This is a genomic window from Dehalococcoidia bacterium (assembly GCA_021295915.1).
Classification (GTDB): Bacteria; Chloroflexota; Dehalococcoidia; order Lucifugimonadales; family UBA1123; genus VXRN01.
The window spans coordinates 1-57,671 of record JAGWBK010000017.1 but is presented as its reverse complement, the minus strand read 5'-3'; the positions used below and the strand labels follow the sequence as shown (position 1 = coordinate 57,671).

The window sequence follows — 57,671 nt, the reverse complement described above, 5'->3', positions numbered from 1 at the left end:
CCGGCCCTCCCAATTCGCTAACGTCGATGGTGCCGATCATCATCATCGGACTCACGGTTGACTACGCGATCCAGGCCGTGTCCCACTACCGCGAGCAGCGAGTTGCCGGCCTCCCTGTCGTCGCAGCAGTTCGGGTTGGACTGCAAAACGTCACAATACCGCTCGTCCTGGCCGCAATGACGACGATCGCGAGCCTGCTTGCAAGCCTCTTCTCACCGATTGGGATGGTGGGCGACTTCGGCATCATCTCCGGACTTGGCATAGGACTGAGCCTCATCGTGATGCTGACGCTGCTCCCAGCCGCCCGGACGATCATCGACCGGCGTCGGGAGTCTCGCGGCACTCTGCCGCCGGCACGCCCAATTTCGACCGCACTGCCCGGTATCGAGAAGACGGCGGAGTTTCTGGGGAGGGCCGTCACGCGAAGGCCCGCTCCCTACATAATCGTCGTGACCGCCGTGACGGTCGCGCTAGGTTTCGCGGCAACCGGCCTCAAGTCCGAGTACAGCATCCGCGACCTCCTGCCCCGGGGGTGGGAGTGTGCTGGAGGACCTGAACACGCTCGATACAGCCGTCGGCGGGTCTACGGAAATGACCAGTGTCCTCGTCACGGGTGAGGCCACTGAGACTCGTACCCTTCTGAATGTCCAGGATCTCGAGTCCGCCTTCGAGAGCGACGCAACGCGTCCGGGCGCTGCGGCGGGTCCGATTCTTGCTTCCTACGAGCTGCTCATACGCGACTGGACCCACGACAGCGGTCAACCAGGTGACAAGTACGACGCCGAGATGGCGTCACTCTTCAAACAGGCATCTGCAGACGTGCATCTCAATCGGGAGTTGATGCAGCAGATCCTGGACAGGCTCGAGACGCTGGACCCCCTCTCAGCGCACCTCTTGGCAAACAATCCCGAAGGCACTGACGCGATACTGATCCAGTTCCCTGCCTATACCGGCGATCCCGCGGCTACAAAGGAGCTGCAGCAGGACATCGAAAACCTCTGGTTCGGCGAAGACGACACCATCACGGCAACGTCGGACAGCATCATTTCGTTCGCGGTCACTGACGCAATCAGAGACCGGCAGACGGAATCGATCGGCACCACCGTCGCAGTGGCCATCGGCGTACTCGCGATCTTCTTCTGGCTGACCGTACGCCAGCCTGCTCTTGCGCTCATAGCAGTGGGTCCAACCGTGCTGGTCCTCATCTCAGTGCTGGGCACTATGGCTCTCCTGGGCATCCCCTACACCATCGTCACGTCGATCATTACAGCGCTCTCGATAGGAATCGGGGTCGACTACACGATCCACGTAATACACCGGTACCGTGAGGAGTACTCCCTTATACGTGACCCTGAAACAGCAGCAGTGCGGACCCTGGCGACCACTGGCTCAGCCCTACTGGGGTCGGCGCTGACCACTGCGCTGGGGATCGAAGTGATGATCCTCTCGCCGCTGGCTGCGCTACAGCAGTTCGGCATCACGGCGGCGATCACGATCTTCTACTCGCTTATCGTCTCCATCCTGGTGGTACCGCCGGTGCTGACGTTCTGGGGCGCGTACCAGAACATGAAGCTGCGCTCTATGGTTCAGCGCTGGGGAGATGAGCTCGATCTGGAGATAGAGGCCATCTATCAACGCCACGAGCAGGCGCAGTAGTCGCTAACAGTCCTGCCAATAGCACAGGCGGAGGGCGAAGCCCGCTCTGAGGCCCTGCCCTCCGCCTGTGCTCCCGCTAATCAGTCAGCAGGTAACTGGCTGATTGACCTGTATCAGATTAGTAGGCACCCAATCTGGAGCGCGGGCATCTTGCCCGCATCCGTTCGCCCTGAGCCTGTCGAAAGACGGTTGCCCTTGCTGTCCGCCTACTAATCTGGGATAGCATCCTGTCTGATTAACCCTGCTCGGCAAGCCCTCTCCGCGACTGGTACATCCCTATTCCTATGACGAAGAGGCTGAGAGCCCCGATATTCAGGAGGACGTTGCTGATGATGAGGAAGGTCCACGGGTCAGACCCTGACATGTACATCGCCACAAGGAAATTGACCACGCCCGCCGCTATACCAAGGGGTAAAATACCTATCTGGACTCAGTTTTCCCGGATCATGTAAGCCCAATCGAGTATTCCGAGCTTTAGTGGCAGTTGGAGCGTAGAGCGATGATGGACCAACCAGAAATCGAGATCTACCCCATCCCCCTCTTCCCGACGCTGTCCGTGACAGACGTGGCCGCGTCCCTTGACTGGTACACCAACAGGGTGGGATTCGTCTCCGCGTACAGCCTGCCCATGCCCGGCGGCGGACTCGCGATGGCCCACGTACGCTGGCGGAAGTACGCAGACCTGCTCCTGGTCCCCGACACATCTCCGTCCGACGCAGCACAGCCTAAGGGCATCGGCGTCGCCTTCTCGCTCCTGGTCGACACGACCTCCGTGGACGAGATGGCCGCAAATCTCGTCAGCAACGGTGTGGAAATAGCCGAAGGCCCCGTAAACCGGCCCTGGAACACCCGCGACATCGTCGTCCATGACCCGGACGGCTACAGACTGGTCTTCTTCGAGGCCGTGGACATCACCAGGAGCTTCGAAGACGTCATGGGAGACGTGTCAGACAGCGTGGCGGGCGATAGCGGCTGACTTGAGGTAGGATACCCCTAAGCCACGTTGGAGGGGCCTATGTCAGACTTCACCCTGCACGTGGGCGGCGTTGAGATCGTCGCCCTTTCAGATATGAACTTTCCGTTCCCCATGCCACTCCCTGAGCTGTTCTCGACAGTGCCCGCCGAGGCATGGACGCCCTACAAGGAGCGCTATCCCGATACCTTCGACGGCGACCACATGCTTATTGAGATCGGCTGTTACTTGGTGCGCTCTCAGGGCCGGACCATCCTGATCGACACCGGATACGGCGAGGGCCCCATCGAGTCCATCGGAGGACGCATGGGAGAGCTGATGGATGACCTCACCGCCAAGGGCGTCAGCCCCAGGGAGGTCGACACCGTCTTCATCTCCCACCTTCACTCCGATCACGTTGGCTGGAACGTCATAGAGCGCGACGGCAAGCTGCTCCCCGCCTTTCCCAACGCCCGGTACGTGGCACACCAGGCCGACCTCGACCACTTCCGCAGGCCGGACATTCAGGCGGCATCGAGCGTTCAATTCATGGACAGGTGCGTGGAGTCAATCGTCGATCTCGGCCTCTTCGACACGCTCACCGAGGACACCGATCTGACCTCTGAGCTGAGGGCTGTGCACACCCCCGGCCATACGCCGGGACACATGAGCGTTCTCGTCTCATCCCAGGGCGAAGAAGCCCTGATACAGGGGGACGTGTTCGTGCATCCAGCACAAGTGACCGAGGATGACTGGAACTGCCACTTCGACTACGACTGGCCGCTCTCCACCGAGACCCGAAGAAAGGTGCTAGACGACGTGGAAGCCCGGGAAACGCCCGTCATATCCTGCCACTTCCCCCTTCCGGGCTTCGGGACCGTCAGACGCACCGAAGGCAAACGCTACTGGCACGTAGGACTCGGCAAGTAGAGCCCGATACCCGTTCGTCCTGAGCTTGTCGAAGGATGCCTACAGGATTGCAGGCCCCTCTCTAGGGGCTTACAGGGATCGTATAGGTATACAGACAAGCATCAGTACCAGCCCACCGGCCCCCTCTCCCTGAGAGCCTGCCCCGGACTTGATCCGGGGGTGAGGGTGAAAAGTTCGCCCACCAGCAAGCCCAGAGATCGAACGATCAGAGGTGACAGCATGACCACAGAAGCAATCCAACAGATCCTCGACAGCGTCGACCGCGAAGAGATGCTCAACCTCGCCCAGGACCTCATCAGGATCCCCAGCTTCAAGACGGAGGAGAGCGACGTCGCTCGCTTCCTCGGAGACTACCTGGGGGAGCGCGGCTACGAGGTCCAGCTGCAGGAGGTCGAGCCCGGCCGCTTCCAAACCGTCGCAATCCTCAGGGGCACCGGCGGCGGCAAGTCCTTCATGCTCAACGGCCACATCGACATCGACCCGCTCGCCATGGGCTGGAAGCGAGACCCGTGGACGCCCAGCATCGAGGGCGACCTCATCTACGGCGGAGGCATTCGCAACATGAAGGCCGGCGTTTCGTCTCTCGTGACCGCAGCCGAAGCCATACGCAAGTCCGGCGTATCTCTCCAGGGCGACCTCGTACTCGCCTGCGTCGTTGGCGAGCTTCAGGGAGGAGTGGGCACGACCTACCTCTGCCAGAACGGCCCGCTAACCGACATGGCCGTGGTGCCCGAGCCGTTCGGCGCAGACAACATCCTCACCGTCCACGCTGGCGTGGTTGAGATGGCAATCCACGTCCTAGGTAACTCCCGGCACATCAGCCGCAAGGAAGAGGCCGTCGACGCCATCGCCAAGATGTGCAAGGCCGTGCCCGCCATCGATGGCGTGGAGTTCACCTACACACCCCGCGAAGACCTCCCCGGTCTGCCGAGGATAAACGTCGGCGGAATTATCGGCGGACGCGGACGCGACTACGACATGCGCGGCCCCAACTTCGTCTCCGACTTCTGCACCGTGATCGTCGACGTCCGCTTCCTGCCCGGCATGACCTCGGCGTCGGTCAAGGCCGACATCGAACGCGCCCTCGACCGCATCAAGGCCGACGACCCCGACTTCGAATACGAGATCGAGATGCCGCCCGACCCGAGGTACCGCGTGTTCACGGTCGTCATGGAACCGAAGGACGAGTACATCCTCGACTGCGTCCTGCGACAGTACCGCACAGTAACCGGACGCGAGCCCGACGGAGTCGGCACAGTGCTGCCCGGCTCATACACCGGCGACGACACCTGTCACCTGTGGCGCGCCGGAGTCCCGTGCCTGCTGTACGGTCCCGGAGGCGGCTCCGAGTCCGAGACCATCCCGGACGAGTACAGCCGCATCAGCGACATGGAGCAGGTCGCAAAGGTCCTCGCCCTCACCGCCCTCGACGTCTGCAGCCTGCCCAAGTAAGGCTGGCAATCACCTCCTCGAAGTATCTTCTGGGATTCTCGATCATCATCCGGTCGATGACCGACTGCTCGATCCCGGACTCCATCAGCCTCGGAATTATCGCGCGGCTGATCCAGAGGTAGCCGTCTGGGTTCCCCTCCTTGCCGGGCATACCGGACGAGCCGATGCGGGACAGCACGATGTTCCAGTCATGCGACAGCATCATGTTGGCATCAAGGCCCTCGTCCAGCCGCTCCTTCAGGTAGTCGGTCCTCCCCTGCCATGTGGGCAGCTCCGGTCGACCGAAGGGGTTGTTGATGTCCCAGCCGAGCCACACTCCGAGCATGGCCAGTTCGCGGTGATAGTCCGGGTCGAGGGTGTTGCTGAGATGCCCTATATAGACGTCCTGAGGCTCGACGCCCTCCTCTGTCAGGATTCGCACCTGCTCCAGGCCTATCGTTGAGTCGGCCGGCGTGTGGGTGGTGATAGGGATGCCGGTGCGCAGGTGCGTCCTGGCCGAGGCCCGCAGCATAAGCTCTTCGTTCTCGGTGATCGGGTCGCTGGTGGCCACCTTGATGATGCCGGCCTTGATGTCAGTGCCGTCGATCCCCACCTCGACTTCACGCACCCAGAGGTCCGCGATGAAGTCCTTGTCTCGTCCCCAGAAGCTGCGCGGAATGTCCAGCCAGCAGCCGGTGCAGCAGATGAACTGTACCCCCGTTTTCTCCGAGACCTCCTTCATGAGAACCACGTCCCGACCCAGGTCGAGCGGAGAGACCTCTACGACAGTGTCGACTCCGCCACTCTTGGCCTCGTTGAACGACTCCAGAGCCATGTCCAACGCCTGGTCCCGGAATTCGAGCTCGGGGTATGTCTCCCGTATGCCCGCCGACGAGTCGATCAGGTGCTCATGGGGCAGGGTGAACCCCAGGTCCGCCGTATCCAGTGGCCCAAGCACCGAGTTTATGGTCGCCATTCCACACCTCCAATCGCTCCATGCTTACCCAATAGGGGCTATCTCCAGTCGGATTGTACTAGTGTTGCCTGAGTTCTGCGGTGTTAGAATCGGCGCAGTCCTGCACGGCAGTCGTTTAATCCATACAGCAGATGACATTAGATTCCCTGAGGTGAACCATGAGGCTCGAAGGTAAGGTTGCAATCATCACGGGCGGCGCAAACGGAATGGGCGCCGAGGAGTGCCGGATCTTCGTCCGCGAGGGCGCGAAGGTCGTCATCGCCGACGTCATGGAAGAAGAGGGTCGGCAGGTCGAAGCTGAGATCGCCGAGTCAGGCGGCGATGCCGTCTTCATGAAGCTCGACGTCACCAGCGAGTCCAACTGGGCAGACGCCGTCGAAGCCACGGTTGCACGCTACGGCAAGGTGGATGTCCTCGTGAACAACGCCGGCATCAGCGGCACGCATCATCCCGACTCGATGAGCGTCGAGGGCTGGGACAACTTCATGAATATCAACGCCAAGGGCGTGTTCCTCGGCATGAAGAGCGTGATACCCGAGATGCAGAAGGTGGGCGGCGGTTCCATCGTGAACATATCGTCCATCAGCGGCATCGTGGGCCAGAACGTCATCCACATGGGATACAACGCGTCCAAGGGTGCAGTACGGATCGTCACGAAGTCCGCGGCGGTGCAGTACGCCCAGGACGGGATCAGGGTGAACTCCGTGCATCCCGGCGCGATGCCGCCGATGCGCTCGTCCAGCGCAGAGCGGGACCCGGGCATGAGGAGCAACATGGTCGATGTGGTGCCGATGCGCCGCCTGGGCCGCACCGAAGAGGTCGGACACGCCGTGCTGTTCCTGGCCTCCGACGAAGCGTCCTACATAACCGGCGCAGAACTGGTGGTCGACGGGGGATTCACCGCGGTCTAAGACAGCGAGGCCGTCTTCAGAGCAACTCCCGCCTGAACGACTCCACCCAGCGTCGCTGGTGATGCGGCAGCCCGTTTATACGGACGTCCAGGTCTATCGAGACGTGGATGGCGTCCTCGGTGCTTCGCACGTTCGCCGACGTGTCGACGTTGATCACGCCGTCCGTGCGGGTGATCGTCCTGAGGTGTTGACCTATAGCCGTGGTGTCTGCGGGGTCGCGGTTGTTCGCCCACACCTCGAGCTTCGCTTCCGTCCTGACGTTCATGTCCGCGCTGGCCCTATCCTCGTTCACCGTGTGCAGCCTGAGCCCTGTGCGGTCCCTCAGCATGTCTTGCGCAATCTCCCAAGGGACCACCTGTGGAGACGACTCCGGGTATTTGCGAGGTGAGGCGGAGGGCTCATACTCCATCTCGTCAGGAGGAAGCTCTCCAACCGGAGCGTCCCGGCTCGGCACGACCGGCAGCTCAAGGTACGACTCGCGTCCGCCGTCCCGGTACACGCGGTTAGTTCCCTTGTACGGCGTCGGCCACAGGTTCGGAAAGTCCGCGCTGCTTATCGAGAGCCGGATCCTGTGCCCTCGCTCGAACCTCCACGCCGTTGCGTCCAAGTCCACGTGAAGCTCGTAGACTTCGCCAGGCTCCATCGGCTCCGGACCTGCGAGCGAGTTGCGACGCGTCCCATTCAGCACTCCGATCGACACCTGCGCGCTTGTGCCATCGGGGGCGACGTCTGAAAGCCGCGCCACGAATGCCATGACAGGCGCAGTGGTGCTGACATTGATCACGGCCTTGCCCATGCCGATGATCTCCAGTGGCTCGTCGAGAGGCTCAGACGTGTAGTTCACTGAGTAGATTTCGTCGACGCGCTGGTCGCTTGGCAGACCGAATGGGACTCCCGCGCTCCACAGCCCTCCCGCGATACCCACCGACGGCCTGTACTCGTACTCGTCACAGTTTCGGCTCGGCTCGTCCGTCGCGAGATCGCTGCCAAGCCTGAGACGCTGAGTCCATGAACCAGGAACAGGGAAAGAATTCTCCGTCCTCCAATACCCTGACGTGTGAGTTCGATACGCGTCCGGCACATCGAACGTCTGGACGTACACGTTGATGTCCGGCTCGTCCATGATGCCGTTGTCTATCCCCTTGAGCCAGTGGTCGCACCAGCGCACCGTGAGGTGCTCGCGAGACAGGGACGGCCCTGGAGTCTCGCAGTCAGGACCGGAGTGATTCCACGGGCCGACGACCACCCTGGTCGGAGACGTCATGTGCTGTGACGTCCTGAGCGGAGCATTGCAGTAGCCGTCGCGCCAGCCTCCGATGAGCAGCGCCGACGCCTCGATTTCGTGGTACCGGTCCCGAATGCTCCCTGCCCGCCAGTACTCACCGTCCGTCTGGTTGGCAAGCCAGTTCAGCAGGTAGGGTCTGTTCTGCTCGAGATGCTCCTCCCAGACCTCGGCCCAGCGTTCGCCGCTGTACTCGGGATAGGGCGGCATCGCGTTCATGCCCACCATGGAGCAGCCGTACGCACCAATGTCGTAGTAGCATCGCCACGCGCCGCCGCGATAGTGGCAGTCGTCCGTGTACCTGTCATCGGTGAAGTTCCATGGGATGATCGTCACGAGGTGAGGAGGCGCGAGCGCAGCGACCTGCACGCTGGTGAACCCACCATAGGAGCCACCCGTCATGGCGACCTTGCCGTCGCACCACTCCTGCTCTGCGATCCACTCGACCACGTCGTAGCCGTCGCGCTGTTCGACCGGACGGTACTCGTCGTCGTTCGAGCCTTCGCTGGAGCCGGTGCCGCGGCAGTCTACACGAGCGCCGACATATCCATGCTGCGCCCAGTGATGCTGCATCCCCGTCATTGGTTCCTGGTCGTCCTTGCGATACGGGATGTACGTGAGGATCACGGGCCATGGCCCATCTCCTGCCGGCACGTGAATGTCCATCGCGAGCCTCGTACCGTCCCGGGTGGGCGCCATGATGTTCTTCACGAAGCTGATGCCCTCCGAGCTGACACCCATCGTCCGGACACCTGAGTAAGTCTCGTATGACACTGGTCCATCCCCCATATGAAGCTGAGCGCCTGCTAGATTATTGGCGCCGTGTGCAGATAACAAGCCCGCGCCCCCATGTTGAGAGACCTGCCCGAGGGTGCTATTGTCCTAACGGTCGAATCCTAGAGAGGTAGGTATGCTTGAACAGCCAAGGATAAACCCCAGCTAACGGCCCCCTCTCCCTTGTTGGACTTACAGGGGTACACAGATAGGCATGAGTACCACCAACAGACCCCCTCTCCCTGAGGGAGAGGGTTGGGGTGAGGGTGAAAACCTCGAATACTTACACTTGTGAACCGGTCGGAATCAAGATAGCGATTGGAAAGCCTTTGACAGAACCAGACCACAGCATATCCCCAACCGGCGTCGCGAACCCCGCACCCTCCCTGTGGGAGCGGTGGAGGCTTCCAGGACTCGTAACCATCGCCATTGTGGGCGTGGCCGCACTGCTCTATACGGCGCTCGGGTCGATTCTACCGCTGATAATCAGCCTCATCCTGGCAGAGCTGCTGTTCCCCATCGTCTCCTTCATAGAGACTCACCTGCCCGGCTACCGGCGCTTTCCCACAGCTGCAAGGCTCTCCGCCATTGCAGTCGTCTACCTGGTCTTCTTCGCGCTCTTAGCTTTCTTCATCTACATCACCTTCCAGCCGATAGTCGAAGAGGTCCGGCACTTCATAGAGAATGCCCCGCGCCTCTTCGAGAGCGCAAAGGCCACGTTCGAGCAGTGGTCTGAAGAGTTCAATCGGCAGGTACCGGAGGATGTACAGGCCCAGGTGGAGGAGTGGCTGAGGTCGGCGGGCGGCGTGGTGGGCGGCGCTGCGCTGGGCATTCTCAACAAGACGATCGCCCGGGTCACCAGCACAATCTCAATCGTGCTCGGGCTTGTAATTGTGCCGTTCCTGCTGTTCTACATGCTGAAGGACAAAGAGGACCTCTCAAATGGCATGTACTCTGCTCTTCCCGACAGAGTTGCCACCCACACGAGAAACGTGCTCGGGCTGGCACACGGGGTCATTGGCTCGTATGTCAGGGCACAGCTCATAAGCGCCTCCATTGTCGGCGGAGGCGTCTTCCTCGGGCTGTTCCTACTGGACGTGGACTTCGCAATAACCCTCGGACTTATCGCCGGAGTGCTGGGCCTCATTCCCATTATCGGAGCGATTATTGGGGCCATTCCGGGGATTCTCGTCGTACTGGCAACCGACCCGGGCAAGCTAATCTGGGTGGTGCTCGTTTACCTGGTTGTCCAGTTCATCGAGAGCAATATCATCTCCCCAAGGATCCAGGGCAGGGCTCTGAGGCTCCATCCCATCGTCATAATGACGACACTCGTCGTGGCAAGCGACATCTTCGGCCTGTGGGGGGTGCTCATCGGTGTGCCAATGGTCGCGATAGCGCGTGACATATTCGCGTACTTCTACAGCGAGTGGAGTGGAGCGCACTCGGCAGGAAGTAGCGCTGAGATCACCGACGAGACAGAAACAGCAAATGCAGCCGCTCCAGCCGAACCTGAGGTCGAGACTAGCTGACAGATGTAGGCACTTCGCCAATCGTCGTCCCGGCGCAGCGAGAGCTTTGCATTACCCCCTCTCCTGGGGGAGAGGGTTGGAGCCTGCCCCGGACTTGATCCGGGGGTGAGGGTGAAAAGGTTATTTGCCCAATCCACCAGATAACACTCACACACCTCTGGATTGCCGAGCAGCCCGCCGCTAGACTATCACGCGTGACTTGAACGTCATCTGGGTGAACGAGTTCTTGTAGGGCGACTCCCCAAGCCTGGTAACGATTCCCTTGCCCAGCTTGAACCTGTACCTGTTCGTGATCGGGTCCGGTACTCGATGCACCAGGCTGTTTGCCGCAGCGCCCGGCCACCGGGGATGCAGGAAGTTGGCGAACACGACCCCAGGGCGCACAGCGTCTGTCACGATGGCGACCGCGGTCATCTCACCGCTCCCGCGCTTGATGTGCCCATTGGCATCCAGGTTCTTGAACAGGAAGTCGTCGCCACTCACGAAAGCGAAGCCGCCCGTCTGTACCAAGATGTCGCCAGAGGCGATCCTGACTTCGTCGCCGCTCTCGACTCCTCTTGCTGCCGCATCGTCGGGGTGCATCTCGACGAAGTGCTCCGGCCATCGCGCATGGATGTATGGCTTACGCACGTCGTCGAATGCAGACTGCCACAGCTCGTTGATCCGCCCGTTAGTGACCCACAGCTCGTCACCCGTCGGTGTTATGCGCTCGTAGAAGTCGCTGAACCACTCCCAGGGCGACTTGTTCAGCACAGCCTTGCCCGAATGCGAATGGAAGTGCGTCAGCCACTTGGGATGGACCGTCACTCCCTCAGGAGGTCCGAGCTGCAGCGTAGAGTCGTGGAGTCTCTGCGTCCCCACCAGTTCGTTGTTGACCATCCTGATAGGCGTCTGCAGGCCAGTGGTCCCAAGCTCCCGGAGCTTTTCGTGGCCTGACTTACCCTCCTGCTTCGCCTTGACCACCAGAGGATGGTAGTTCAACATGCCGTTCCGGCTGAAGCGGGCGGCCTCTTCGAAAATGTCGTTCGAGTCCCGCCAGTCGTACCCCTGGAAGCCCATCTTTTGGGCGAATCCGGCAATTATCTTCCAGTCGGGCATCGAATCGCCCGGCGGGTCGTAGAACTTGGAGTACAGTCGCAGCCTGCGCTCTCCATTGCAACGCGAGAAGTTCTCCTCGCCCCATGTCGCAGCCGGCAGGATGATGTCGGCAATCACGTCGCCGATCGGACTCCTTAGGTATATGTCCTGGTCTACTACGACCATTCCACCGCTGTCGGCGCGCCGGATCAACGCCTCAGATGCCTCGTCGACATCTGAACTAGTTATCTGGTGCGGGTTTTCGCGGGTTAGTTCGATGAACCTGTCGGCGAACGCATTGGACGCTGCCATTGCCTGCGTCCAGGTGGTCCCAATGACCCATGCGAATCGCAGGTTGCCGCTCTCAACCCACCTGTCGAGGTCTATCGCCTGCCGCCTGCGTCCGGGGAGCCTGTTCGGTGAATCGCTGCGCGGATATGAGGCAGCGCCCATCCATCCCCGCTGGTGTCCTCCGAGTCGGGAGATCATCCGGCCCGGCCGGTTCCCCGCTCCGCAGAGAAGCCCAAGCGCGGCGTACGAGGCCGTGTTGAGATAGTTGTTCGACCAGTAGTTGCCTTTTTCGAACCCGAACGACGTCCTTGGCCTGACGCCATCGACCGGCTTTGCGATCATCTCGGCAGCCTGCTGGATGAGCTCGGCCGGCACTCCGGTTATCTCGGCGGCCCTGCCCAGCTCAGCATGAGGCTGTTCGAACAGCCAGTCACGATACCCATCGAAGTCGGTGCCAAGCTGTCCCCATGTCGTCCGCCATTGCCAGGGCGTGTTGCGCGTGCCGCGCCCCATGCCGGCGTCGATCTCCCAGTTGTTCGCTATCCACTTCTCGATGAACTCGGTATCCTCCCAGCCGTTCTCGAGAATGATTCGGGCGAGTGCAAGGTGCAGCACCGTGTCGGAGCCTGGGATCACAGGCAGCCAGACGCCGCCCTTCGTCTCTGCCCAGGCTACCCCGGCAGTCTTGCGGGGAAGCGTGAAGATCAGATGCTTGTCCAGGTTGCCCGTCATCATCCACTCGGTGAACAGCACCGTCTTGGTCTCGAACGGGTCTGTGCCGCTGATGAAGATGACGTCGGCCTCAGACCAGTCCTCGAACGACGCGCTGAACGGGATGACCCCGCTGTCGTCGAGGCCAGCGGTGTCGTTGCCCGGTCCTGGCTTGTCATGCGGCGAGTAGGCAGGTGTGACTATCGACCGGAAGGCGAGCTTGGATATGGCGTAGGTGTTCTCAAAGTACTCGTAGGAGTAGGTCTTCATGCCCCAGGCCGCCTCGCCGTGGTTGGCGATGACGTACTTGGACACACGGGTCATGATTTCAAAAGCGTCGTCCCAGGAAATCGGAGTAAGCTCTCCGTTTACCCTCATGAGCGGCGTCTTGAGCCTGTCCCGCGTCGGCGTATCGGGGTTGTATGCCTTCAGCGCCAGTGTCCCGCCCCGAATGCTGTGATTGCCCTTGCGATTGACGACGTCTGCGTGCGGATCGGGCTGTACCACAACGTGATGGGGCTGGCCGTTTACGCTGACGATGTTGTGCTGGTTCGGACTCACCCATCCCTGGAAGGCATTGGCCGGCAGGTCTATGCCAAACGCGTTCTCCGTCGCCCTTGGCCCTCCTTCAGTACCCTCCGGCCATGTATACACTCGATAGCCGCAGCCCACGATGCAGTAGTCGCAGGCCGTGGTCACCATGTTGGCATCCGGTGGCGGCAGCGGAACGCTGTCCATCGGCACGTACTGGTCTGTAACGTCTGCCATTCCTTGACCTCTCTCCGGGGGCCGGCTAGACCGGCTGGACCTCGTTGTTGCCAAAGCCGTAGATCAGGGCCATAACGCCAGTGGCATAGATTTCATCACCCCGGGCCTCCAGCACTATCTGGGGTAGTCCCTGTGAGGCATGACCGGAAATTATCATTCCGTGGCGGGTCAGATCGTAGGTGCTGAGGTGAGATGGGCACGGGCCCATGACCTGGTGTTCCGACTTGAAGCTTCCAAGGAGGGAGATCCCCATGTGAGGACAGATGGTGTTGAAGGCGATGCCTCCTCCGGCAGGAGTGCCCAGCTTGATGAGATAGCTGTCGCAGTTTCCGTGGTCCCACGGGTACCTGAACTGGACAACCTCGCCGACCCGCAGCTCGCTGAGTCTGCCGACCATCATTCCGTCGTACGCTGCTACCTGCGCCGAGAACAGCTGCCCTGGGACGACCGTAGCAAGGGTGACAGTACCTACAGCCGCAGCTCCCATGAACAGAAACTGGCGACGGGTAACGCAGTATTCCAGCGCGTTCGGAAGTTTCTCCGGAGTAACCCTGGTCTTCATGGATTGGTCCATAGCGCCCTCTTCTCGCTCCGTCACGGGCCCATTACCGCGTACTCGGGCATGTCAGGAGGCTGAATGATGATCGGGTCCCCTGTGACGCTGTGGAGGAATGCCACCACGTCTGCAATTTCGTCCGAGGTCAGGCCCAGTGGCCGTACCAGCGGGTCCAGGTTCGGGTTCTGGCCTCCGCCGTCGTTATAGAAATCCACGACCTCTGTCAGAGTCTCGAACACGCCGTTGTGCATGTAGGGGCCTGTCTGCCCCACCTCACGCAGCGGCGGGGTCCTGAACTTCCCCCTGTCGCTGTCCTGCTTGGTCGTGTAGTAGAGACCGAGGTCTCTGTCTGCGCTCCGGTACACTTCCTCAGTGACTCCCCTCGCCCGGTGCTGGAAACGAAGCGTTATCTGGCGCAGTGGATCAGACTCGAACGCGGGATTCTGGGGAACGCCGGTGTTGTGATAGCTCTGATCGGTGAGCAACGTGCCTCCGTGGCACACGATGCAGCGGGCCTTTCCAACGAACAGCTCCGCTCCACGCAGTGCGGCGTCTGACATCGCCTCCTGGTTGCCCCTCAGGTAGTTGTCGAAGGGGACGTTTCTGGAGTTGACCGTAGCTTCGAAGGCTGCGAGTGCGCGTAACGCATCATCGAACTTGGGCGACTCGGTCCCGAAAACTTCCTGGAATCTCTGTACGTAGTCCGGAATCTGCCTCAGGGTCTCTTCCGCCATGATCGGGTCCAGGTTACCCGCGATGTTGCCCGTCCAGGCAGACTTGGCCTGCGCCTCGAGGCTCGTCTTCTCACCGCCCCAGAACAGCTTTGCCTGGTAGCCTGTGTTGATGATGGTCTGTGAGTTTCGCCAGTGGAGCGTGCCCGGATAGCCGAGCGACAGCGCGTTGCCGTCACCCCAGCCGGCATTCGGCAGATGGCAGGTGGAGCAGGCGACAAACCCATCGCCCGACAGCCGGCGATCGAAGAACAGGATCTTCCCCAGCTCTGCTTTCTCTGAGGTCATGGGGTTGTCGTCAGGCATCGTGACCGGCGGCAGAATGCCGAGACCACGACTCCTGAGGTCGGCTGCCGACGGCCCTATACGAGGCCCCGCAGTAGGCGTCGGTTCAGGCGGCGGCGGAGTAGCCCGCACGTACGGGGTCGGAGCGGGTTCCTGGTCCAGTGCGAACACGAAGACTGACACGATCACCACGACCATAAAGGCAAGCCACCCGCCAAACAGGGCGAATTCAATACTCCGAGGGTTCATCAGTTCGCCCCCAGTGTCCGCAGTTCGTACATGGGAAGCTCAGGGATGTTCACGACCTCGGCCGGACTTGAAAGGCTTTCGAGGAACGACACGAGGTCGGCAGCCTCCGCGTCTGTAAGGCCGAGCGGGCTCAGAGCGGCGTCCTTGTTATCCGAAGTGCCTCCCCCTGCGTTGTAGAACTCAACGACCTCGCTGAGCGACTCAAATACACCACCGTGCATGTACGGAGCCGTCCTCGCCACCTCAAGCAGCGACGGAGTGCGGAACTTTCCCCTGTCGGCCTCGTCGGTAGTCAGGGCATAGAGTCCCGGGTCGTCACGCATGGTCACGAACTCGCTCACACCGAACATTCGGAAGAAACGCCTGAACGTGATGTGGCGCTGGGGGTCCTCGAAAATCAGGGAGTTGTCCGGGACGCCAAGGTTGTGAAATTGGCCGTCGGAGAGAAGGTCGCCGCTGTGACACTGAACACAGCCGGCCTTCCCCTCGAAGAGGTCCAGGCCTCGCCTCGCCTGAGTGCTCAGGGCGTCGGTGTCACCCGACTTGTAGGCAAGGTAGGGATTGTCGTCAGACGACTCAAGCGTCTGCAGGTAAGCAGCCACGGCGTTCAACACCTTGCCGTACGAGACCTCAGAACCGAAGACGCCCTTGAAGCTCTCTTCGTATTCGGGCACCTGGCGCATTCGCTCAACCAGCAGCCTTCCGTCCAGGCTCATGAAGTGGGCCTCGGCAATGTGATCGCGAACGACGGTCGCAAGATCTCCCTGCGCGAACCGGCCGTCCCAGTCATAGAACGGCATCTTGCTGGCATTAAGGAGTGTCGGCGTATTTCGGAAGTACGGGTTGCCCCTGCTGTACCCAGCGGAAAGCGGCTCCCCGTCCATGTATGCGTTGTTTGGATCGTGGCACGTTGCACAGGACGTGGACCCGTCCCCTGAAAGGCGTCCATCGTAGAAGAGAAGATGGCCGAGTTCGACCTGGGTGGCGGCCAGCTTCAAGTCAGGGGCTGCCTCGACGCCTCCAGCTGCCGACTCCCCCTCATCGGTGATAGAGCCGGAAGTGAGATAAACCGCCGAAGCACCCACGGCCGCCAGAACGACCGCAGCAAGGGCAATCGCGGCGGCGACTCTCTTGATGTTTACAGACACGTTGCTCTGAAATCCCATTCCCATGAGCTCAGATGGCGGAGTATTCCCGATACTGGGACATACTAGTACAGGAAGCGGGACAAGCAAATGCCACGGTTGTGCCAGATTTCGGGTGTGGGCCGGCTCCAGGTATGAAGCTGAGTTAACCAGGTAACTCGCTCAGTTCGCTGCGGTGGGCAGTCGGACCAGTCGACGTGGGCGTGTCCAGCGGCAATGTCGCGACAGTCCCTGGCGGCGAATCAGATCGATTGCCACCCCGGACATCAGTCGAGCTGCAGAATTCCCAGCCGCAAGGCATCGACCACGGCTTCGAGTCTCGTGTTCGCCCCCAGTTTGCTGCGGAAGTTGCGTATGTGATTGCGGACGGTGTGAGGACTGATGTGCAACTCCGCCGATATATCAGAGACATGACTGCCCAATGCGACAAGTCGCAGGACTTCCAGCTCCCGGGACGTTAGCGATGGCGTCTCAGATGGGGCCACATCGGTAGAGACCCGGTCCGACACGATGTCGTATCCGCCCTGGGATAGTTCATGCCTCACAGATTCGGCGGCCATGTCCAGTCCCTCGGGCTCCGGTCCGTCAGAAAAGAGATGGACAAGCAACGGCGGGTCATTCTGGCCGCCGCCGATAACCATTGGCGTTAGCGAGACCCACATTCTGCTGCCCGACGCGCACAGCATCTGCAATCTGAGGATGCCCGGTATCTGGCCCGACTGCAGGCATAGGATCGATGGGCAGCCAGCCAGGCACTCCGGAGTCAGGCTGCCGGCGGTTGTGCCTACCAGCACGTCGTAGCATCGACGCCCAAGAACCCGATCGGACGAGTACCCCAGTATCTGTTGAGCGCTCCTGTTCCAGAACAGAATGGTCTGCTCGACATTGACGGCGTATGCGCCAATGCTCGCAGTTGAGAGAGTCTCGAAAATTGATTCAGGGAACACCGTGGGCTGCCTCAAATGTGCTGTTGTATGGCGAGCAATCGAAGTGCCTCTTGCCTCTCTGGTGATTCTACTCCCCCTATTCTACCGAAAACTCAACAGTGACCGTGCGTTAGCTTGCGCCGTTCCCGCAGCGAACGAAAGTGGAAATTCAAATCTGGATACGCGATCACACACACCAAATGTCGAATTTAATCACCCACAGCAGCCACCTCAAACGGGCGATTCTCTCTAGGCGGCGAAAATCGCTGGCGTATAAATGGGATTACCACGGCTTCTGTACTTACATAAGTCGCGATTATCCCATATATGTCCACATGTAAACGTGTATCAATCAAAACCTAGCCATATTCCAAGAAAATTACAACGGGATTACTTATTTTACCCCTTGCAAACATCAATGTGAGATTATCTATAATGTTTGGCGACCTGGCCGCTCGTTGCTGAGTCTCTCCTCCCAACGAGCCTCCATATCGAGACCAGCCAACTTCGAAGGGGAGTTACGTAAATGGTGATCTCGTCGGCACATTCACCCGACACCAAACCTCAAGTTCGACATAGCATGTGCCCGCGCTGCGATACGTCCCTGGTTTCCAGATACGACGAACCGCAGTGTCTCCAGTGTGGGTACGTCGATTACAGCTATTCACCACCCACCCGGATAGGCAAGAGGAACCTGATGAGTTCCAGCACCCGCTATGTGTTCCGGTACATAGGCGAATTCCCGAAATTTGCCGAGACTCTGGCGCACGTTCAGGTGCGTCGACTGCGCAACCGGATCGTGTTCGGCGTAACATGCCCGTTCTGCGAAGAAGACGTGGACATGGAGCAGACCTCACTGAGCGGTAAGCGCAAGCAGATCCGTGAGGAGCGATACCGGTGTGAGTCCGGCCACCGTGTGTCACTGATCCCCCGCAAAGACGGCAGCATGGGGTGGAAGTAGAGCCGCCTGGAACAGGATTACTGGAACGAAACACAAGCGTCGGTCACAACCTGGAGCACAGACTCCTGGCTGAACCGGCGCTTGTACTCGTCAGAGATCTCGCCAATCCGGTAAAGGTGCGAGTTTAGGGAGAGCAGTCCGTCAGCTCATCCCTCGAGCCGTGATCTGCCGGCCGTTGAGCAGTTGAAGGGGACGGCTGTTGGTGCCTCCGCCTGTCAGAGCAGCAAGTTGCGCTACCTGATCAGCTGAGACCTCCAGAGCGTCTGCCATCACATGCCAGCGTACCCCCTCGGTGTAGGGAGGCGTGGTCAGCGAGCCGATGTAAGAGTAGTAGTCCCGACCTTCGGGCAGGAAGTCGGCTGCGCCCAGTCCCGAGGCTGGGAAGGTTGCTCCATCTTCACCGGGAGCGGCGTCGATGATCGCCTGAATTGCAGCATTGGCCTCGCCCTCGCGAAACAGCACACCTACCACGGCTATTCGATCTCCCTCGCTCCTGTGGACCAGGTGCATCTCCAGTGGGAAACGCTCGCCTTCAATCGTGTGCTCGCTGGGATTGTGAGAGTGGGCCTCGGCAACCTGGTACGAGCGCCCATCGAGAACGATGCCGCCGCCGTCTTCGTAGTTGACTTTAATGAACTCACCCGTGTTGGCAAGGTGGTCGGCACATCCACTGTACTCGAAGCACAGTGTTACCTCACCGCCGGAGACGAATCCCGTGATGTCGACAGGTGACTGCTGTTCCATTTTCTTCTTTACCCACCACTGCTGACTTAATGCTGAAAGAGTATTCTATTTCTAGGACGAATGCCTGGCTCAAGTCAATAGAGGCATGAGAGATCACACTTGAATATTCAGCCCTACTTCCCTGATGCGCTGTCGCCTCTGCTGAACGTCCGGCAGCACCTTCTTCACCAGCGCCCAGTAGTTGGCAGAGTGATTGTGGTGAGTCAGGTGGGCAAGTTCGTGAACAACGACGTACTCGATCAGCGACGGCTCCAGCATCATGACCCGCCAGCTGAATCGGAGCGTGCCATCTATGGAGCAGCTACCCCAGCGGCGTTTCTGATCACCAATCAGTATCCGTGATCTCTCTCGCTTGCCAAGCTTGTCCCACCACTGGTCGACGCTATCGGGAATACGCACATAGGCCCTAGCTTTGTACCACTCGGCTATAGCGCGATGAATTCCCTCGCGGCGTTCAACGACTGTCAATCCCCGGGGCGTGGATACAAGAAATCGCCAACGATCGAACTTCACACTCGATGACCGCACATCGGCAGCCTTCACCTCAAGTGAGACGCTACGGCCCATGTACGGCAGCTTCTCGCCACTGACGAATCGAAGCGCCTTCGACTTACGGGCCCGCTCCTCGTCCAGCCTCTCGATGATCCAGGGTGCCCGGCTGAGAACGAACTCGCGCAGCCGCTTGTCCGATGTCCTCCAGGGAGCAGCAACACGAACACCGTCGCCTCTCAGACTAATCTCGACGGTCTTCTTTCGACGCTTGCTTCTCCGAACGACGTACTCAATGGTAGTGTCGCCGTATTGGACACGGGCCAAGTCAGTCACTGACTTTCGGCGCCCTTCAGTTCGGGAAAGTAAGTGGCGAAGAAGCCGCGGTCTCGGGTGAGGAACACGTCGGCGACTGACATCGCGTGTGCGCCAATAAGAAAGTCGGCGATGATCCTTGTTCGGGGTCCACCTGCCCTACGATACTGCATCCAGCGTGATCCGGCCTGATACGCTATCGAAGTGTCGATAGATGAGACAACCGCATTAACTGCTCGCAATGACTCATCCAATTGAGAACGATCACGGAAGAAGGGGACGAGTTCCGCATACACAACATCGCACACGATGATGGCGCCAGTGTCGTAAGCGGCGCGAAGCCATGACTGTGACTGAATGTGGTTCGGTGAACCAGACCGAAATATGTCCATCAGGACATTTGTATCGACCGCGGTTATCACCTCCCGCGGATTTCCTCAATGTATTCGTCGATGTCGAGATCATCATCGACGACCCCATCAAGAATCCCTACGATGCGGTCAACCGGGTGCTCCGCTGCCGTACTCTTTTGAATGAGTAGGCCCTTCTCGGTTGGGGTGATTTCGACTTCGACGTTATTGGTCATCCCGTAGCGCTCTCTGAGGTGCTTAGGAATAGTTATCTGGCCTCGTTCTGATATTTTCATGATTGCTCCGGTATGAATTACATGTACATCTAATCATACCGCATTCTGTCGAGTGGCAGTCGTACCCCACTACCAGCCCATGGCGTAACCTATGTTGTTTTTGGCGGAGGCGGCGCCGGCTATGGTGCCGGTGTCGGAGTGGTAGCGGATGCCGAGGACCTTCCCGTTGGCCCAGTCGCCGGTCATCTCGATGTCGTGGCCTCGCTTTCGGAGCTCGTTGAGCGTCTTCTCTGGCAGGCGCGACTCGGCGACGACGCGTCCGGGGAAGGCGTGGCGCGGGTAGAACGACGACGGGAAGTGCGTTGTGTGGACTGTCGGCGCGTCGAGAGCCTCCTGGAGGTCCATGCCGAACTCGACATGGTTCAGGAAGAACTGGATTGTCCACTGCTCCTGGGAGTCGCCTCCCGGTGTGCCGAAGGCCATGAACGGGCCTCCGTCCTTCGTAGCTATAGTCGGAGTGAGTGTCGCGCGCGGGCGCTTGCGCGGCTCCAGCGCGTTGGGACGCTCGGAGTTCAGGTAGAACATCTGCCCACGGGTGCCCATCGGGAATCCCAGTCCCTTTACTATCGGGGATGAGCCGAGCCAGCCGCCGCTTGGAGTCGCGGCGACCATGTTGCCCTCGGCGTCCATGGCGTCCAGGTGTGTCGTGTCGCCGATGTGAGCGTGACCGAATCCGAGGTCCTTGATCTCCCTCGCTGCTACACCGAGAGCGCGGCGGTTGTCGTCTACCACGCTGATCGAGGTGTACTCGGGGACTCCGCCGCCGAGATCGCCGGGGCGAAGCTCGAGAGAGGCGACTTCGCCAATCTGCCCAGCCCTCATGTTACCGTACTCGCCTGACAACAGAAGGTCGAACGGGACGTCGTCTATCTTAGGATCGCCATAGTAAGCCTCGCGGTCGGCGAAGGCCATCTTGGCCGACTCGACCCATGCGTGCAGGTACTCAGGTGAGTTGTGTCCGTAGCCCTTGACGTCAAGCTCACGCAGGATGGCGAGCTGCTGCAGGAAGACGGGTCCCTGAGTCCACGACGAGCACTTGTGCACGTCGAGTCCATTGTATTCGATGGAGAGAGGCTCCTCGACGTCAGCGTGCCACTCGGCCATGTCCTCGTAGGAGAGCAGACCCTTGTGCTCCTCGCCGCTGGCGTCCTCGACCGGGTTGTCTTCCATGAACCTGATAATCTTCTCGGCAATTTCGCCCTTGTAGAAAGCGTCGCGGGCGGCCTCGATGCCGGCCACCCTGCCCCGGCCCTTGGCCTCGTCCTCTGCGCGGCACATGATCCTGAGCATCGCGCCGAAGTCGGGGTTGCGCTGAATCTCTCCTGTATTCCGCGCTTTCCCATTGTTCAGATAGATCTCGCCCGTGGTCGGGTAGAGGTCATTGAACTTGTCCTCGCTCAGGCCGATGCGGTTGCTCATGGTCTCGTAAACGGGGAAGCCGTGCTCGGCGAACTCGATGGTCGGCTGGAGAATCTCGGAGAAGCTCATTGTGCCGAAGCGGGCAACAGCAGTCGCCCAGGTGTCGACGGGAGCCGGGACTGTGGCAGGCAGGTAGCCGTCGCCGGGGATGAGGTCGATGCCGTTATCGCGGCACCAGTCGATGGTGAATGCCTTGGGAGACCACCCCATGCCGGAGATGGCGTAGGTCTTGCCCTCCCTGGCAGAGTAGATGAGGGTGGGGACCTCGCCTCCAATGCCGCAGCTCTGTGGCTCGAGCAGAGTCTCACAGATGCCCATAGCAGCAGCAGCGTCGATGGCGTTGCCGCCGTTCATCAGCATCCGCAGTCCGGCCGATGCGACGAGATAGTGTCCCGCCGTCACCACGCCACGGTTTCCCATGATTACGGGCCTGGTTGTGAAAGTCGCCATAGTGGGGTCTCCTTCCCTGTCGGCCCGTCTTGAGCGCGGCCCGATGGTTGGAGCAATCGTATATCGTGGGACGTGGTTTGGCTATAAGGCAGGACATAGAAACACCATCCCACGATGCTAAGCGAAGGCATCACGTACAGCCCGACCCACTGAGCAGCACCCTCCACCTATCACTGCCTCCTCCTAAATCAGAGAAATCCCCTAATCAGACGAAACACAGTACCGTCACACCGTACTCCGATATGGGGTCAGACAGTCCCCTTGACGCCCTCCATTCCACTCGCTATCATCGTCAACAGTACATATGTTCTCTTATTAATTCACTATTCGAAGATTCCCCATTCACATGGACCTATCCCAAAGAATCCAGGCCAAAACCGACAACGGCGACCTCATCATCGACTTCCTCACAGAAGTCATGACCGATGAGCTCGACGACTTCATGATGTGCCACAGGCTCCAGGCTACCCGGCTCCTCACGAAGTACGGCTGCAACTGCCGAGGACCCGCCCTGGCACAACGCAACGAGGGCATAGCCTTCATCCTCGACAACCCACGCGAGCCATCCCGACACAGCACAGACTCTAGCTCCTCAGACAACTCAGAGTTCGACCTCGCCCTAGCAAAGAAGATCCAAGAGTCCACCGACGACGGACGCACAGTCTGCCGCTTCCTGATCAACGTCATGGAAGGCCAACTCAAGGCATTCAAGCCCCACCACAGGCTCTCAGCAGCCAGAGAACTCCTCGAAAGAGGCTTCGGCAAACACGCAAACACGACCACCCACTCCTCAGAGCAAGGGCCCCCTCTCCCAGCGGGAGAGGGCTGGGGTGAGAGCCTGCCCCGTACCCGATACGGGGGAGAAAACCAGGAACACCAACCAGCCGTAGGGGCAGGTTTCAAACCTGCCCCTACACGCAGCCCCCAACCAACAAAATCACAGAAATCCCCTAATCAGACGAATCAGAGTTCAGACACCCCCACAGAAGACGACACCGACTGGTCAGCCTTCATCGAACTAATCACACCAATCCTCGAAGAAGACGATCGCATAAAGGCCGAACTCGCCAAACAGGACCCCGATCCAGACAACCCACCCTATGAACGCGATCTCTCCGCCTACGATCAGGCATGGGAGAACTCCGAGAAGTGGTTCTACGAGTGGAAGAACTCCCTCGACCCTGAGGAGTACGAGGCAATCGTCGCCAGGGAACTCGGCGAATTCAACGCGATGATCGACACCAAGATCGAACGCCGAAAGTAGATCAAAGCCGAACGCGAACGCCGGGAGAAAGCAGAAGCAGAGCAGCAGGCCCAGCAGGCCAAGGCCAGGGCGAAAGCCAAAGCAAAGGAAGAGGCAGAATCTGCCGCGGCCAAAGAGGAAGAAGACCTCGGCCCACCACCATCCCGGGAAGAGCACGAGAGGTGGTCTCCTACTCCAAGCATCCCGACCTCATTCAGGCTGGTTAACTGCGGACACCCAAAGTGCAAGCTGCACGACGGCCCCGTCTACTATCCAGAGGACGACCGCAGCAGCCCTTACTACTGGAACGTCCAACAGCCAACCAACTTTCGCACCTACCCGTTCTGACCCCGTCGGGGTCACTATCTATTGCCAAACTCCCAGCACCGGTCACAGAGCCCAATAACCCATGTCAAACACACGCCCACTGGAGCGCGAGGTCCGTGTGGGCGTGATGCCTGTTGAGCTGGTGGCCGAGGGGGGATTCAGAAGATACGGTAGAACTGCACCATAATTGAGTTGTTCTGTATCAAGTATATTGCTACAATAAAGACACGGAAACTTATGCCTTGATGCCTTTGGCTCAGGGCGTGAACACAGAGGTAGTGGACATGGTACTACGACCAGACAACTTCACGGAGCAGGCGCAGGAGGTGCTGCGGGAGTCGCAGGAGGTCGTGCGCAGGTATCGTCACCAGCAGTGGGACGCGGAGCACATTCTGATGGCGCTGCTGGAGCAGAAGGACGGCATCGCGCAGGAGCTTCTCGCGGAGCTCGAGGCACCGACGGACGCAATTCGTGCGAACCTGCACAGCGTTATGGACGGTGTGCCGAGGTCGGTGCAGCCGGCGACACAGATATTCATGACTCCCCGCGCGGAGGCGACGCTAAGTCGCGCCAAGGCCGAGGCCGACCGGCTCGGAGACGACTTCATCAGCGCGGAGCACCTACTCGTCTCTCTCACGCAGGAGCAGCAGGGTCCGCTGGCCCAGATTCTCAAGCAGTACGGAGTGGACACCGAGAGGGTGTACAAGGCGCTCCACAAGGTGCGTGGGAGTCACCGCGTGACAGACCAGAGGGCTGAGAGTCGTTACCGGTCTCTCGACAGGTTCAGCATAGACCTGACCGAACTGGCATCGACCGGTCAGCTCGACCCGGTCATCGGACGCGAGGCCGAGGTGGCACGCGTGATGCAGACGCTCATCCGGCGCACCAAGAACAACCCGGTGCTCATCGGCGGGGCTGGAGTCGGCAAGACGGCAATTGCCGAGGGCCTGGCGCAGTGCATCGTTTCCGGCAACGCGCCGGAGGAGCTGAGAGACCGTCGCGTGCTCGCGCTCGACATGGGCGCACTTGTTGCCGGCGCCAAGTTCAGGGGCGAGTTCGAGGAGCGCCTGAAGGCTGTCATGGACGAGATCCGGGAGGCCGAGGGCGAGATCATCCTGTTCATCGACGAGCTGCACACCGTAGTTGGAGCGGGAGCAGGCGAAGGCTCGATCGACGCATCAAACATGATGAAGCCTGCTCTCTCGCGTGGCGAGCTGCAGACGGTAGGGGCCACGACTGAGGACGAATACCGCCGTTACATCGAGAGGGACGCTGCGCTGGAGCGTCGCTTCCAGCCAGTGCTCGTCGAAGAGCCCGACCCCGAGGTCGCCATCGAGATGCTGAAGGGACTGCGGCCCAGGTACGAGGCACACCACAAGGTGAAGGTCGAAGACGACGCAATCGAGGCGGCTGTGAGGCTGAGCCAGCGGTACATCTCCGACCGGCTGCTGCCTGACAAGGCGGTGGACCTGATCGACGAGGCGGCGTCCAAGCTACGCATCGACTCGCAATCCAAGCCCTCAGACATCGTGGAACTGGAGGCGCAGATCCAGCGGCTGGAACACGAAGAGCTGGCAGCGTCGCAGCGCGCCGACTACGAGGAAGCCGCAGTGCACAAGTCAGAGAGGCTGCGGCTGCAGGAAGAACTCGGAATGGTGAATAGTGAATTTGGAATTGGGAACTCTGAGAGCGCGATGGTCGTGACTGCAGAGATGGTCGGAACACTCATCGCGACTTGGACCGGCATTCCTGTCGACCGATTGTTGGAGACGGAGGCCGAGAAGCTGCTCCACATGGAGGAGCGGATACATCATCGGGTCATCGGGCAGGACGCCGCGATCACCGCAGTCTCGGACGCCATCCGACGGGCGAGGGCCGGACTGAAGGACCCGAAGCGTCCAATCGGCAGCTTCATCTTCCTCGGCCCGACTGGGGTCGGCAAGACCGAGCTGGCCCGTGCACTGGCGGAGTTCCTGTTCGACGACGAGCAGAACATGGTGCGCGTGGACATGTCCGAGTACATGGAGAAACACACGGTGTCCAGGCTGGTCGGCGCGCCTCCGGGATACGTCGGGTTCGACCAGGGCGGACAGCTTACGGAGGCAGTGCGCAGGCGTCCGTTCAGGGTCATCCTGTTCGACGAGATCGAAAAGGCGCACCCGGACGTATTCAACATACTGCTGCAGATACTCGAAGACGGCAGGCTGACGGACGGACAGGGGCATACGGTGGACTTCCGCAACACGCTGGTCATCATGACGAGCAACCTGGGCACGGGTGTCGAGATCAGAGAGGCTGTAGGCTTCCTACGGGGCGCGAATGGAGAGACAGACTCGGCCAAGCGGAGGGCGGCGGTCGACGAGGCTCTGAAGCGCGTGTTCAGGCCGGAGTTCCTGAACCGCATCGACGAAACCATCGTGTTCGACCCGCTCTCCGAAGAGGAGACGAGGCAGATCGTCGATATCATCTTCGCCGAGGTCTCAGGCCGGCTGGCCGAGCACGGCGTCACGATCGACCTGAGCGACGAGGCGCGTGACTGGCTGGCTCGCGAGGGGTTCGATCGCACCTACGGCGCGAGACCTCTCAGGCGCGTGGTGCAGAGGTCGATAGAGAACCCACTGTCGAGGCTGATTCTCGGAGGCGAGTTTGTGTCAGGAGACCACATCCGAGCGGACGTGGCTGAAGATGGTGGACTGTCTTTCGAGAAGGTCGAGGAGGGCGAGCCTGTGCTGGTGGGGGTATAGTTTTTTCATATCAATTAAGCGCTATAACGAGGAGACCTTTGAGTAACGTCGTCATTCCCGCGAAAGCGGGAACCCAGGGGGATGGGTGGTGCATACTAGCTTGGAATCAAGTCGTTTTCACCCTCACCCCAGCCCTCTCCCATCAAGGGAGAGGGAGCAAGATGACTATTTGACTTGAACTTTCCAGGTGAACAGAAAGACGCTGTGGTCAGGGGCGTGCGGGTCCGGTATATCGAGGCCGGAGAGGGCACGCCTCTGGTGCTGGTGCACGGGCTGACCTCGTCTAAGGTGGCGTGGCGCGAGAACATCGAGGCGCTTGCGGAGCGCCATCGTGTGTACGCTGTCGATCTGCCGGGACACGGCGACTCTGAGAAGTACGACCTCAACTTCGACTCGGCGTTCATCGTGGGGTTGATGAGGGAGTTCGTACTGGGCCTCGGACACGAGCGGGTGTCGATGGCCGGCATCTCACTCGGTGGGGGCGTCTGTCTGTTCACCGCGCTGGAGCACCCGGAGATGGTGTCGAAGCTTGTGCTGTGCGGCAGCGGCGCGCTGGGGCGCGACATAGCAATGGTCATCCGGCTTGCGTCTCTGCCACTAGTCGGGGAGTTCATGCTTGGTGGGCCGTTGGACAACGTCGGCGCCATGACTCGCAAGTGCTTCTACGATAAGAGCCTGGTGCCCGACGAAGTGGTCGACGAGCTTCGACGCACGAACGGTCTTCCGGGAGCGCAGGAGGCTGCGTTGTCGATCATCCGCAAGTACATCAGCGTGTGGGGAGTTCGGAGTCCTTACGTCATGACGGCGCGGCTGCAGGAGTTGGCCATGCCTACGATGCTGTTCTGGGGTGCGGATGATGAGATCATCCCGGTGGAGCATGCGCGCCGGGCTGAGCAGTTAATCCCGGGGGCGGGACTGCATGTATTCGAGAGGTGCGGTCACTGGCCTCAGATGGAGCAGTCGGAGGAGTTCAACAGGTTGATGTTGGTGTTCTTGGAGGGGTGATAGCGGCGCAGGGTGGTGTCGGCCCCTTCCCACCCCAGTGGATTCCCCCCTTCCACGGGAATGACGGTGGAGGGGCTGGACTTCGGACCGTGGTGGAATGAAGGCTTGACTTCTCTGGGACGGTGGGGGTTGAGTCAGGTGGCCCTTATTGCAAATCTTCCATCATCATGCGGGCGACCTGGCGGCCCATGCGGACGCTGTAGTTGGTGCCCCTGTCTTCGGGGTAGATCTGGGTGGTGTTGGCGAGGTAGACGCCCTCGAACGGGGTGCGGTGGCTCGGGATGTGCTGAGAGTAGTTGACTCCGATTACGGGCTGGGCGCCGTCGACCCTGTGGTGGTAGCTGCGCTCGATCCAGTCCAGCTCGAACTCGGGGTTAACCTTCTTGAGGTGGGGGAGGTACTCGTCGAGCAGGTCCTGGTGCTCCATCCTGTACAGCGGATGGTCGATCGTCAGGTAGTTGGACAGGTAGACGATGTGCTTTCCACCGTAGTGCTCGGGGCCGATCAGGTTGGTGTGCTCGATGACGCCGACGAAGGGGATGGACCTGTCGGCGACGTTCAGCCAGTAGACGTGGGACAGCGGCCTGTCCAGCACGAGCACGATCAGCACCGCGGACATGTAGCGGGCTCGGTCGAGCCGGGCCTGGTAGTCGTCCGGCAACGTCGGAACGAGCCTGGTGAAGACTGGCGACGGGGTCGTGGCAAGAACGGCGTCATACGGACGGGTCTCAGACCCGCCCCTACCGTCTGAGGCGTTATCACCCATCTGGACCTCGACGCCCTGGACTTTGCCGTCTTCGACGAGGATTCGGTTCACGGAGGCGGAGGTTTGGACCTCCCCGCCGAGACCGCGAATCTTGTCGGCGAGGGTGTCGAACAGGAGCCCGAAGCTGCCCATAGGGTATCCGAGCTTCTCCCGAACCATGCTCTTGCCGCGCGACGCGACGCGGGTGTTGATCTTGCCCCACACCCAGGCCATCGTGACATCCCGGTAGTAATTGTCGCCGAACTTGCCACGGAGCATGGGTTCCCAGAAGGCGTCGTAGACGCTCTGGCCGCCGTGGCGTCGGAGCCACTCGTCGGCGGTGACTCTTTCATACTTACGCCAGTCCTTCTGTCGCTGGAGGTACAGCGTGGTCAGACCGAGGCGTATTCGGTCGGGAATGCTCAGGGGTTTGAACTTGAGGAGGTCTACGGGTGTGACGAAGTCGTAGATCTCGCCGTCGTGCAGGGTGCCGACGGTGGAGTCTATCCAGCGGATGGTGTGGCCGAGTCCGATCTCGTCGACGAGGTCGGTGATGTCGGTGTCGGAGGTGAACCAGTGGTGGTAGCCGCGTTCCAGGCGTTCGCCGCCAACGTCGAACGTGGAGGCGTGGCCGCCGATGAAAGGGGCGCGCTCATAGACGACGGCGTGGTGGCCTGCCTTCAGGAGGTCGTAGGCGGCTGGGAGGCCGGCGGCTCCGGCGCCGATTATGGCTACTCGCATGGTGTCAGTATCGTAGGCTTGGACCCTGCCATTTCACCCTCACCCCAACCCTCTCCCGTCAAGGGAGAGGGGCTGTTGGTTGGCATACAAAGTTGATGGCACACCTATCTACCTCTGTCAGTCCGTTCCGCGGGTTGGTCATCACGGCGTTGGCCCTCGCGGGAGAGGCGTCTCAGGGAGACGTGGGCCGTCCACAGGAAGACCTGGCCGAGAATGATCATCGGGAGCAGTATAACGGCGTGGACTACGACGGCGAATCCGGCGGCGGCAGGCCTCGCGACGTTGGACAGCGGACTCAGTACGAGTGTCTCGCGCGCGATGATCTCGAAGAGTCCAAGTCCGCCAGGGGCAGCGGGCACGGAGGCGCCGATGTTGGTTATCGAAGTAACCAGGACCATGTTGGCAGCCATTTCCCAGAGGTTGGAGTGAGTCTCCTGGATTCCGAACGGGAAGGCCATTATCCAGAATACGGCAGCCTCGGTCAGCCAGATCGGTATGGACAGCACGAATAGCACCGCGAGCTTGCGAGGATCGCGCAGGGGCTCCAGTCCCTGCAGCAGCATACCTGTAAGCGATTCCGCCAGCGATCTCAGCCGGTCTGGCAAGGGCCGGGCGACAAACAGGGCGAAGGCCTGGGCGCGTGCCGGGTAGAGCGCCAGCAGTACCAGCGCTCCGAAGGCAGTTACGAACGGGAGGGTGAATCCGAGAATGAGAACAATCTCCGGGACTCCGAAGCGCTCTCCGAAGGACTGGACGAGTCCGGTAACCGGGAAGAACAGGGCGACGACCGCGACGAAGAACAGGAGCGTCAGGGCGTCGAAGATGCGCTCAACCAGAACGGTCACGAGTGCTGAGGCCTTGTTGATGCCCTCGCGCTCTCCGACGTAGTAGCTGCGGACGAGCTCTCCTACACGCATCGGAAGCAGGTTGTTCACCATGTACCCAATGGTCACCACCGGATAAAGCCTCATCGTGCTTACGGGCTTGAGGTGCCGCAGCATCACAGTCCAGCGCATCGAGCGGAAGTAGACTGACAGCAGGTACATCCCTACGGCAGGTATCGTGAACCAGTAGTTTGCGCCGCTCAAGGCCTCCAGCATACGCCGAACATCGACGGTAAATACAAACACCAATAACAGGGCGATGCTGATTCCTATGCCGATTAGGTACTTCATGTAGGTGTCAGTTTAGCGGTGTTGGTGAGGGGATGTCAGGGGTAGGTATTCACAAACCGTCATTCCGGCGGAGGCCGGAATCCAGAGGATGGGGATGTCCTTCGACAAGCTCAGAGCCTGCGCCGGGATTGATCCGGTGACGAACGAACTGTCCGTTCACCTATCCCTCTATGCTCAGGGAGAGGGGACTATTGGTGGACAGGCCATCATGGCAGAGGGAGTATGTCGGAGGTCAATCGGGGGATTACGGGGATGCCCTGTAGTCGAGGGGAACGTCGGCCTTGAAGTAGAGGTAGGAGTCTTCGCTGCCAAGACGATCGCGGATTCCCTCACGGTTCAGCCAGTAGTCCATCGCTCTGCGCCAGGAAGACCTGTCGAAGAGGGCTCCGACGAACCTGGATGGGGTGAGTTCACGGTAGATGTACTCGGGGAACCACCAGCGATGCCTGACGCGCTCTGCCCTGCCGTAGAGGTCGGCCAGTCCCTCGTCGGCAGAGTCCCGGTTGTTGGAGTGCACCACGACCACAGGTTCACTGGGGGCAGACTCGAACGAGTCCGAGTTGTACGTCGGGAAGCGCACGCTCGTGGTGTCGCGGAAGTACCAGGCCCAGGGCCATGAGAACCCTGACGTGCCGTCGATGGCGACCTCGACCGTGCCCTCCTGTTCCGTCTCACGGATGGAATCGAGCAGCCGCTTCACGTCAGGAGAGGTCTGTGTGTAGACGATCATCTCGACGGGGACGTCGCCGTTGCGATACGAGGCGATGGCGCCTGCCCTCACCGACAGCACGAGCAGAATCGCAGCGACCATCAGAAGCGAGATGCTGGCGACGTTCACCTTGCCCATCGCGCGAGACATGAACACAGCCATTGCGACCATACCTACGGCCATCACGGCGAGGAGGACCTGGATTCCGACGTCCATGAGTGTGTTGCCCGTGGGGTTGTAGAACGCGAGGTTCCACAGGAGGACGATGAACAGAGGTACGCCCGGTATCAGCAGGTATCCGCTGTGCTCGATTACCTTGCGCCACTCTATGCGTTTGGCAACGTCGGACAGGAACATGCCGGTGAGCACGATGAAAGGCAGAGCGATGTTGACCAGGAGCCACGGCATCTTCTCGCTGGCGATCGTATAGAGCAGGAACGTGGTCACAGGCCAGTAGACCAGGAATGCGCTGAACGTGTTGCGGCTGCGAAGGAAGTAGATCATACCTACTATGCCCACGAAGAAGGGCAGGAACTCGTACACGGAGGTCGTGACGAAGTAGTAGTACCAGGGCTGACCGCCGCGACCCTCGCCCTGCTGGACGATCCAGTAGCCCAGAGCCTGCCAGATGCCGCTCTTTATGCCGCCGTAGAAGTTGGTGAGGAACGTGGTGTAGAGCAGCGTCCAGATCGTGTAGAAGACCAGCGCGCATCTCCACCACACGGACCAGTTCCACCGGTACCCGATGTAGGCGGAGAGGGCGAAAATGCCGACGACGATCAGGAAGGCGATGACGTTACCGCCGCCGATGGGGTCGCCGATCCTAGCGCTGCCTTCGGGGGCAGCAATCACGAGGCCGGTCCAGCTGAACAGGAAGGTGTCCTGAAGAATCGCGCTGAACGCGGACCAGAGGGGCAGCGTAACGGCTATCAAGAAGACCACAAAGGCCGCAGGACGGGACAGGTCCGCAAGGTCGATCTTCTGGTACCTGTCCGAGTTCCAGAGGGGGCGCAGCACTCGCCATATCGCGACTGGAGGAGAGACTCCCTGTACCTCCACCGGGCGAAGCGCGGTACTTATGTAGGGTCGTGCCGCCAGCAGGAGACACCAGAGTCCGAGAGTGCCCACCACCAGGTAGGCCGACTCCTTTGTGGCGAATGCGAGAGCGAGCAGGCCGGCGGCGATGTACAGGTAGCGATTGCGAGCCTCGTCCAGGTATTTCCACATGCACATGACCAGGCCGAAGGTCCACACGGCCATGAGGATGTCGTTGCGGGCGAAGCGGCTGAAGTACAGGATCGCCGGCGATGCGAAGAGGAGAAGCGAGACCGTGAGGGCTCCGACTCGTCCCAGCCTCTCTCTGAACAGGAGCGGCATTGCGATCAGTACGGTGCCCATGATCGCGTACAGGAGGCGAGCGGTGACATCGCTGTCGCCGAAGACAAGGAACAGGGCGGCGTTCGCCTCGAACTGGAACGGCCCGTGCATCATCGGGTTGTGGATGTACTCAGAGCCGTTAAACAGGTTCCAGGAGTACAGAGCGTGGAGACTCTCGTCGTGGTGCATGGCGCGCGCGCCAAGCTCCCACAGTCGCATTCCGAATCCGACCAGAATGAGCGCGGCGTAGCCGACGGCCTCCCACCATCGGATGTCTACCAGCTTAAAGCTGGACATATTGAGCAGCCGACGGACACCCCTCACGTCAGGGGCAGGCGACTCTTCAGGTGTTGCAATTGCTATGTCGGCCATTTTCTCGGTGGCAGGGGCAGGTTTGAAACCTGCCCCTACTCGCGCATCTTGTATATGGTCACGTCGCCCTGCTGGAAGATCGTATCCATGAATTCGGGGAATTTGGCCAGGCCAGATCCGTCGTGAGTGAGTCGCTCGTGCGGCCCAACGTACACATAATTTACGTCGTATTTCTGCAACAGGTTTCGGGCCTGATCGGGATCGGTGGTCGTGTAGATGGCGGCGACATCGCTCTGGCGACCGCCGATAGCTTCGTTCGAGCCTCGCCACTGGATCTCGTGACCGGGCCAGTTGAACACCGTGGGTACACCGGTGCTTCGGGAGATCAGTCCGGCCTCGAACCACTCTCCAACCGACTCCAGGATGGCGGCGTCTTCAGGAAGGTTGTTCTTGATGAAGTCTATTGCTGCGTACTCAGCAGGTCGGCTATTCGCTACATATGCGAGACCGTCCAGTGTCGGACTGGAGGCGAATCCTCCCTCCTCGACTTTGGTCGCGGAAGCGGCTGCCGGGTAGTAGAGGCCGCAAATCACAAGTGCAATTGCCGCTGCTGCCCAAACGGTGGTGAGTTTTCGTATACGACCGGTTAGGCTGTGTCTCAGGGACAGCCAGTAGTATATGGAGTAGCCGGAAACTGTGGCAAGAAGTACCCAAGCCTGGTAGTAGAGCTTGAACACGGTGTTCATGCGCTGCCTGGGATCGTCGAAGAAGTCGTCCACGTACATCAGCTCCGGGCCCATGATCAGCAGCAGCCCGAGAGATCCCAGGGCAAGCGCAAAGGCTTTACCCGTTGGCCCGCGTAGCTTTGTCTCGTGGATGGCCGACCACACTGCCATTCCGATGAGCAGCGCCAGCGGGAGGACGTGGATGAATCGCCCTATGGGGCCCTCGGTCGGCGTCGGGGACTGCAACCTGACCAGCATCCATAGCAGGAACGGCAGGAACGAGATGGCGAGTGAAATCGCTGTCATTCGTCGCCAGTCCGGGCCGACGACAGTCTGCCAGAAACACGCAACTATGAACGGCACTACGAAGACCAGCAGGGTGCCCCAGACCAGGAAGAGGTGGAAGTAGCGGGACGAAGTAGAGACGGCTCCGATCCCCTGTACCGAGCTGGTGAACTCCAGGTAGTACGGTAGATACAGCACGAATGCGAGTGCGACCACGATCAGCGGGGTCTGTGCCACGGCGAGCCCCACCCGTTTCAGAACGGCCTCAGCACTCTCGCCACCGTCGCCAGCCGATTGGTCGTCCTTCTCTTTCGGCTGCCACTCACCCTCACCCCAGCCCTCTCCCGTCAAGGGAGAGGGAGCCTGTTCACTGGATGCGTCGATGGGCGGCCGGGCGTAGGCCTTGAGCGCGGCAACTCCGATCAGTAGAGCGGCATAGGTGGGCAGATCCCACATATTGGTGAAGGCCAGCCCGCCCAGAGAGACCGCCATAGCTCCGATCGTGGCGTATCCCCAGGGGCCAAGCCTGCGCAGGTCGGTTACTTCCGACCTGAAGAAGTTGAGCGCGAATCCGGCAGCAAGCAACGCGAACGGGATGGCCATGACGTGCGGGTGCAGGTCTCCCAGCATGAAGCTGAAGAACGGGAACTCGTGGATCGTGTAGTCGATCTCGATGCCGTCCACATAGGTGTTGATGACCCTTGTGGCCCTGAACCACCACCAGAACTCGTTAGGGTTCCAACTGTCCGTCGGTGCATCAGTCGGACCGTCGATGCCCTGTATTGCGAGCCAGTCGTAGAATCCCTGCGACCCGATGGCGTTCGCGTACATGAACTCGAGCACGCCCTCCAGGTTCGAGACAACGATCAGCAGAAGGCCGGCCCCAATGCCTGCAAATGCCGCGGTATCCAGGTAGCCCCTGTCGTACCTCACCATGCTGGCCACGAGGGACAGCACGGCCGCTGCAGCCATCGCCGGGATGAGCGCGAGTGACAGGTTGTAGGAGAAGTTTGAAGCTACGCCTGACAACTCACTGACGACTCCCATCATCCAGTAGCCGAAGTAGTAGTAGCTGATGGACTCGCCTCGCAGCCACGGGTCTTCAGGCTGGCCGAAGGTCGATTCCAGAGACGCGTTGAGGAACGCGAAGTCCATCGGCTGCTCGGTGTGGTTTATCGCCGGGTCGTAAGCTCGGAAAAGTACCCAACCCAGGAAGAAGGCGAGGAATACGATCTCGGTGATCGCTATCAGCCGCCACCTGCGTTTCAGGAACGCGGTCATCTCGTCCCGATGGAAGTAAACCAGCGCAGCCGACGAGGCCGCTACCAGGAGCACCAGCCCGAAAAGAGTTGCCCGGACGCTGGGGAGCAGGTGGACCACGCTCAGGATCCAGGCGACGTAGCCGATCAGCAGGATACCGAGGGGCTTGCTCAGCCCGTATCCCCTATCCGACAGCTTGGGCAGCAGGAAGTAGGCTAGTGGGAAGACCGCCAGCCCTATGATCTCTACAGTTATCAGCCAGAGGAGAACGTTCAACATAGCCAGACGCCATTATACGGGCGGTGGTTGGTTGGTACTAATCTGGCTGAGTGGTCGGCGGGATTTTCACCCTCACCCCAACCCTCTCCCTGAGGGAGAGGGGGTCTGTTGGTGGTACTCATGCCTCTCTGTGTACCTTACATCCCCTGTCAGCCCCCGAATCAAGTCCAGGGCAGGCTCTGAGGCAGAGGGACTGAATTATGCACTTGTGACGACTGTATGCAGGTGCTACTCTCACGTCGGTATTTGAACAGCTACGAAGGAGATTCATCCACACATGCTCAGGTTCCTCAGAAGGGGCGAGCGGGAAGACCGCGAGAGGACCAAGAGCGCTGTCCAGAGAACAGGACAGCGTTGGTTCAGGCGCATGACCGGTGTCTTCCAGCGAAGCGAGATAGACGATGACATGTGGGACGAGCTGGAGGAGATACTGATCTCCGCCGACGTGGGCGTATCCACGACGATGAAGCTGCTGGACGACCTGCGAGATGAGGTCCGCGATAACGGAATCACACGTCCTGAGGAGGCATTCGAGCTTCTGAAGGGCGCGATGATGGAGACGCTCACCGTGGACGGCACCGAGAGGGTCATGGAGGTTGATGAGTCGCCCCTGGTCATCCTGATGGTCGGCGTGAACGGCGTGGGCAAGACAACGGCGATCGCGCGACTGACGAAACTACATCTCGAAGAGGGGCACACAGTGCTGCTCGGCGCTGGGGATACGTTCAGGGCGGCGGCGATCGAGCAGCTTCAGACCTGGGGCGAAAGGCTCGGCGTGGACGTCATCGCGCACCGCCAGGGAGCCGACTCGGCGGCCGTGGCGTTCGACACGATCCAGGCGGCGCGATCTCGCGAAATCGACGTGGTCATCATAGACACGGCGGGACGACTGCATACGAGGTCCAACCTGATGACCGAGCTGCGCAAGATGCGAAACGTGATAGCCCGGCAGGGCGTCTCGCGCTCGCAGCGTGTCATCCTGGCCATGGATGCCACGACGGGTCAGAACGGTCTGATGCAGGCCAGGACGTTTGTCGAAGACATGCGCTGCGCCGGGGTCTTCCTGGCGAAGCTGGACGGGTCTGCCAAGGGAGGGGTGGTGCTGTCGATCACCGATGAACTTGGCCTGCCTGTGCTGTTCGTAGGCACGGGTGAGGAGCCGGATGACATGGCGGTCTTCGATCCGCGTGACTTCGTTGAGGGACTTTTCGAGCCAGCTTAAAGCTGGACATTTATCTGCGCTGCGCAAATTAACATCCACCGCGTTATGACGACCCACCCAGCAAATGAGAGGGAGAGCTAAAAAATGACCACTGCGCAACAGACTTGGACAAGCCGCAGCAGGGAGTTGGCTGGGATTCAGACCACTCTCGTGACCGGCGGGGATGGGGAACCGGTACTGGTGCTGCACGATGAGACAGGTCATCCCGGATGGCTGCAGTGGCACGAGTCGCTGGCGCAACACTTCAACCTCAACATCCCCATGATGCCTGGATACGGCGGCACGGCGCGTCTCGACTGGGCGATGTCCATGCGCGACATGACGGGATGGTACCTGGAGGCGCTGGACGATCTCGATATGGGGCAGATCAGCGTGATCGGATTCTCGCTCGGCGGGTGGCTGGCTGCGGAGCTCGCGACGATGGACCCAAGTCGTTTCAAGAAGCTGGTGCTCGTGTCTGCAGCGGGCGTGAGGCCGCCTGTGGGCGAGATCTTGGATATGTTCCTGGTTACGATGCCAGCGTTCCTGGAGGCCAGCGTAAAAGACAAGAACAGCGTGGAGGAGTTCTCCGTAGTCTCACCGGACGAGCCGACGCCTGATCTACAATTCGACTGGGAGGATGTCAGGGAGGTGGCGTGTATGCTCAGCTGGCGGCCATACATGCACAACCCGACGCTGCCGCAGATTCTGCATCGACTGAAGCGCGTGCCGACGCTGCTGGTGTGGGGTCGGGACGACGCTGTCATTCCGCTGAGCGCGGGACAGCGGTACAACGAGTCGATTCCAGGCTCGAGGCTGGCTGTGCTGGACGACTGCGGTCACAGGCCGGAGTTAGAAAAGCCCGGGGAGTTTGCGGAGGTAGTGAGGGGTTTCCTAGCTGAGGGGTAGGCTAACCTCCGATCACGGGCACAGACAACCTTTGGCAGATCTTTCGAGCCAGCTGGTTGGAGATTTCTGTGTGGCGCGGGACCGCTTCAACAACACCGGTATCGGGGTTGCACCAGAGCGAATGAGACCTACCCTCACGTTTCAGGTAGCAACCGTAGCGACGTAGGTGACGAATTAGCGATCGTCGCCTCACTCGATTGTGACCTTCTCCCGTATGGCGTCTTCTGGGACTCCTCGCAGGCCGTCTTCCCTGCGGTCCTCTAATATCAGACTGATCGCGTCTGCCAGGCTTTCCCTAGCTGCGTCCTTGTTTCTTCCCTGTCCATTGGCGCCGGGTATTTCCGGACAATAGGCGATGAACCAGTCTCCGTCTTTTTCTATGACGGCTGTGAATTCGTTTCTCATCATTCCAGTCCTTTCCAGCTACCCGAACAATAGCAGTTTCACCCTCCCGAATCACATTGAGCAAGTGAACGCGGCTAGTCTCACTTGAGGCTGTGCCTCGGGTTTGGGTGGTTGAGGACGGCTGGGTTTACGAGGTTGTCGGGCATGCGGCCGGTTAGAACGAAGGCGACTTCGCGGGCGGCGCGTTGCTCCAGCTCCAGAGTCGCCTCCTGGCTGAAGAAGGCCACGTGCGGTGTGATGATGATGTTGTCGAGTCCGAGCAGCGGGTGATCGTTGGCAGGATGGTTGTCGACCATGACGTCCAGTCCTGCGCCGGCTATGGAGCCGCTGGTGAGGGCGTTGTAGAGAGCATCTTCGTCGATCAGAGGGCCGCGGGCGCAGTTGATTAGGAACGACTCTGACTTCATCAAGTCAAGCTCGCGTGCGCCGATCATGTTTTCGGTCTCAGGGTTGAGCGGTGAGTGGAGCGACACGAAGTCTGATTCCCTAAGCAGGGTGTCGAGGTCCGACTTACGCGCTCCCTGGAGGGCGCACTGCTCGGCGGTCATGTACGGATCGTAGGCAAGCACGCGGAAGCCGAACGCCAGAGCCTTCTGGGCGGCGGCCTGGCCGATGCGTCCGAAGCCGACTACTCCCAGGGTCTTTCCCCTAAGGCGCATCATGCGCATGGTGAGCCCAACGCTCCCCCACCCGTCTCCCTTGACCGAGTTGTCGAAGACCGAGACCTTCCGGTTCCAGCCGAGCAGAAGGGCCATGACGTGGTCGGAGACCTCGTCAACGCAGTAGTCGGGCACGTAGGTAACAGCCATGCCGAGTTCGGTGGCGGTGTCGACGGCGATGTTGTCGACACCGACTCCGAACCTGCCCACGGCCACGCAGTTGGGGGCAGCCTGCAGCACTGCCGGGGTAACCTGCGCGAAGCAGGTCATGATGGCGTCGACGTCTCCGGCGAGGGACACGAGCGTGTCCTCGCTGCCGTCGGGAGCTACCACTGCGTCGGCGTCAGCCTCTTCCCTGAGGACGGTCTCCTCGGGCTCTGTAGTGGGCCATACGTAGTCAGTTATGAGGACTTTGAATTTTGGCACTTCAGACTCCTAGTTCACATTTCTTCACCCAGCATACCGACTGGATACCGGCCTTCGCCGGTATGACGGCTGTCGAGTTGACTCTTGGTTAAATCACCATTAGCTCTATAGAGCCATTGGCTTGAACATACACCCTTCGACGAAAATGTCGAAGAAGTCCGGGGTGGTCTCAAGCTCGATGTGCTCGACGGTTGATACAAGCTCCTCCATTCGGCGGCGTAGCCTTGAGGAGACGAGCATGATCGTCGCGCCTTCGAGGGCAGCGTTGCCCACCTTGTGTATGCGGTCAGACGACACGTTTGCTATGAACCCGACTGCGACCGCGTTATTCACGTTGACGTAGTTGGCGAACCCGCCTGCGAGGTACAGCTTCGAGATGGCATCGATGGGCAGTCCGTAGCTGCGCAGCACGATGAACTGCCCCGAGTAGTTGGCTGACTTTGCCTGGGCGAGCGCGGATATGTCCGCTCGCGAGAGGGACATGCGCTGTTCGGGAGCGAATACGAACTCGGAGTCGCCGTTCCTGAAAGCGCCGAGCTCGTTCATGAGGTCGTGGCGTCGGAGTTCGGCTAGAAGGTCGACGAGTCCAGAGCCGCAGATGCCCTGCACATCGGCCCCGCCTATGGTCTCAACCTCTACTGTCCCCGTGTATTCACCCTCACCCCAGCCCTCTCCCTCAAGGGAGAGGGGAGCTGTTGAGTTGAGAAGGCGGACAGACTCCACTGCGCCGTTGTAGCCGGGCATTCCGTGAGTGATCTGGCCTCCCTCGAATGCCGGTCCGGCGGGGCATGAGGCGGCCATCAGCCGGTTACGGTTGCCGATAACGACCTCGGTGTTGGTGCCGACGTCGACGAGCATGACGTCTTCGTCCTCCTCGTCGATTCCAACTGCGAGCAGGTCTGCAGCGACGTCAGCGCCGACGTGGCTGCCGATGAGTGGACCTCCGTAGACGTGAGCATCCGGGAAGACTCGCAATCCGGCCTCTCTGGCAGTCGTGGTCAGGGCTGTGGTACTGCGAATGCCGGAGCGATACTCGTCCTCAACAATCGACCTATATGGCTTCTCGCCTATGGGCTGGACATCTATGCCGAAGAACAGGTCGCGCATGGTGGAGTTGCCCACGATAACGACTTCGTAGATCTGCCTGCGGTGGAATCCGAGCGAGCGAGCCATGTCGCCGATCTCAAAGTTGATGGTCGACAGCATCACCTGCCGGAGCTCGCCGTTGAACTCGCCTCCGTCGTATGAGATGCGGTTCATGATGTCGCTGCCGCCGAAGCGCTGCGGGTTCTCGAACGAGGCCGTGTGGACGATGTCGCCGGTCTCGAGGTCAACGAGATTCATGGCGACCGTCGTGGTGCCGATGTCCACAGCGAGACCGTAGATGCGTCCGCGGTAGGAGTCGATGCGCTGTCCGTCGAAGACGACGGAGTCGCCGTCGCGCGAAGTCAGCGGATCGAGGTCGACCTGCCTTCGGACCGAGTGGGTGAGGATGCGGGGTTGTCTACGCAAAACGGCGAACTCGACATCCTCGTTCTCGTCGACCACGTGGGCCTGACAGGCCAGGCGATAGCTGCCTCTCAGAAAGCCTTCTGCTGGTGTGAGGGGGCTGAGGGCTTCGGCGCCGCGCTTGACCTCAACGATGCACTCGTGGCACTCGCCGGTGCGTCCGCATGAAGTGGGTACGCGGACACGGAGGTTGTCGGCGTAGTCGAAGATCGACCAGCCGGGAACTACGTCGAGCGCCTGCCCTGAGTGGTAGAGCGGAGACATGGCGGTATTGTAGCACTCGGTGCTTGAAGGCAGGCGGGGCTGTGGTCGATAACGACTACGCTGCCTTATAATTCGGAGCGGAGACCAACCATGCACATAACTGAGATGGACATAAAGGATACTCCGCCCTTCACGGAGGTGGTCGAACTGGACTTCGATGAACGGGTGAACCTGTTCATCGGGCCTAACGCCAGTGGCAAGAGTGCCCTCTTGCAAGAGATAGACATCGCTTTCAATCAAGATAGAAGTCCCCGTTCCCCATCTTCCTCTGTCTATTGGAACTCGAGCAAAATGATAATGAGGCCGATTGTCTTAGAGGGTTGTAACAGACGAGACCATGGGAGGGCCTGGAGCGATGTCAGCGACGTGTTGCTATTCACCAGTAAAGACTGGCCGACAAGGGAATCAGGAGTTTCAGGTGAATCCAGTAAGAAACCTCTAGTTGTGCATATAGGACCTGTTCGGACGGGCCTTCCCGAGCTTTACGCTGAGGAGACCCCAAGCGAAGATGACACGGAAGTCAGCAAGGTACTGAGCAGGCCGTTCTCCGGAGTGAACTTCAAGGACGCCAACGAGAAGATGTATCAGAAGTCGGCTATGATGTTTGAACAGGAGAAGGAGGAAGACGCGCCGCCAGAAGAACGCCGAGCATATCGCATCTTGGAAGTCCTCAAGACAGTTCACTCGTGCACCAGAGCCATCTGCTCAGAGGTGCTAACTGACGCATATCCACGAAACTACGTAACCGGGCTTGTTTTGGAAGACCTAGACTATCAACCTCTGGCCGATTTTGAGGAAGTCAACATCCATCGCTCGATGGGACTCACCACCATAGACAAGCCCAATTTCATCAACGTGAGACCGGAAGACAGGCCAACCCACTCCGAGGAGGTAGGGCAGGCCCCGTTGTATCTAGGCTTTCTCAGCTCTGGGACGCAGACGACATTCCTGTGGATCTACTGGCTGGCATACAAGATGCTGCACCATTACGAATTCGCCGACGGCTGGAAGGACAAGCCTGCCATTCTGCTAATCGACGAGATCGAGAACCACCTTCACCCAACGTGGCAGCGACGGGTGATTCCGGCTCTGCTGGAACATTTCCGGGGGCTACAGATTTTCGCCACTACGCACTCACCATTCGTCGTCGCGGGCTTGCGGACGGGACAGGTGCATCTGCTGGATAGGAACTCGGATGGGGTTGTCACAGCTAGCACCAATGAGCAGGACATCATCGGCTGGACTACGGACGAGATTCTGCGCACGTTCATGGGTGTGGACGAGCCGACAGACGAGTTGACGATTCGACGCTCCAAGCGGCTGCGTGAACTACGTGGTAGAGAGTCTTTATCCGACGAGGAAAGGGAGGAGTTGGAGAACCTGCGCCAGCAGGTGAACGAGGACCTTCTTTCCAGCAGCAGCCCTCTCGAAGCTCAGCGTGAGCGCTACGCTGACATGATGCTCCGATTCATTCAGTCCCGCGAGTCGGAACTATCCCAAGACGGTGGCTAGCGGGTTTGCGTTGGATAGACAGGGGACCTGAACCCGACCGGGTTGAGGCGTATGCCCGTGAGTACACCCAAGGATGGGTTAGTTACTTCCCGGACAGGGTTGGGTCTCGTCCAACCGACTCTTTCTGGCGGGAGTTTCGCTCAAGACTGGGTGAGTGCTCATACGGGATGTGCTGGTACTGCGAGAGGCGCTGCGACTCGGCGGCTGAAGTCGGAGACCGCGCCGCTACACTCGACCACTTCAGGCCGCTCTCACGCTTCCCTAGTCTGGCCTACGATTGGTCCAATTGGGTCTTCAGTTGCCGAAGATGCAACGTTGACAATAAGCAGGATCTGTGGCCCGACAGCGGCTATGTCGATCCCGCCGCTGCCGATGTACTACAGAGACCAGAGCACTACTTCGACTACGACATGAGAACCCACGAGGTGGTTCCGAGGAACGACCTGACCGGGAATGAACGTCAGAGGGCATTTGACACCATCCATGACTTGGGACTGAACAAGATAGACGTGATCTTCTATCGCGGACGCTGGATAAGGCAGCTTGCCGAAGACTTACGAAGCCTCCCTGCGGAGGAACGTCTCGCGCTCGTCGAGTCTCTTGAAAGCTACCCGAGTGAATTCTTGGGCACAACCCGAATGGTTTTGGCTCAACTGCACGAGGCCGGCGAAATTCAGTAGGTCCTAACGACCACCTTGTAGCGGCGCATGGAGCATGTGGGACGCATCTCTTCGAAGGCGATGACATCGCCGAGGTCGATTCGGGCGCCGACTTCTGGGGGCTGGCTGTTGTAAACCTGTCCCATGGGGGCGCCGTCCTCGTCGTAGAGGAACCATGCGGTGGTGGGCAGGCAGGTGTTGGCAGTCATGGACTGGTCTGCTCAGGCGTTCTCGATAATGAAGTCCGCCACGCGCTCGCCGATCATGATTGACGTGGCGTTTGTGTTGGCTCGTATGCAGTCGGGCATTATGGAGGCGTCGGCCACGCGAAGGCCCTCCAGTCCGTAGACTCGCCCTCGCTGGTCGACGACGGCCATGCGGTCGGAGTCCGGTCCCATCTTGCAGGTGCCGGAGATATGGTGGCTTGTGCGGACGTTTCTGAGCATCCAGTCGTCGAGGGCATCGTCGGAGGCGAGGTCGGCCTCTGTTGGATCGACCAACTCCTCGATCAGCTTCGCCATGGGGCCCTGTTTGGCGATGTCCTGACAGATATGGACGGACTCTCTCATGCGGTCAAGGTCGAACTGCGTGGAGAGCAGGTTGTAGTCGAGGTAGGGCTGAACGTGAGGACTGTTGTTGCGCAGTCTCATCTCGCCGGCGGCTTCGGCCAGGTAGATGGCGGCGATCATGCCGACGCCAACCGGCTCTCTGTCCCAGTCGGTGTATATCTTGCTGTCCGAGGCGCGGGAGAACGGGTGTATCAGCATGTCGTTTCTAAGTGGCGAGCCGGTGGCGGTGTACCTCAGAACGAACTGTATCCGGGGGGCGAACTCCTCCTGGTCGAATCCAGAGACGGTGCGCCACACGATTTGGATCTGCGGGTGGTCGCGGAGGTTCTGGCCCACTCCGGGGGAGTCGCTAACCACCGGGACCCCAACTTCGGCGAGATGACCGGCCGGGCCGACGCCTGACAGCATCAGCAGATGTGGGGATCCTATGGCGCCGGCGGACAGGATGATCTCGTCTCCGAGAACGGTCCGTACCTCGCCGTCGACCTCGACATCCACCCCGATGGCCCTGTTGCCGTTGAACGCCACGTGGTGGGCGAGCGCGTCAGGCAGAATCGTGAGATTGGGCCTGTCGCGGGCCGGGTTGAGGTAGCCCAGCGCAGTGCTCCAGCGTATCCGGTTGGGGTTGTTGAATGGGCAGGGGCCGATTCCGGTGGAGTCTGGGTCGTTGTGGTCCGGGCAGTCGGCGAAGCCGTAGTCTCTGCACGCCTGGTACCAGGCCGTCTGATCCGGCAGCATATCTTCTGATGGGTACCTTCGGACGATGATGGGCCCGTCGCCTCCGTGGAAGTCGTCTGAGAAATCGGTGTCCGTCTCTATCCTGCGGAAGTACGGGAGCAGCTTCTCGAATGTCCACTCATCGTTGCCACTGGATGCCCAGTCGTCGTAGTCCTCGGGTACGCCGCGGAGGAAGATCTGGGCGTTGACTGCTGACGATCCTCCCGTGGCCTTGCCCCTGGGCACGATCATGGGCGTCGCACGGTCGGATGACTTCGCTATGAAGTACCAGCGGTGATCGCTGGCCAAGAGCTGCTGCTCGGTAACGCCGTGGCCGAAGCCGTATTTGATGTCGGGTGGAAGGTCGTCGAGAGTGGGGTAGTCGGGGCCTGCCTCTATCAGCAGCACGGAGTTTTCGGGGTCCTCTGTAAGGCGGGCGGCGAGTACTGCGCCGGCGGAGCCAGCGCCTACGATGATGTAGTCGTACTTCATGAGGACAGGAACTCTCTCACGGCTGCCTCGAAGTCGGCAGGCTTGTCCTGGGGGACCGAGTGACCTGAGCCCGCAATCGTGGCCAGTTCGCAGTCGGGGATGGCCGTTCTCATGGACTCGGCGACTTCAACGGAGAGCACATCGCTTACGCCGCCCCTGACAATCAGCGTGGGACACTGAATCTCCTTGATCGTCTCTGAGAGGTCGTCAGGCTTCCAGTTCAGAGCAACATCCCTGGTGCACTTCGGAGTCCACCGGCCGTCGTCGGTGCGTTTAAGGTTGTGCCGGACTCGATACTTGATGACCTCCGGGTCTGCGATCGGGTTGGACTCCACGGCGTCAGCGTACGCCTCGTCGAGAGTATCGAAGTCCTGATAGAGCGGGTCCCATCTGGCCTGCCTTTCCGGGTCCCGCAAGGAAGGAAGTGATGGGCCTATGTCAACGGGCACCAGTCTGTCGACCATCTCGGGATGGCGGCTCGCGAAGTCGAGTGCGTTGTGGGCCCCCATGGACAATCCGATCAGCGTAAATCGGCTAATGCCCCAGTGGCGAGCGAGTTCCCTTACGTCTTCAACGAAATCTTCAGTGTTGTATTGAGGGGGGTCGGCCCAGCCCGTATCGCCGTGACCGCGCTGGTCGAGAGCAAATATGTGGTACTCGTCCTTCAATGAGTTGGCGAACAGGTCCCACGTGTGGGCGTGGCCAGTCAAGCCGTGGAGGAGCACCATGGGGGGTGAGTTGGGGTCGCCCCACTCCAGGAAGCTGAACTCGAGTCCCCGCAGAGTTGCCTTGCCCGGCCGATAGCCTTCTAGCTGATCCAGATTCATAGTCATGCTAGTCGACCGCGTCGAAGCGTTCGGATTCGGCAGGTCGGGACCACATCTCGTCCGCGCCGGCCATGGTCTCGACCCTGGCGGGACTCGCGCGCCACGAGTCGTAAATCTCGTTGCTATCCCACATGACCAGGGTGGTGATCTTAGTGGGATCGGAGAGGGATATCAGGGTTGTCCTGCTCACGAATCCGGGATGCCTGCTCTGGGCTTCGCCGTTGCCGTCGAGAAGTTTCCGCGCTGACTCGACGAGATCGGATTTCGCCCAGTGGTGTGTCAAGACGCCTATCATGAGATACCTCTTTCAGGTTTGTGCTCCAACGTGGAGGCGAGTTTAACAGTGGCAAAATGGCCGGTCAATTGAAATCCAGGCACGTGATTTGGTCGTTAGTTAAGAATCGATGAGACTGGGTGCATTTCCACAGACAATTGGCATTTACTACGTCTAAAACCATGCTAGAATTAAAAGGAATGCAGCTTCACCGTCCCAAAACGGGCCAATTAGAGGCATGGCGTCAACTGTCATTAACATCCTTTTATAGTGTATCCATCATTTACGAGGCAGCAATGTGTGCGAATCGGTCTATGGAGGAGATTTCTAGCATGGATAGGCTCGACGTGCGAATTGTCGCTCATCTCCAGAAGGACGGGACATCTACAAACGCGGGGATAGCCCGAAAGGTGGGAGTGAGCGAAGAGACAGTGAGACGCAGGCTCAAAAGGCTTATGCAGGACAACTACATAAAGGTGGTCGCGATTCCCGACGCCCGCAAGATTGGCTACGAGTCCCAGGTCCTGGTGGGCCTCCAGGTCGATGCCGATAAAGTGGATGCTGTGGCGGACGCGCTGGCAGACATGTCGGCGGTGTCATGGGTCTCAGTCACGACCGGGTCATTCGACATTTTCGTCTACGCGACCCTGAAGTCCTCTACGGAACTGAGCGAGTTCCTGAGGCACGGTGTAGGGAAGATCCCGGGTGTCAGAAAGATGGAGACATTCATCAACCTGGGTTCCAGAAAGCAGGAGCATGGGCTCAATATGGAGTCCGTAATCGTATAACTTATCTTTATTGTGAGATAAGTGTTACGAATCGGCGCTGTTTGACAGCGCCTTTTCGTTTTACGTAGTATTTGCATGTGAACTTGTGTCGGGGGTGACGGGCCATTGGCGCCGAATGGACACACTACCCTCATCCAGGCGTTTGGACAGTATGTCTCCAAACACGTCGTGTCGATGAAGGGTGATAAGGCTGAGACTAGCAAAGAACTTCAACGATTTGTTCAATGGTGCGGGCCCCAGAAGTCGATGGTGGACGTAACTCCCTCGATGATTGGGGACTACGTGGAGAGGGTCATAGGATCCGGCACCACGCCACAGGCACCTGAGAGACTCCAGGCGGTAAGGCAGTTCCTGTCTTTCGCCCACAAAGAGAAGATCATCGAACGCAAACTTGCCCAGCACGTTCGTGTGCGCAGGGCAAGGCCACGACATGGGACGGGATCGCTCCAGGAAGAGTCCCAAATCCAGTTGACCGCCGAGGGCCACGAGGAGCTTGTCACAGAGCTTGAGACGCTCAAGGCACGACGTCCCGAACTTTCTGAGGCGATTCGCCTGGCTGCCGCCGACAAGGATGTCCGAGAGAACGCTCCCCTGGAAGCTGCCCGAGAAGACTCGGGAAGAGTCGAGGGGCGAATAAGCGAGATCGAGCAGACGCTCAATCACGCGGTTGTCGTGGACGCCGCTGCCATCGCCAGGTCGCGAGTGGTGAACCTCGGTGCAGTGGTATCGGTGCAGGATGTCTCACCAGGACGCAGATCGGCGCAGCCTGCCGACTACACCGTAGTGAGCGCGTCAGAGGTGAAGCCTCCAGAGAAGATCTCCAATGTCTCGCCCCTGGGTAAGGCGCTGTTGGGCAGAGCAGTGGGTCACGAGGTGGAAGTCAAGACACCGCGTGGAATGATGAAGTACAAGATCCTCGGTATCTCCTGACCCGCATTACATACGTGAACACCATGAGGGCTGCGATTCGCAGCCCTTTTCATTTTCAGAGCACTCAACGCCTGAAGGCGAGGTGTGTCCTTGTTCAGATGTCGAGCTGAGAGGGCATTCGTGTATCATATCGTGACTGTGAGCTTGACTAGCTAAAGCCCCGGCGACGTCGATTCAAGGCCCAAGATTCCACAACAGAGGAAGTGCAAATGGCAACGCAGGTGACCGAGTCCGATACCAGGGAGATGGTCCACGACCTTAACAGGCTGGTCTCGGGCGAAGTGCGGTTCGACAAGATGAGTCGCATCCTGTACTCGACGGATGCCAGTATCTACGAGATCGAACCTGTCGGGGTCGTTCTGCCGAAGAACGCCGAAGACGTCATCGCAGTTGTCGAGACGGCCAGCAAGTACGGCGTGTCCGTGCTTCCGAGGGGCGGCGGGACAAGTCTCGGCGGTCAGACGGTGGGGCACTCGATCGTCATGGACTTCTCGAAGTACATGAACAGCGTTATCGAGCTGAACCAGGAGGAGAAGTGGGTGCGCACCCAGCCTGGGATAGTGCTGGACGTGCTGAACCACCACATCCGCGACAGTGGGCTGCTATTCGCGCCCGACCCTTCCACGTCCAACCGGGGCAACGTCGGTGGTGCGCTGGGCAACAACTCCTGCGGCGCGCACTCGATCATGTGGGGTAAGACCGTCGATAACGTCCATGAGCTCGACGTCGTGCTGTCCAACGGGCAGGCTGCGAGGCTCGGTGCGATGGACGGTTCCCAGCTAGAGACCATGATGAGATCGGAAGGTCTCGAAGGAGACATCCACCGGAGGCTATTCGAGATCGGAGAGGCGAACAGGGACGAAATCATCGCGCGATACCCGAAGATCCAGAGGCGGGTGTCCGGGTACAACCTGGATGAGTTTGTGGGCGGAATGGGCTTCAACATGGCGAGGTTCGTTGTCGGGTCCGAAGGGACCCTCATGACGATCACGGAGGCGAAGCTCAACCTGGTGGACAGGCCCAAGGTGACAGGCCTCGGCGTGCTGCACTGCAACGACCTGATCGAGTCGATGGAGGCCACTGTCGCGGCGCTGGAGATGGAGCCTGCAGCCGTTGAGCTGATCGGGTCGATGATCATCCAACAGGCCAAATCGAACCTGGCTTACGCCCGCATCACAGACTTCATCGAGGGCGACCCAGAGGCGCTGCTGGCGATCGAGATTGCTGGAGACACCGAGCACGAGGTCAAGTCCAAGATGGACCATCTTGGCGACTCACTTGCAGGCCGCAACCTGGGCTACACGTTCCTCAAGTTGATGGATCCGGCTGACCAGGAGAAGGTGTGGGACGTGCGCAAGGCGGGTCTCGGGCTCATGATGAATGTGCCGGGAGACGCGAAACCACTGCCCTTCGTCGAGGACTGCGCTGTTGCGCCTGAGCACCTGCCGGACTTCGTGCGCAAGTTCGACGACATCGTCACGTCCAACGGCACTGAGGCCGGGTACTACGGACACGCGAGCGTCGGGTGCCTGCACATACGTCCCCTCATCAACCTGAAGGACCAGGAGGGCGTCGACCGGATGGTGAACATCGCCGAGGAGGTCGGCGACCTGGTGATGGAGTACGGCGGCTCCATGAGCGGCGAGCATGGTGACGGCCTGGTGCGGAGCTGGTTCAACCGCAAGATGTTCGGGGACCAGTTGTACGACGCGTTCCGCGAGGTCAAGCAGGCGTTCGATCCGGACGGGATCATGAATCCTGGCAAGATAGTCGACTCTCAACCCATGACCGAGAACCTGCGCATCGGCCCTGAGTACAAGCCTCTGCAGCCGATGACCGGTTTCGCGTTCCGGCAGGACGGCAGCTTTGCTCACAGCATCGAGATGTGCAATGGACAGGGCGCGTGCCGCAAGGTGCTGGGCGGGACGATGTGTCCCTCGTACATGGCCACGCGAGAGGAAGAGCACTCCACACGAGGTCGCGCAAACGCGCTCAGATCGGCCATGTCCGGCGCGTTGCCGGCATCGGCGCTGACTGACAAGCGGCTGTACGACGTGCTCGACCTGTGTCTCGAGTGCAAGGGCTGCTCAGCGGAGTGTCCATCCAACGTGGACATGGCCAAGCTCAAGTACGAGTTCCTCAACCAGTACCACAAGGCAAACGGGTTTTCGGCACGCCACCAGTTCTTCGGCAACATCGCCACGTTCAGCAAGATCGGAACATTCTTCGCGCCCATGTCGAACTGGATTAACAACCTGGGCCTGACGCGACGGATGATGGAGGCCAACGTCGGCATAGACAGGCGTCGTGAGCTCCCGCCATTCGCCAACCAGACGTTCGAGCAGTGGTTCAAGGCACGAGGCGGATCGCCCGTGTCAGCCTCGAAGATTGGGCAGGTCGTGCTGTTCCCGGACACGTTCACCAACTACAACCACCCCGAACTCGGACGCGCGGCAGTCAAGGTCATGGAGGCGCTGGGCTACCAGGTGATCCTGCCCCAGGTTAGGTGCTGCGGGCGGCCGATGCTGTCCAAGGGAATGATGGACAAGGCGCAGGAGAACGCGCGGTACAACGTGGAGCAGGTACACGGCTACGTCGAAGCCGGCGCGAAGCTGGTGGGAATCGAGCCGAGCTGCATCCTCAGCTTCTCAGACGACTACACGGACCTCAACGGCGTGGATGAGGCCAAGGCAAACGCCATCGCCAAGAACACAATGCTGATAGAGGAGTTCGTCGAGCACGCACTGGAGCAGGGGGCGACGCTGGATCTGGACGGCTCGAAGCTACCAGACAGGGTCCTGTTCCAGGGGCACTGTCACCAGAAGGCGCTGGTCGGCACTCGAGCGGCGATGAGTTTGCTCAACTCGCTGGACGGCGTGGAGGCCACGGAGATCAACTCCGGTTGCTGCGGCATGGCAGGCAGCTTCGGGTACGAGACTGAACACTACGATATCTCGATGCAGATAGGCGAGATGTCGCTGTTCCCGGCGATCCGCGAGCAGGCGGGCGAGTTCACGGTCGTGGCTGAGGGTATCTCCTGTCGTCAGCAGATTGCGCAGGGCACCGACAAGCGAGCGAAGCACCTGGTGGAGTTGCTGGCGGAGGGGCTGTAGGGGGTGTAGTACACTAACAAGTGAACGCATTCTGTGATCAGAGGTTCTTCAACTATGCAGCAAGACACTGAGACTGACCTCGACCAGTTCCACGACGATTCAGTGTGGTTTGAGGAACACTACGACGAGTTGGTGGCGAAGTATCCGGGCCAGTGGGTTGCCATACACAGCGAGAAGCTGGTGGCGGCTTCTCATAACCTGAGAGACCTCATAGCCAATATGAAGGCTAGCCAACGGCCCTTCGATGACATCTACTTCAAGTTCGTACCTAGTAACCCACAGAGCTCTGGCCTATCAGACCTGTACGGCATCTGGGAAGACATGGACATCACTGAAGAAGACATAGAAGCGTCCCGTCTCAAGTTCAAGACAGTCCAGTATTGATTTACCTGCTGGACGCCAGCGCTCTGATCAGGTATCTGACCAGAAGCCTGTCGCTGTCTCCTTTGGCAAAGGACGTCATCGACGCCCCAGGGGCGGGCAACCAATTGGCAATCCCGACGATAGCCCTTGTTGAAGCGTGGGATATGGCTCGCAAGCAGCGGCGAGACTTCGTTCCATTCAGCCTCACAAGAGATTCAATTCAATCCAGAAACATGATCGTGGAGAACCTCACGCTGGCGATCGTTGACAGACTCCCCAACGAGTGGGGAGATTCTCACGACATGATTATTCTGGCGACAGCATTGGAACTACAAGCCAGATACGGCGAGATCAACGTCATATCCAGCGACCGCAAGATGAGGTTCGATCAATCACTAGTTCCGTGTCTGTGGTAGCACTCACAACACTAGTTTCCAATTAGCCCCTGTTTCCTGGTTTCTTTCTCTTGCCCATTTCACGCGTCTATGAGGACGCCGGGGTTTAGGATTCCTTTGGGGTCGAGGGACTTCTTGGCTGCTCTGAGGGCTGTGGCGAAAACGTCTGGTCGCTCCTGGTCGTACCATGGACGGTGGACCCTGCCGACTGCGTGGTGATGGGTGATGGTGCCTCCGGCTTCGATGATGGCGTCTGAGGCGGCCTTCTTGATTGCCGCCTGCTGACCCTCGTAGTCGCCGCTCCTGTAGGCGCCGGCGTAGGTATAGTAGGGCGCGGAGCCGTCGGGATAGACGTGGGTGAAGCGGCAGTTGAGTGTTCCGCCGCCGCACGCTTCGTTCAGTGCCCTGCCCATCATGTCGCGTATGTGGGAATCGAGCTTGGGCCAGTTGTCCCAAGTCACGGCGGTCTCGACGGTGCCGGTCACGAGTCCGAGTCCGGAGGTCAGACCGCCTCCGACGTTGATGAAGGCGTTGCGCCATGCTCCGACCGCTCCGCTTCTGCCTGTTGGCCTGCCTGAGCCGTCGTCGATCAGGATTTCGTCGTCTGAAATAGTACCGCCCGCTGCTCGTGCAATCTCGACGGCTGTGCGAATGTTCCAGTCCTGTGGGAGCTCCGCGGACTCAAAGCCGACGATCAGCAGCGCGCGGACACCGTCCATACCGGCGGCGTCTTTCGCAAGCTCAGGATCGAGAACACGCAGATTTGCTGGCCACAGCTTGGTCTGGACGATCTGACGAGCGGCGTCATAGGTCTGCTCCCAAGTGTCGAAGACGACTCCGGCTGTCGCCCTGTACCTGGGCCGAACCTGGATGCGCATCCACGCCTCGGTGATTATTCCAAGGATGCCCTCGCTGCCGATAGCGAGACGATTGGGGTCAGGGCCTGCGCCTCCTCCGGGCAGTCGCCTGCTCTCCCACCAACCCGCTGGGGTCAGCATCCTCACCGACTCGACGAACTCGTCGATGTGGGTGTGGTTGGTCGCGTAGTGGCCGCCGGAGCGTGTGGCGATCCAGCCGCCGAGAGTTGAGCCGGTGAAGCTCTGCGGGTAGTGTCGGAGGGTGTAGCCGTGGGGCCTGAGCTGGTCTTCGAGGTGGGGGCCGAATACGCCGGCCTGGATGCGGGCAGCACGGGATGATTCGTCGATCTCCAGGACGCGGTCGAACTCGTCCATGTCTATCGTAACGACACCGTCTGCCTCGGGGGGCGTCACGCCTCCGACCACCGATGAGCCGCCGCCGAACGGGACCACGATGTGTCCCTCCGAGTCGCACCATTCCAGCACGCGCTCCAGCTCGGTCTCGTTGCGCGGATGGGCGACGACGTCAGTTGGGTTTGGGAAGCGGCCCAGGATCGCGGCCGGCTCTTTGTCGTCGGCGCTGTACGAGTGGAGGGCGCGCTCGTAGTTGTCGGTGCGGCAGAAGTCGGCGACAGCGTCGGGGATGCTGATGCAGGGAGGCCTGAGGTCCAGATCGTCGGCGCCAGGTATGGGTGGGGCGACGATCTCGGTGCCGAATCGCTCTGATAGCTGGGCGGCGTGCTGGGCGCGCTCGGCGTCTGTTGGCTCCTCGGACTGGAGACCCCAGGTCCAGAAGCTGCGGCGTGGTCTGTGTGTGGTGGTCATGTTATGTGTTCCTGCGGAATGGCTGGGAGAATGGTAGCTGCGGGGGTGTGAGGGGGCAAGGTTCTTTGGCTGTTCCAATAAGGGGTTCAATCACCAAGAAGCGAAATTGGACATTGGCGTTCCATCACCCTCACCCCAACCCTCTCCCATTAAGGGCTGACAGGGGTAGGTATTCGCAAACCGTCATTCCGGCGAAGGCCGGAACCCACGAAGTGGCTCGCCGCTCGGCAATCCAGGGGATGGGGATGTCCTTCGACAAGCTCAGAGCCCGTTCCGGACTTGATCCGGGAACGAACGAATTGCCAGTTTACCTACCCCTCTCAGCCCACCAATGGAGAGGGGTATGTTGGCTGGCGCACGTTTACCTACCCATATCTGGGAAGAGGGATCTTTCGTACCTTCGCCGATTACTGTCGGGCACGGATGCCGAAGGCGACTGGTATGGCAATGAGGGGGACGGCTGCGGCGAGGTAGAATGGGGCTCCGAGGTCGGCGAAAGCTCCGGACACGCCGCCGGACACGACGGCGCCGACGAACACCCCGAGCGAGTAGATGGCGTAGAAGATGCCGAACGCGGTGCCTCGCTGGGAACTGCCAGCCTGATCGGCGACCGAGGCACTGAGGGACGGGAACAGCATTCCGAATCCCAGTCCGAAGATGACCATGGCCGGGAACAACGCTGCGGCAGCCGCGCCCAGCGCAGCCAGCATCAGGCTGCTCACACCGAGGAAACCGAGACCGCAGACTATCGTGATTGCGCGAGACCTGGCGTCCATGACCCGGTGGAGAGGGCTTGCCATCAGGGCTGTCGCCACGAGGGAGAAGGTCGCAAACGCGATACCGGAGGTCCTTGCCGACCCACCCATCTCCTCGACGACGATTGGCAGGTAGTTGATGAGAACTCCGATCCCGAACGTCATCACCAGCACTGCCCAGAAGACCCTGAGAAGGACACCGTTGCGGGCAAGTGACGACACCTGCTGCCGGTCGTGTGACGGCTCACTTGAAGAGTGGTCCGTGCCCGGAACCAGAACCAGGAATGCCAGGGCTGCAACCAGCATGAGCGTCGCGCTGGTCACGAAAACGGCTTCGTAACCCAATTCCACACTGATCCATCCAGCAAGCAGAGGGCCTATGACAGCCGAGACTGCAATCAGCGACCCGCTCATGCCCATCGAGCGGACCCGCTGGCTCCTGGAGCGATCTCCGAGCATGGCGAAGGCTCCGGGGGCGAGGACGCCGGCGAACAGGCCGTGGAACGCTCTAAGCACGAGAAGCTGTACCGGGGTGTCCACGAAGGAGTAGGCGTAGAGCGAGGCGGCGGTCAAAATCATTCCGATGACGACGAGCCGCTTGCGGTCCATCCTGTCCAGCATCACGCCGGCTCCCAGGTTGCCCAGGAGGTTCGTCGCGGAGTACATGCCTACAGTCACGCCGATCATCGCCGCGGCTGCTCCGAGCGACCGCGCGTAGGTGGCGACCACGGGAAGCTGCATGAAGAGGTCCATGAATGCGACAAGAGCCACGGCACGGATGGTCCACAATGCCATGGAGCTGGACTGTGCCTGGACTTTAGAGGTCAAGTCGCGCTTTCCCGAGGTTCTCCAGATTAAGCACCATATTTTAGGGTATCAGGCATGGGGATGGGTAACGGCATAGTTGAGATGAGACTGTGTCAGTTTCGTAGGCAGTATCTTCACCCTAACCCTAACCTTAACCCTCTCACTCAGGGAGCTAACAGGGGTAGGGAAACTGACACTTCGTTCGTTCCCGGATCAAGTCCGGAACGGGCTCTGAGCTTGTCGAAGGACATACCCATCACCTGGATTCCGGCCTCCGCCGGAATGACGATCTGCGGATACCTACCCCTGCAAGTCCTCAGGGAGAGGGGACTCTAGTGAACTGGGCGGTTCGCGAACCGCCCCTACAGTGGGTCCTTCGTCTATAATCTCGCCGAGCGACCCTGAATTCACCACACGCAGGATTGAGGCTTATGTCTTCAGATAGAGAGACACCAGATGTCTATGAGCAGTCTGTCGTATTCGATGGACTGAACGTTAGCAACTGGGATAGCCCGGAGGTGTTCAGTAGCCTGGACACGGGACGGGTGACGGGCATCAACGCGACAATGGCGATCTGGGAGAACTTCCGCGAGGCCATGGACAACATGGCCGGGTGGGTGCACAGGTTCGAGACCTACCAGGACACCCTGATACAGGCGCGCACTGCGAACGACATCCTGCAGGCGAAGGAGCAGGGCAAGGTTGGCGTGGTGCTCGGGTGGCAGAACTCGTCGCCAATAGAGAATGACCTTAACCGACTCGCGCTGTTCCATGAGCTGGGCGTGAGGATCATCCAGATCACGTACAACGAGCGCAACCTTGTCGGCAACGGCTGCTACGAGCGCACGGACGAGGGTCTGAGCAGGTTCGGCCAGGACCTCGTCAGAGAGATGAACCGGCTCGGCGTCCTGATCGACCTGTCACACGTGGGCGATCAGACGACACTCGAGGCGGCTGAGCTGTCGGAACAGCCCGTGGCGTGCACTCACGCGAACGCGCGGGGATACTTCGAACATCCCCGGAACAAGACGGATGACGCTCTCAGGCTAATCGCAGAGCGAGGTGGTGTTATCGGAGCCAACGCGTTCCCGCCGTTTCTGCGCAACGGGTTCGAGTCGACGCTGAATGACTATGTGGACGCCATAGATGATCTCGTCGAGCGGGTCGGGATCGACCACGTGGGCATCGGTACCGACTACACGCAGAACCAGCCCAAGGCGTTCTTCGACTGGATCTTCTCGCAGCAGGGCACGAAGCTGATGGACGTGTCGGACGCCTATCCTGAGAACCTGCTGCACCCGACCGGCATGGAGACGCCGGACAGTCTTTCCAACGTGGCGAGCGAGCTGCAGCGTCGTGGATACCGCACCGAGGACATCACCAAGATTCTTGGTGGGAATTTCCTGAGGCTGTTCTCGCAGGTGTGGGGGGAGTAGGTAGTCACATTTCACTCTCCCCCCCTTATCGAGTACGGGACAGTTTCTGAGGGAGCACAGAGGGGAAGGTGTTCGAGGCTTTCCCCCTCACCCCAGCCCTCTCCCTCAGGGAGAGGGGGTATGTTGGATGACTTTCACGATTCCCGCGAGCTTCTGCCTAACCCTGTCAGCAGGACTGAAGCGAGTGGATAAGCCGGCTGGCTCCTGCTGGCGTTAGGCGCCGGGGGCGCTGGCCTGGGCGATGAATCTGCCGACCTCTAAGTTGAAGACGTCGGGGGTCTCGAAGTACACGGAGTGTCCACAGCCAGGCACTCTAATGAGCTCCGACCCGGGTATGTGCCTTGATGCTGCTTCGAGGACGTGCGGGGGCGTGAGATCGTCCTCTTCTCCCACGATGAACAGTGTTGGGACCTTCATGTTGGCAAGCTCAGCTCCTCTCGGCCCACCGCTGAGAACACCTGCGATCTGCGGCCTGGGAGGGTTGGTGCGCGAGACCTGCAGGTACAGGTTGGCCAGAGCTGGCTCTCGGACGCCAAAGCTCTGCGCGAGCGCCCGGAAGCCTATTTCACGGGTGGACGCCTGGCTCTCGCGCCAATCGTTCAGAGCCTGCTCGACATCGGGTTCACCCATTCCGCCGGTGGTATCGGCGAGTACGAGGCTACGCGTCCTCGTCGTGTGCTCGACGGCGAATCCAAGCGCGGTACGGCCTCCCATAGACTGAGCGACGAGGTGGGTCGACTCTATCTCCAGATGGTCGAGAAGCGCGGCGAGGTCGTCAACGAAGGACTTCATGCCGGGGCCGTCGGGAACGTCGTAGCTGTGTCCGAATCCCCTGTGGGAGAAGGTGATGCAGCGGTAGTTTGCGGAGAAGTAGGGGATCTGCTGCCACCAGGAGAGCAGGTTGCCGCCGGCTCCGTGGCAGAAGACGATGGCCTCGCCCTCTCCGTAGTCCTGGTAGTCGAGTTCGATTCCGTTGATGGGTGCGCGTGGCATTTAGAGGCTCCTCTGCTCTACTGGCATTCATTGGATCACACGAAGATAGTGTACACTACCAGTGTGAGTTGTTCCGTGGAGTGAGACTATTATGAAGAATATAACACTGAGCGCCGATGAGAACCTGATTGCCGATGCACGCAGGCGCGCCGCGGCGGAGAACACGACATTGAACGCGCAATTCCGACTTTGGCTTGAAGGCTACGTAGGGCGTGAACGGCAAGCTGCCAAGGCTATGGAGACAGTTCGTGAGCTTCAGGGGAAGCTACGTACAGGTGGACGCAAGTTCACACGGGAAGAAATGAATGAGCGCTGAGCATTTCCTGGACTCGAACATCCTAATCTATATGTTCGATGAGACAAATCCGAACAAACGTCATCGAGCGGAGATCCTAGTGAGAGACAGTCTGGCCAACATGACAGGCTGTATCAGCTATCAGGTAGTTCAAGAGACGCTGAACATACTCATAAGAAGGCTCAATGTAAGTACCCAGAGCGCGATGCAGCTGCTCGACGATATCCTGATTCCAATCTGGAGAATCAACCCTACCGCATCATTCTACAGAAGAGGCCTGGAAGTACAGAGTCGATATGGATTCAGCTATTACGACTCACTTATAGTAGCGGCCGCTCTGGAAGCTGGCTGCACGCGGCTGTACACGGAAGATCTCCAGCACGGTCAGCAAATTGAGCAGCTGACCATCGTAGACCCGTTTAGGGAGTGAGGTTCCAGTCACCCTAAGCTGTAACAACAGGCAGCCGACCTTAGGGAGGCAGCCTGTCTCAGAAGGCCGCAAATGGACTTGCCGGAGACCGGCATCGCGGCGAATTTACTCGCTATGGTCGAAAAGG

50 protein-coding genes (1 of these 50 running past the window's edge) are annotated in these 57,671 nt (G+C 59.9%); 23 read left to right on the top strand and 27 right to left on the bottom strand.

Annotated elements, in window-relative coordinates:
• From J4G14_06910 to J4G14_06890, 5 genes are all read left to right on the top strand, one after another.
• Positions 1–617 carry the 3' portion of an MMPL family transporter gene (locus tag J4G14_06910; GenBank protein MCE2457531.1) on the top strand. Its footprint begins 358 nt before the window's first position, so only the last 617 of its 975 coding nucleotides appear in the window; its start codon lies beyond the left edge, outside the window; its stop codon occupies positions 615–617.
• Positions 541–1,656 (top strand): MMPL family transporter, encoded by a 1,116-nt coding sequence (locus tag J4G14_06905; protein ID MCE2457530.1) that lies wholly within the window; start codon positions 541–543, stop codon positions 1,654–1,656. Before J4G14_06910 ends, J4G14_06905 begins: the two co-directional genes overlap by 77 nt.
• 502 nt (positions 1,657–2,158) lie before the next feature.
• Positions 2,159–2,632 carry a VOC family protein gene (locus J4G14_06900; GenBank protein ID MCE2457529.1) on the top strand — a complete coding sequence of 158 codons (474 nt, stop codon included), beginning with the start codon at positions 2,159–2,161 and terminating at the stop codon, positions 2,630–2,632.
• A 39-nt stretch (positions 2,633–2,671) separates the two neighbouring features.
• Complete coding sequence (locus J4G14_06895; protein ID MCE2457528.1) at positions 2,672–3,538, top strand: MBL fold metallo-hydrolase; 867 nt, start codon at positions 2,672–2,674, stop codon at positions 3,536–3,538.
• 219 nt (positions 3,539–3,757) lie between these two features.
• On the top strand, positions 3,758–4,990 hold the full coding sequence (locus J4G14_06890) for a M20/M25/M40 family metallo-hydrolase (protein MCE2457527.1): 1,233 nt from the start codon (positions 3,758–3,760) through the stop codon (positions 4,988–4,990).
• On the opposite strand, the gene J4G14_06885 is transcribed toward J4G14_06890, so the two are convergent.
• The gene (locus J4G14_06885) at positions 4,956–5,945 is read right to left on the bottom strand and encodes a hypothetical protein (GenBank protein MCE2457526.1); all 990 of its coding nucleotides are present in this window, start codon (positions 5,943–5,945) and stop codon (positions 4,956–4,958) included. The two genes, J4G14_06890 and J4G14_06885, sit on opposite strands and share 35 nt — an antisense overlap.
• A 158-nt stretch (positions 5,946–6,103) precedes the next feature.
• Here J4G14_06885 and J4G14_06880 point away from each other — a divergent pair, with 158 nt between their 5' ends.
• Positions 6,104–6,856: a glucose 1-dehydrogenase gene (locus tag J4G14_06880; protein MCE2457525.1), complete on the top strand. Its 753-nt coding sequence runs from the start codon at positions 6,104–6,106 to the stop codon at positions 6,854–6,856.
• A gap of 16 nt (positions 6,857–6,872) precedes the next feature.
• On the opposite strand, the gene J4G14_06875 is transcribed toward J4G14_06880, so the two are convergent.
• A complete protein-coding gene (locus tag J4G14_06875) occupies positions 6,873–8,912 on the bottom strand; it encodes a CocE/NonD family hydrolase (protein MCE2457524.1) in 2,040 nt (679 codons plus the stop codon).
• Between the two features lie 329 nt (positions 8,913–9,241).
• Between J4G14_06875 and J4G14_06870 the strand changes: the two genes are divergently transcribed.
• On the top strand, positions 9,242–10,444 hold the full coding sequence (locus J4G14_06870; protein ID MCE2457523.1) for an AI-2E family transporter: 1,203 nt from the start codon (positions 9,242–9,244) through the stop codon (positions 10,442–10,444).
• Positions 10,445–10,624: 180 nt separating this feature from the next.
• Here the strand turns inward: J4G14_06870 and J4G14_06865 are convergent, their stop codons facing one another.
• The 5 genes from J4G14_06865 to J4G14_06845 form a co-directional block, all read right to left on the bottom strand.
• The gene (locus tag J4G14_06865; protein MCE2457522.1) at positions 10,625–13,291 is read right to left on the bottom strand and encodes an arsenate reductase (azurin) large subunit; all 2,667 of its coding nucleotides are present in this window, start codon (positions 13,289–13,291) and stop codon (positions 10,625–10,627) included.
• A gap of 25 nt (positions 13,292–13,316) precedes the next feature.
• Positions 13,317–13,865: a Rieske 2Fe-2S domain-containing protein gene (locus J4G14_06860; GenBank protein MCE2457521.1), complete on the bottom strand. Its 549-nt coding sequence runs from the start codon at positions 13,863–13,865 to the stop codon at positions 13,317–13,319.
• Positions 13,866–13,885: 20 nt separating this feature from the next.
• A complete protein-coding gene (locus J4G14_06855) occupies positions 13,886–15,112 on the bottom strand; it encodes a c-type cytochrome (protein MCE2457520.1) in 1,227 nt (408 codons plus the stop codon).
• Positions 15,112–16,278, bottom strand: a complete 1,167-nt coding sequence (locus J4G14_06850) for a c-type cytochrome (GenBank protein MCE2457519.1) — start codon at positions 16,276–16,278, stop codon at positions 15,112–15,114. Before J4G14_06850 ends, J4G14_06855 begins: the two co-directional genes overlap by 1 nt.
• Before the next feature lie 245 nt (positions 16,279–16,523).
• Positions 16,524–17,204, bottom strand: coding sequence for a PAS domain-containing protein (locus J4G14_06845; protein MCE2457518.1), 681 nt, complete (start codon positions 17,202–17,204; stop codon positions 16,524–16,526).
• A 676-nt stretch (positions 17,205–17,880) separates the two neighbouring features.
• Here J4G14_06845 and J4G14_06840 point away from each other — a divergent pair.
• Positions 17,881–18,144 (top strand): hypothetical protein, encoded by a 264-nt coding sequence (locus tag J4G14_06840; GenBank protein MCE2457517.1) that lies wholly within the window; start codon positions 17,881–17,883, stop codon positions 18,142–18,144.
• 17 nt (positions 18,145–18,161) lie between these two features.
• Here J4G14_06840 and J4G14_06835 read toward each other — a convergent pair whose 3' ends face one another.
• From J4G14_06835 to J4G14_06810, 6 genes are all read right to left on the bottom strand, one after another.
• The gene (locus J4G14_06835) at positions 18,162–18,281 is read right to left on the bottom strand and encodes a DUF3574 domain-containing protein (protein MCE2457516.1); all 120 of its coding nucleotides are present in this window, start codon (positions 18,279–18,281) and stop codon (positions 18,162–18,164) included.
• A gap of 4 nt (positions 18,282–18,285) precedes the next feature.
• Positions 18,286–18,888, bottom strand: a complete 603-nt coding sequence (locus tag J4G14_06830; protein ID MCE2457515.1) for a carbonic anhydrase family protein — start codon at positions 18,886–18,888, stop codon at positions 18,286–18,288.
• A gap of 93 nt (positions 18,889–18,981) precedes the next feature.
• Positions 18,982–19,704 carry a M48 family metallopeptidase gene (locus J4G14_06825; GenBank protein MCE2457514.1) on the bottom strand — a complete coding sequence of 241 codons (723 nt, stop codon included), beginning with the start codon at positions 19,702–19,704 and terminating at the stop codon, positions 18,982–18,984.
• 5 nt (positions 19,705–19,709) lie between these two features.
• The gene (locus tag J4G14_06820; protein MCE2457513.1) at positions 19,710–20,114 is read right to left on the bottom strand and encodes a PIN domain-containing protein; all 405 of its coding nucleotides are present in this window, start codon (positions 20,112–20,114) and stop codon (positions 19,710–19,712) included.
• Complete coding sequence (locus J4G14_06815; protein MCE2457512.1) at positions 20,111–20,338, bottom strand: AbrB/MazE/SpoVT family DNA-binding domain-containing protein; 228 nt, start codon at positions 20,336–20,338, stop codon at positions 20,111–20,113. The genes J4G14_06820 and J4G14_06815 overlap by 4 nt, the downstream gene beginning before the upstream one ends.
• Positions 20,339–20,407: 69 nt before the next feature.
• Positions 20,408–22,207, bottom strand: a complete 1,800-nt coding sequence (locus J4G14_06810; GenBank protein MCE2457511.1) for a gamma-glutamyltransferase family protein — start codon at positions 22,205–22,207, stop codon at positions 20,408–20,410.
• Positions 22,208–22,553: 346 nt separating this feature from the next.
• On the opposite strand from J4G14_06810, the gene J4G14_06805 reads away from it, so the two are divergent.
• From J4G14_06805 to J4G14_06795, 3 genes are all read left to right on the top strand, one after another.
• Positions 22,554–23,471 carry a hypothetical protein gene (locus tag J4G14_06805; protein MCE2457510.1) on the top strand — a complete coding sequence of 306 codons (918 nt, stop codon included), beginning with the start codon at positions 22,554–22,556 and terminating at the stop codon, positions 23,469–23,471.
• Between the two features lie 590 nt (positions 23,472–24,061).
• Positions 24,062–26,521, top strand: coding sequence for an AAA family ATPase (locus J4G14_06800; protein ID MCE2457509.1), 2,460 nt, complete (start codon positions 24,062–24,064; stop codon positions 26,519–26,521).
• Positions 26,522–26,695: 174 nt separating this feature from the next.
• Complete coding sequence (locus J4G14_06795) at positions 26,696–27,526, top strand: alpha/beta fold hydrolase (protein MCE2457508.1); 831 nt, start codon at positions 26,696–26,698, stop codon at positions 27,524–27,526.
• 145 nt (positions 27,527–27,671) lie between these two features.
• On the opposite strand, the gene J4G14_06790 is transcribed toward J4G14_06795, so the two are convergent.
• The 4 genes from J4G14_06790 to J4G14_06775 all read right to left on the bottom strand — a co-directional run bounded on the left by J4G14_06790 (position 27,672) and on the right by J4G14_06775 (position 35,134).
• Positions 27,672–29,012: an NAD(P)/FAD-dependent oxidoreductase gene (locus J4G14_06790; GenBank protein ID MCE2457507.1), complete on the bottom strand. Its 1,341-nt coding sequence runs from the start codon at positions 29,010–29,012 to the stop codon at positions 27,672–27,674.
• A 104-nt stretch (positions 29,013–29,116) separates the two neighbouring features.
• Entirely contained in the window at positions 29,117–30,187 is a 1,071-nt protein-coding gene (locus tag J4G14_06785) for a flippase-like domain-containing protein (protein ID MCE2457506.1), read from the bottom strand.
• A gap of 244 nt (positions 30,188–30,431) precedes the next feature.
• A complete protein-coding gene (locus J4G14_06780; GenBank protein MCE2457505.1) occupies positions 30,432–32,645 on the bottom strand; it encodes a TIGR03663 family protein in 2,214 nt (737 codons plus the stop codon).
• A gap of 35 nt (positions 32,646–32,680) precedes the next feature.
• Entirely contained in the window at positions 32,681–35,134 is a 2,454-nt protein-coding gene (locus tag J4G14_06775) for a hypothetical protein (protein MCE2457504.1), read from the bottom strand.
• Positions 35,135–35,411: 277 nt separating this feature from the next.
• Here J4G14_06775 and ftsY point away from each other — a divergent pair, with 277 nt between their 5' ends.
• Positions 35,412–36,356, top strand: a complete 945-nt coding sequence (gene ftsY / locus J4G14_06770; protein MCE2457503.1) for a signal recognition particle-docking protein FtsY — start codon at positions 35,412–35,414, stop codon at positions 36,354–36,356.
• Between the two features lie 84 nt (positions 36,357–36,440).
• Positions 36,441–37,244: an alpha/beta hydrolase gene (locus tag J4G14_06765; GenBank protein ID MCE2457502.1), complete on the top strand. Its 804-nt coding sequence runs from the start codon at positions 36,441–36,443 to the stop codon at positions 37,242–37,244.
• 189 nt (positions 37,245–37,433) lie between these two features.
• Here the strand turns inward: J4G14_06765 and J4G14_06760 are convergent, their stop codons facing one another.
• The 3 genes from J4G14_06760 to J4G14_06750 all read right to left on the bottom strand — a co-directional run bounded on the left by J4G14_06760 (position 37,434) and on the right by J4G14_06750 (position 40,507).
• Positions 37,434–37,649, bottom strand: a complete 216-nt coding sequence (locus J4G14_06760; GenBank protein MCE2457501.1) for a type II toxin-antitoxin system HicB family antitoxin — start codon at positions 37,647–37,649, stop codon at positions 37,434–37,436.
• 80 nt (positions 37,650–37,729) lie between these two features.
• Entirely contained in the window at positions 37,730–38,734 is a 1,005-nt protein-coding gene (locus J4G14_06755) for a C-terminal binding protein (GenBank protein ID MCE2457500.1), read from the bottom strand.
• Between the two features lie 105 nt (positions 38,735–38,839).
• A complete protein-coding gene (locus J4G14_06750; GenBank protein MCE2457499.1) occupies positions 38,840–40,507 on the bottom strand; it encodes a DUF4445 domain-containing protein in 1,668 nt (555 codons plus the stop codon).
• Positions 40,508–40,597: 90 nt separating this feature from the next.
• Between J4G14_06750 and J4G14_06745 the strand changes: the two genes are divergently transcribed.
• Positions 40,598–42,019, top strand: a complete 1,422-nt coding sequence (locus J4G14_06745) for an AAA family ATPase (GenBank protein ID MCE2457498.1) — start codon at positions 40,598–40,600, stop codon at positions 42,017–42,019.
• 5 nt (positions 42,020–42,024) lie between these two features.
• Entirely contained in the window at positions 42,025–42,699 is a 675-nt protein-coding gene (locus J4G14_06740) for an HNH endonuclease (protein MCE2457497.1), read from the top strand.
• On the opposite strand, the gene J4G14_06735 is transcribed toward J4G14_06740, so the two are convergent.
• The 4 genes from J4G14_06735 to J4G14_06720 are packed head-to-tail and all read right to left on the bottom strand — an operon-like array spanning position 42,693 to position 45,578.
• Positions 42,693–42,887: a hypothetical protein gene (locus J4G14_06735; protein ID MCE2457496.1), complete on the bottom strand. Its 195-nt coding sequence runs from the start codon at positions 42,885–42,887 to the stop codon at positions 42,693–42,695. The genes J4G14_06740 and J4G14_06735 overlap by 7 nt on opposite strands.
• Before the next feature lie 12 nt (positions 42,888–42,899).
• Positions 42,900–44,456: a mycofactocin system GMC family oxidoreductase MftG gene (gene mftG, locus J4G14_06730; GenBank protein MCE2457495.1), complete on the bottom strand. Its 1,557-nt coding sequence runs from the start codon at positions 44,454–44,456 to the stop codon at positions 42,900–42,902.
• Entirely contained in the window at positions 44,453–45,289 is an 837-nt protein-coding gene (locus tag J4G14_06725; protein MCE2457494.1) for an alpha/beta hydrolase, read from the bottom strand. The genes mftG and J4G14_06725 overlap by 4 nt, the downstream gene beginning before the upstream one ends.
• Position 45,290: 1 nt before the next feature.
• Positions 45,291–45,578, bottom strand: a complete 288-nt coding sequence (locus J4G14_06720) for a hypothetical protein (protein MCE2457493.1) — start codon at positions 45,576–45,578, stop codon at positions 45,291–45,293.
• A 311-nt stretch (positions 45,579–45,889) separates the two neighbouring features.
• Between J4G14_06720 and J4G14_06715 the strand changes: the two genes are divergently transcribed.
• The 5 genes from J4G14_06715 (at position 45,890) to J4G14_06695 (ending at position 51,167) form a co-directional block, all read left to right on the top strand.
• Positions 45,890–46,345: an Lrp/AsnC family transcriptional regulator gene (locus J4G14_06715; GenBank protein ID MCE2457492.1), complete on the top strand. Its 456-nt coding sequence runs from the start codon at positions 45,890–45,892 to the stop codon at positions 46,343–46,345.
• A gap of 105 nt (positions 46,346–46,450) precedes the next feature.
• Positions 46,451–47,275 carry a GreA/GreB family elongation factor gene (locus tag J4G14_06710; GenBank protein ID MCE2457491.1) on the top strand — a complete coding sequence of 275 codons (825 nt, stop codon included), beginning with the start codon at positions 46,451–46,453 and terminating at the stop codon, positions 47,273–47,275.
• 245 nt (positions 47,276–47,520) lie between these two features.
• A complete protein-coding gene (locus J4G14_06705) occupies positions 47,521–50,388 on the top strand; it encodes an anaerobic glycerol-3-phosphate dehydrogenase subunit C (GenBank protein MCE2457490.1) in 2,868 nt (955 codons plus the stop codon).
• Between the two features lie 54 nt (positions 50,389–50,442).
• Positions 50,443–50,772, top strand: coding sequence for a hypothetical protein (locus J4G14_06700; protein MCE2457489.1), 330 nt, complete (start codon positions 50,443–50,445; stop codon positions 50,770–50,772).
• A complete protein-coding gene (locus tag J4G14_06695; GenBank protein MCE2457488.1) occupies positions 50,769–51,167 on the top strand; it encodes a PIN domain-containing protein in 399 nt (132 codons plus the stop codon). Before J4G14_06700 ends, J4G14_06695 begins: the two co-directional genes overlap by 4 nt.
• 59 nt (positions 51,168–51,226) lie before the next feature.
• Here the strand turns inward: J4G14_06695 and J4G14_06690 are convergent, their stop codons facing one another.
• Both J4G14_06690 and J4G14_06685 read right to left on the bottom strand, forming a co-directional pair.
• A complete protein-coding gene (locus J4G14_06690) occupies positions 51,227–52,828 on the bottom strand; it encodes an FAD-binding oxidoreductase (protein MCE2457487.1) in 1,602 nt (533 codons plus the stop codon).
• Between the two features lie 407 nt (positions 52,829–53,235).
• Positions 53,236–54,411 (bottom strand): MFS transporter, encoded by a 1,176-nt coding sequence (locus J4G14_06685; GenBank protein MCE2457486.1) that lies wholly within the window; start codon positions 54,409–54,411, stop codon positions 53,236–53,238.
• 410 nt (positions 54,412–54,821) lie between these two features.
• Between J4G14_06685 and J4G14_06680 the strand changes: the two genes are divergently transcribed.
• A complete protein-coding gene (locus J4G14_06680; protein ID MCE2457485.1) occupies positions 54,822–55,826 on the top strand; it encodes a dipeptidase in 1,005 nt (334 codons plus the stop codon).
• Between the two features lie 213 nt (positions 55,827–56,039).
• Here J4G14_06680 and J4G14_06675 read toward each other — a convergent pair whose 3' ends face one another.
• On the bottom strand, positions 56,040–56,819 hold the full coding sequence (locus J4G14_06675) for an alpha/beta hydrolase (protein ID MCE2457484.1): 780 nt from the start codon (positions 56,817–56,819) through the stop codon (positions 56,040–56,042).
• Between the two features lie 91 nt (positions 56,820–56,910).
• Between J4G14_06675 and J4G14_06670 the strand changes: the two genes are divergently transcribed.
• Positions 56,911–57,135: a hypothetical protein gene (locus J4G14_06670; protein MCE2457483.1), complete on the top strand. Its 225-nt coding sequence runs from the start codon at positions 56,911–56,913 to the stop codon at positions 57,133–57,135.
• The gene (locus J4G14_06665; GenBank protein MCE2457482.1) at positions 57,125–57,544 is read left to right on the top strand and encodes a PIN domain-containing protein; all 420 of its coding nucleotides are present in this window, start codon (positions 57,125–57,127) and stop codon (positions 57,542–57,544) included. Before J4G14_06670 ends, J4G14_06665 begins: the two co-directional genes overlap by 11 nt.
• Positions 57,545–57,671: the final 127 nt, after the last annotated feature.

What these genes read in the sequence shown, in the direction of transcription:
- J4G14_06690 (MCE2457487.1), bottom strand. Translation starts at nt 52,828, where the DNA reads ATGACCACCACACACAGACCACGCCGCAGCTTCTGGACCTGGGGTCTC.
- J4G14_06735 (MCE2457496.1), bottom strand. Translation starts at nt 42,887, where the DNA reads ATGACTGCCAACACCTGCCTGCCCACCACCGCATGGTTCCTCTACGAC.
- ftsY (MCE2457503.1), top strand. Translation starts at nt 35,412, where the DNA reads ATGCTCAGGTTCCTCAGAAGGGGCGAGCGGGAAGACCGCGAGAGGACC.
- J4G14_06700 (MCE2457489.1), top strand. Translation starts at nt 50,443, where the DNA reads ATGCAGCAAGACACTGAGACTGACCTCGACCAGTTCCACGACGATTCA.
- J4G14_06760 (MCE2457501.1), bottom strand. Translation starts at nt 37,649, where the DNA reads ATGAGAAACGAATTCACAGCCGTCATAGAAAAAGACGGAGACTGGTTC.
- J4G14_06840 (MCE2457517.1), top strand. Translation starts at nt 17,881, where the DNA reads ATGAGTTCCAGCACCCGCTATGTGTTCCGGTACATAGGCGAATTCCCG.
- J4G14_06790 (MCE2457507.1), bottom strand. Translation starts at nt 29,012, where the DNA reads ATGCGAGTAGCCATAATCGGCGCCGGAGCCGCCGGCCTCCCAGCCGCC.
- J4G14_06675 (MCE2457484.1), bottom strand. Translation starts at nt 56,819, where the DNA reads ATGCCACGCGCACCCATCAACGGAATCGAACTCGACTACCAGGACTAC.
- J4G14_06670 (MCE2457483.1), top strand. Translation starts at nt 56,911, where the DNA reads ATGAAGAATATAACACTGAGCGCCGATGAGAACCTGATTGCCGATGCA.
- J4G14_06855 (MCE2457520.1), bottom strand. Translation starts at nt 15,112, where the DNA reads ATGAACCCTCGGAGTATTGAATTCGCCCTGTTTGGCGGGTGGCTTGCC.
- J4G14_06880 (MCE2457525.1), top strand. Translation starts at nt 6,104, where the DNA reads ATGAGGCTCGAAGGTAAGGTTGCAATCATCACGGGCGGCGCAAACGGA.
- J4G14_06805 (MCE2457510.1), top strand. Translation starts at nt 22,554, where the DNA reads ATGGACCTATCCCAAAGAATCCAGGCCAAAACCGACAACGGCGACCTC.
- J4G14_06715 (MCE2457492.1), top strand. Translation starts at nt 45,890, where the DNA reads ATGGATAGGCTCGACGTGCGAATTGTCGCTCATCTCCAGAAGGACGGG.
- J4G14_06815 (MCE2457512.1), bottom strand. Translation starts at nt 20,338, where the DNA reads ATGAAAATATCAGAACGAGGCCAGATAACTATTCCTAAGCACCTCAGA.
- J4G14_06810 (MCE2457511.1), bottom strand. Translation starts at nt 22,207, where the DNA reads ATGGCGACTTTCACAACCAGGCCCGTAATCATGGGAAACCGTGGCGTG.
- J4G14_06860 (MCE2457521.1), bottom strand. Translation starts at nt 13,865, where the DNA reads ATGGACCAATCCATGAAGACCAGGGTTACTCCGGAGAAACTTCCGAAC.
- J4G14_06750 (MCE2457499.1), bottom strand. Translation starts at nt 40,507, where the DNA reads ATGTCTCCGCTCTACCACTCAGGGCAGGCGCTCGACGTAGTTCCCGGC.
- J4G14_06765 (MCE2457502.1), top strand. Translation starts at nt 36,441, where the DNA reads ATGACCACTGCGCAACAGACTTGGACAAGCCGCAGCAGGGAGTTGGCT.
- J4G14_06775 (MCE2457504.1), bottom strand. Translation starts at nt 35,134, where the DNA reads ATGTTGAACGTTCTCCTCTGGCTGATAACTGTAGAGATCATAGGGCTG.
- mftG (MCE2457495.1), bottom strand. Translation starts at nt 44,456, where the DNA reads ATGAAGTACGACTACATCATCGTAGGCGCTGGCTCCGCCGGCGCAGTA.
- J4G14_06665 (MCE2457482.1), top strand. Translation starts at nt 57,125, where the DNA reads ATGAGCGCTGAGCATTTCCTGGACTCGAACATCCTAATCTATATGTTC.
- J4G14_06830 (MCE2457515.1), bottom strand. Translation starts at nt 18,888, where the DNA reads ATGGAACAGCAGTCACCTGTCGACATCACGGGATTCGTCTCCGGCGGT.
- J4G14_06720 (MCE2457493.1), bottom strand. Translation starts at nt 45,578, where the DNA reads ATGATAGGCGTCTTGACACACCACTGGGCGAAATCCGATCTCGTCGAG.
- J4G14_06900 (MCE2457529.1), top strand. Translation starts at nt 2,159, where the DNA reads ATGGACCAACCAGAAATCGAGATCTACCCCATCCCCCTCTTCCCGACG.
- J4G14_06705 (MCE2457490.1), top strand. Translation starts at nt 47,521, where the DNA reads ATGGTCCACGACCTTAACAGGCTGGTCTCGGGCGAAGTGCGGTTCGAC.
- J4G14_06725 (MCE2457494.1), bottom strand. Translation starts at nt 45,289, where the DNA reads ATGACTATGAATCTGGATCAGCTAGAAGGCTATCGGCCGGGCAAGGCA.
- J4G14_06800 (MCE2457509.1), top strand. Translation starts at nt 24,062, where the DNA reads ATGGTACTACGACCAGACAACTTCACGGAGCAGGCGCAGGAGGTGCTG.
- J4G14_06885 (MCE2457526.1), bottom strand. Translation starts at nt 5,945, where the DNA reads ATGGCGACCATAAACTCGGTGCTTGGGCCACTGGATACGGCGGACCTG.
- J4G14_06865 (MCE2457522.1), bottom strand. Translation starts at nt 13,291, where the DNA reads ATGGCAGACGTTACAGACCAGTACGTGCCGATGGACAGCGTTCCGCTG.
- J4G14_06895 (MCE2457528.1), top strand. Translation starts at nt 2,672, where the DNA reads ATGTCAGACTTCACCCTGCACGTGGGCGGCGTTGAGATCGTCGCCCTT.
- J4G14_06850 (MCE2457519.1), bottom strand. Translation starts at nt 16,278, where the DNA reads ATGGGATTTCAGAGCAACGTGTCTGTAAACATCAAGAGAGTCGCCGCC.
- J4G14_06785 (MCE2457506.1), bottom strand. Translation starts at nt 30,187, where the DNA reads ATGAAGTACCTAATCGGCATAGGAATCAGCATCGCCCTGTTATTGGTG.
- J4G14_06890 (MCE2457527.1), top strand. Translation starts at nt 3,758, where the DNA reads ATGACCACAGAAGCAATCCAACAGATCCTCGACAGCGTCGACCGCGAA.
- J4G14_06680 (MCE2457485.1), top strand. Translation starts at nt 54,822, where the DNA reads ATGTCTTCAGATAGAGAGACACCAGATGTCTATGAGCAGTCTGTCGTA.
- J4G14_06780 (MCE2457505.1), bottom strand. Translation starts at nt 32,645, where the DNA reads ATGGCCGACATAGCAATTGCAACACCTGAAGAGTCGCCTGCCCCTGAC.
- J4G14_06745 (MCE2457498.1), top strand. Translation starts at nt 40,598, where the DNA reads ATGCACATAACTGAGATGGACATAAAGGATACTCCGCCCTTCACGGAG.